The following is a 57,671-nucleotide window of genomic DNA, read 5'->3' as shown; positions in this document are numbered from 1 at the left end:
GAAAAATAAAATAAATCATATGGCATATAACAAGTTGAATCATTTGTATAAATAGCTGAATCGTGCACGATAAATACACCTTTGTGTAAACCATTTTTACTTACTCAATTATCGTCTCAACCTATAAACGCAACAGCATGTGGGATAGATCAACCTGCAGGGTAATAAGAAACATCATCTATAGTTCTAGTAAATTGTGATAAACCACTATAGATAGCACCGTTTTGTTTAATTCAATATTTCATCATTTCCACATCTGTATTTTCACGCCAGAAGTTAGTTTCCTTAAATCATTTCGGTGTTACTACATCATAGCTTTTTGATGTACCTTTGGCACTCAACATTGCTCTTAATGCGATAGCTTGCTGTGTATGAGTGTAATATGAAGTATCAAATGGAAAGTCACTTTCAAGTGAAAAACCTAATTCTGCATATTGATTTGGATCCTCATTAGGTGCAGAATAGTTGACAAAATCACCACCTTCACTAAATAATCTAGTTGTAGCGGTAACTAATTCTGATAAGTCAATGTGTTCACCTAGTGATAGTTGTAATGAAGTTTCATAAACTTTTACAGTTGCGAAGTTTCAACAAAAACCATTACTATCTTGTTTAGAACCTGGTAAGTAAAATGAATCTTTAAAATCAAATTTGCCATCTTTTTTATTATAAATACTTTGTCTAATTTGATTTCTTGCATTAATATATCTAGTAAATTCAGGGTTTCTGCCTTCTACAGTGTCATTGGTTCCCTTATTTACTGATTGATTTTTAATATCAGTTAAACTTGCAACAACGTTTATTAAATTATCAGTATTTCTTGACTCATACTGTGGACGATTATTTCTTCTTGATCCAGAATTATTGTTGTTTGAAGAAGAACGATTTCCACCTAAAGCGTTCATTTTTTCTTCTGTAGGAGGTCTTCAATAAGTAACAGTTGAACCAGAGACATGAACAACAGTCCCTTTAGGTTCTTCTGCAGCTGAAGAAGTATTAGATGCAGTTTCGTTAGTGTTAACTTCAGCTACTGATGTGTCAGTATTTGTTTCAAAAGTGTCATTACTTGAATTATCAACACTAGTTGTTGCTTCAGAAGTTTCAGTTTCACCTCTTGTTTCATTAACTCTAGTTTCGTCAACGTTTGTTTCAGGAACAACTGGAGTTTCTGAACTATTTGATGAAGCATAATTGTCAGAATTAGTTGTGTTAACTTCACTATTTGTATTTACAACCACTTCTTTTTTAGTTTCTTCGTTATTTGGTAATTGAACTTCTGCACTAATTTCACTAGAAACATTTGCCACTGAATCGTTTTTCTTATCGTCTTCTTTTTCAGGTGTCATACATGAAGCGCTTAAAAGTAAAGCACTAGTTGAAATTGATGTTAGTCCACTTATAATTAAATATTTATTTTTCTTTTTCATGGATACCTCCATAGCAATATAACTTTTTATATTACATATAAAAAGATCGCTTTTGTTTATATATTAAATTATATAACAGTAGCTATTTAACGAACAATAATAGTAATAATAAATATGATGTTTGTGCAAAATTCGCACATTTAAAATAATCTAAACACATGAATTTTTAGTGTAAAAAAATTAAAATAGTCGTAAATTCAGTGTTTTAGGTCAAAAACTTTAATAAAAAAATGCAAGCCAAACTTGCATTTTTATTTTTGTAATTATTAATTTGAAAATTAGTCTCAACTATCACTAATATCAATATCATCGGCTGTGAAGTTATCAAAGTAATCATCAGCGGTTTCTTGACTACGTTCAATCATTTCTTGAATTTCATTGTAATTATCGCCCATATCAAAGTATTTTGAAGGTGTGTCAACTAATGAAAAGTTTTTATCAAAGTAAGTTTGTGGGTTTGGTAAATCGTATTTACCTTTTCTTTCGTAATTACAGTTTGTTCCTGCAGGAATTTTAAGTCCTAAAATGATATTTTCTTTTAGTCCTTCAAGATTATCTGAACGATTTGCAATTGCAGAGTTAACTAAAATTTTAGCAGTTTCTTGATATGAAGCAGCAGCTAAGAATGAATCACTAAGAAGTGGTGTTTGTTTAGCTCCACGAATTTTAACTTCACCAAATGCAGGTTTTTTACCTTCTGCAATTAATCTACCATTTTCTCTTTGATATACAAATGTATCGACTAAACCACCTCTAAAGAAGTTAGAATCTCCTGGGTCTAGAATCATAATTTTTGAAAGCATTTGTCTAATGATGATTTCAATGTATTTATCTGAAATTGAGATACCTTGTAAACGATATAGTCTTTGAATTTCTTTTAGTAAGTAGTTTTGAACTGCACGAGCATCAGCACATTGAAGTAATTCATTAAGAATAATTGGTCCTTCAAAGATTTTTTGTCCTGGTTTAACTCTATCACCTTCTTTTACACGGCATTTTTGTGATGATTTACCGTTTTTAGAAATAATATCGTATGAACCATTTGTGTTTTTGTATTGAATTTCAACTACAGTTGTATCAGTTTCATTACCAGCTTTATCTTTAGCTTTGTAAATTCTTTTTACAACTCCATATCTGTCTGAAATAACAGCAGGACGACCTCAAGGGAAGTCATAAGCATCGATTAACTCAATAAGTCTACCAAAACCACCTGTAATATCTGAAACCCCAGCAACCCCTCCGGTATGGAAGGTACGCATAGTTAGCTGTGTACCAGGTTCTCCAATTGATTGAGCAGCAATAACCCCAACAGCTTCACCAATGTTTACGATTCTGTTAGTTGCTAAATCTTTACCATAACAACGTTTACATACACCATTTTTAGTATGACAAGAAAGCACTGAACGAATGTCAACTTCTGTAATACCATGTTTATTGATAATTTCGTCAGCTAAACTAGCTGTAATTAAAGTGTTTTTAGGCACTAAAATACTATTATCTTTTGGATTATAAACTGGTTTGTTTGTAAATCTTCCTTCAATTCTATCACGTAAGCTTTCGATAACTGTATCTGTTTTAGTATCTTTAATATCTTTAACTAAGAATCCATAGTCACTTCCACAGTCATCTTCTCTAACAACAATACCTTGAGCTACATCGACTAATCTACGTGTTAAGTACCCTGATTTAGCTGTGTTTAACGCAGAGTCAGTTAGACCTTTACGAGCACCGTGAGTAGATGAATAGAACTCATATGCACTAAGTCCGTCAAGGAATGATGATTTAACTGGAATTTCAACAGTTGAACGAACCACACGGTCGTTTTCAGCATCGGCTTTAAGAACTTTGGCGTTGTTTTGCATCAATCCACGCATACCAGCTAACTGAGTAAAGTTAGATGCATTACCACGAGCACCAGATGTGAACATCATAAATAATGGGTTATTTAAATCTGATTTAGTAACTTCTTTAAGGTCTTTTTCAATTTCTGATTTAATTTCTGTTCACTTGTTAATTACTAGATTGTAACGTTCATCATCAGTTAGGTAACCTAATTCAAAGTATTCAGATAATTGTTCAATATATTTATCACCATCACTAATTTTTTCTTTAGTTGTATCTAAAGTAGTAATGTCAGTAATTGAGATTGTTGTACCTGAAACAGTTGAATATTTAAATCCTAAATCTTTGATTGTATCTAGAATAGAAGCAACATAGTTAGTGTATTCAAATCAAATAGTTTCTAATGCACGTGTGTATTCGTCAATTGTCCATTGAATTTTTGATGTTTCTAGTTTAGCATTAGCGTTATCGTATTGAATAGAATCGAATGTTTTAATAATTAAATTGTTGATTAATTCAGCATGTTCAAGTGAAATTTTTTCGTGGTTGTAGTCTAACATTTTCTTACATTGATCAAGTGAATCTCTGTAGTTAATTTGTGTAGTTTGACTAATAACTTCTGCAATATCTTGCATTGTTATAACAGCAACAAATTTGTCGTAAATTTGACGAACTAGTCATGATACGTCTTTTTTGTTTAAAGCTACATTAACATTCATTTGTTTGATTTTTTCAACAAAATCATCACCGTATTTAAGTGTGTAGTGAGATAAATGTTTTTCTGAAGTATGAATTACTTCTTTTTCAACTACTTTTTCGTTTCCGTTTGAATCGAATTTAACTGTTCTTTCAACATATTTACCAAAAATAAATTCAAAATCACTTGGTAATTCAGAGTTTAAGATAAATTTACCAACTGTTGAAACTAAGTATGCATCATCAGGTTGAGCCTTTCTAGTAACACTATTTTTACCTAATGATTTAATTGGAATAACAACTCTTGAGTGTAATGAAACTAATCCACGTTCGTAAGCTAGTTTCATATCATCTATTGATCCAAAGTATGAACCTTCACCTTTAGCTTCTTCACCACTTTTTTCAATTGTTAAGTAGTAAATACCTAAAATCATATCCTGTGATGGGTTAGCAATAGGTTCTCCATCTTTAGGTCCAAGAATATTTCTTGATGAAAGCATTAATTCTTTAGCTTCTCTAACAGCAGCTTCAGAAATAGGAACGTGTACAGCCATCTGGTCACCGTCGAAGTCAGCGTTAAACGCTGCAGTTACAAGTGGGTGTAGTTTAATAGCTTTACCACGAATTAAAACAGGTTGGAAAGCTTGAATTGATAAACGGTGCAATGTAGGAGCACGGTTTAATAGAACTGGTCTACCATCAATTGCTCTTTCAACATATGGTCAGATTCTTGGATCTAGCGCATCAATTAACTTTTTAGCTGATTTTACTGATGTAACAGTTGGATCTTCTTTAATTAACAGTCTAATAATTCATGGTTCGAATAATTTAGCCGCCATTCCACGAGGGATACCAACTTCGTGCATTCTTAAGTTTGGACCTACGACAATAACACTACGTCCAGAGTAATCAACACGTTTTCCAAGTAAGTTTTGACGGAAACGTCCTTTTTTACCAGTTAAAGCGTCAGAAATAGATTTAAGTGGGTGTGCATCTTTTGATGTAACTGGTGTAGGTTTTTTACGAGCATTATCAATTAATGAATCGACAGCTTCTTGAATCATACGATACTCGTTTTGTGTGATTAACATCGGAGCATCTTGTTCAATTCATTTTTCAAGTCTGTTGTTTCTAATAATGATACGACGGTATAGTTCGTTAACATCACTAGTTGAATGACGACCACCATCTAATTGAACTAATGGACGTAAATCAGCAGGAATAACTGGCAAGTTATGAATTAACATACTTGTTGGTTTTTGACCTGATTTAATAAATGAGTTAATAATTGTTAGACGTTTGTAAAGTCTTTGACGTTCTTGAATTTTTCCGTCTTTGTTTTCTGAATTTTTTAGAACATTATTTAATGCATCAATTTCAGCTTGAATTTCTTTAGCTTCTTGTTTTAGGTCAATGTTTTCAAGTAAGTATTTGATAGCTTGTGAACCAGTTGAAATTTTAGCTCCTGGTTCATACATTTCAATAATTTCATTGTATTTGTAAAAGTCAATACCAAAGTCTTTTCCTAATTGTGAAGAAGCTTCATCTTTTAGTTCTTGAATTGACATTTCAATGTCTTCATAAGCTTCTGAACCTGGTTCAGCTTTTTGTAACATTTCTTCTAATGCTTCTAAATAAATGTTAGCAGCATCGTTAATGTCAATAATTGTGTTTTTCTTTAGTGATTTTAAAGAACCATTTTCTAAAACGATGTGAGATTTGTAGTAAATTAATTTTTCTAAATCAGCTTTAACAACTGCTTTATTATTATCTAGTCCTCTTAAACCTAATAATTTAGAAATAATAGAGTGGTCAATTTTGAAGAATCAAAAGTGAACAACTGGGTTATGTAATTTAATATGTCCCATTCTACTTCTACGAGTGATTTTAGGTAGAATTTCTGGCTGATATTTTTCACATGAAGGTGTTCTTGTACAAATAGAACCTTCATCTGTTTTTTTGTATTTTGTACCACAAAGTGGACATTTGTAATCAGTCATAGGACCAAAAATTAATTCGTCAAATAATCCACCTTTTTCGGGTTTGTAAGTTTTATAGTTAATGGTTTCTGGTTTAGTAACTTCACCGTGTGATCATTCTAAGATGTCTTCTGATGAAACTAGAGAAAGAGAAACTCTTTGAATGTTTTCTAGTGAAATTTGCTCATTTTTTTTATTCATTGTGGTCTTCTCCTTCTAAATGTTGCATCATTGAACCATCTTCATCGAATTTTTCAGTTTCAATGTCTAATTTCATACCTAAACCTTTTAATTCATAACTTAAAACGTTAAATGATTCAGGTAGTCCAGCTGTTGGTAATTTTTTATCTAATACTAAAGCAGTATATAGTTCATTACGTCCAGCAATGTCATCTGATTTGTAAGTTAAAATCTCTTGTAAAACGTTTGCAGCACCATAAGATTCGATAGCTCAAGTTTCCATCTCTCCGAATCTTTGTCCACCGTTTTGAGATTTACCTCCAAGAGGTTGTTGAGTAATAAGTGAGTATGGTCCAATGCTACGTGCATGCATTTTGTCATCAACCATATGGTTAAGTTTTAGCATATACATCACACCAACTGAAATTGGTTTATCGAATTTTCTACCAGTAATTGGATCGATAATAACTTGTTTTCCAGTTTTATCTAATCCGGCTTCAACTAAAGCATCTTCGATGTCATTTTTCTTAACCCCATCAAATGAAGGAGTAACAAACTTAACACCTAATTTTTTAGCAGCCATACCTAAGTGTAGCTCTAAAACTTGTCCGATGTTCATACGTGAAGGCACACCTTGTGGGTTTAACATAATATCTAATGGTGTTCCATCTTCTAAATATGGCATATCTTCTTCTGGTAAGACAATAGAGATAACCCCTTTGTTTCCGTGACGACCAGCCATTTTGTCACCAACTTTTATTTTTCGTTTTTGTGCAACAGAAACTTTAACAATTTTATCTACACCTTCTTCTAAAACATCACCTTGGTCTCTAGATAAAATTTCAGTGTGAATAATTGTTCCACCATGTCCGTTTTTAACTTTTAGTGAAGTATCTTTTACATTTAAAGGTCTTTGACCTAAAATAGCAGCTAAAAGTTTTTCTTCTTGTGTTGGATTTTCTTCACCTTTTGGAGAAGTTCTACCAACTAAAACATCACCAGGAGAAACCTCTGAACCTACTCTAACAATACCGTTTTCATCTAAATGTCTTCCTGCAGCTCTTGATAAATGTGGTATATCAGCAGTTAATTCATCATTTCCTGCACGTGAATTTCTAAATTGGATTGAGTGTTCTTCGATGTGAATTGATGTAAAGACATCATCTTTAACTAGACGCTCGTTAATAATAACAGCATCCTCAAAGTTATATCCTTTGTAAGTAGTAAAACCAACTAGAACGTTTTTACCAAGTGCCATTTCACCATCTTTAAATGAAGTACCATCAACTAGTAAATCACCTTCTTTAACATAGTCACCGGCTCTAACAATTGGTCTTTGTTGAATTAGTGTACCTTGGTTTGAACGTTCAAAGTTTCTTAATGAATATTGGTCAATTTTACCGTTAGGTTTTTCGATTTTAATTTTTGTTCCATCAACAAATACAACTGTTCCTTCATTTTTAGCAGTTAAGTTATATGAAGAGAATTTAGCAATATCAGCTTCTATACCAGTAGCAACAAGTGGTGCTTCTGATTGAATTAAAGGAACCGCTTGACGTTGCATGTTTGAACCCATAAGTGCACGGTTAGCATCATCGTTTTCTAAGAAAGGAATAGCAGCAGCAGCCACAGAAACAATTTGTTTTGAAGAAACCTCGATAAAATCAATGTCGTTAGGTGTTCCGATTGTATAGTTGTAATTACGTCTAATTGTTAAAACAGGTGAAACAATACGGTTTTCTTCGTTAACTTCAACTGATGATTGAGCAAATGAGTAACCAATTTCTTCACTAGCTGTTAAATAACGAACATCATTGTAATCAACAACACCATTATTAACTTTAAAGTATGGAGTTTTTAAGAATCCTAAATCATCAACTTTAGCAAAAGTAGCGAAGTTTAGGATAAGTCCGATGTTTTGTCCCTCTGGAGTTTCAATTGGACAAATTCTTCCGTAGTGAGTTGAGTGAACGTCACGAACTTCAAACTGTGCAGTATCACGGTTAAGACCACCAGGTCCTAAAGATGTAACACGACGTTTGTTTGAAACTTCAGCAAGTGGGTTGATTTGATCCATGAATTGTGAAAATTTTGAAGAGTTGAAAAATGTCTTCATTTGGTTTGTAATTAACTTGTTGTTTGTAACATTTTTTGGTGTTACTTTTGTAGCTTCTTTAGCACCCATTCTTTCACGAGTTGTTTTTTCTAATTTAGCTAACGCAATAGTTAATTGACCTTCTAATAATTCACCAACTGACACAATACGTTTGTTTGTTAATGAATCCGGATCATCATCTTGCCCAATACCATCTAGTAAGTTGAAGTAATAGTTAATTGCGGCAATGATGTCAGGAAGAATTAAATGTTGTTCTGTAGCTTTTGGGTCAGTTCCGATAACTTTAACTGGCTTATCAGCTTTTTCTAACATTCAAGTTTTTGAAGGGTAAACCTTAATAGCAACATATTTTACACGTTTTTCAAGGTTTTTCTCATTGTTTTTAACATTTAAGTCAAAGTAAACTAATTTTGGATCAATGCTTGGGATAGTTTTTGAGTGAATATCACCTGAAAGCATCGCATCGTGAATTTCTTTAGCAATTTTATGATCAATGTGAGTACCTTTTGGATAAATTTTTCCATTAGCTACTTTTACATCTTCTGCTAAATATGTGTTAACAATACGGTCTAAAACTGAAAGCTTCAAGTTAAGCATATAACGACCAGTTTCAGATAAACTGTAACGCTTTTTATCAAAAAGCATACCTGGAATAAGAGAACGAATAGCTTGAGTTGATGAACGATCACCTTTTCTTAAGCTCGAGAATAATTCAGATTGACAAGCATTCATTAATTCAAGGTGAGCAAATCTTTTTTCTGCACCTTCAGGAAGGTTTGCATTTTCTTTTTTAGCTCTTTCTTCGTTTTCTTTTTCGTCGTAAGCACTTAAAATTTTATCCCTAGATAAAGTTTCATTTAATAAATCACTATCTCCAAATAGTTTGTGGATAGCTGATTTTGTTAAACCAAATGAACCAAGGAAAGTTGCAAGGTTAATATTTTTACTTTTGTCGATTTTAATTTTTACAGTGTCTAATGTTGATGATGTAACTTTGTGTGATACTTCAATTCAAGAACCAATTCTTGGTAAAATTTCAAGTTTGTTGAAAAGGTCACTTGATTGTTTGTTACGAACATTAAGTCCAAAGTAAGCACCTGGTGAACGAATTAACTGAGAAACAATAACTTTTTCAGATCCGTTGATGATAAAACTACCACCTGATGTCATGTATGGGATTTCACCTAGTAAAACGCTTGAAGGTTCTACGATACCAGAGCTTGTTACCTCACTTTTTAATTGAACATGTAGTTTTGCACTAAAGTTTGTTCCTTTAGCTTTACATTTTTTAATTTCCTTACCTTCTTCATCTCCCTTAAATGGAAACTCTCATTTAATGAAGTTATTTGGGTCAGAAAGTTGTAAAGAAACATCCCCTTTAGAAGAAGTAATTGGATAAATTTCTTTTAGGCATTTTTTAACACGCTCTTCGATAAATAATTTGAAACTTTCTTTTCCAACTTCTAAAATGTCAAAAAGAGGAAGACTTTGTTTTGTTACTGAATAGTCTCTTCTTTCTGTGATAGGACCAAACTTACGAACTTTGTATTTTGCTTCTTGCATATTTTTCCTTTCATCTATTTTCATCACAATTTATGAAAATAAACACTCTAAATCGTTGATGATTATGTGCAGGCTAGCTGCTATTTAAATTAGTGCTTATATTTTACCATAAAAACTCATAATTAATTTATTAATGTGCAAATTTTATTTTTTATGGTATAAGTACGGCTTAAATTAATATTTAATAAAAACAAATTTGCTGAATATATAGTCATTTTGGGTAAAAAATAATTTTTTAACTGAAAGAAAATTATTTTAAAACAAAAAAAACAAAGTGCTAATTTACACTTTGTTTTGTTTTTAATTTAAATATGAAAGTTTTAATTTTGTTTAGATTGTGATTTTTAAAAAATAAATACAAAATCTCTAAAAAAACAAAGAAAATAATAACCGGTAAAACTAGTGGCAGAATTTTTTGATACTGGTCTAATCTTTGATAATTTTCAATAATCGGATAAATCCCTGCACCTATAAATACACTATAAGTGATGGAATTTCTATATGTTTTTTCAACTTCAAATAATGTAAATGAGTATAAATATTTTCTAATAATTGGTAAAACATAATATAAATAAATTTGTCTTTTGGATTTACCTATATTCCTAAAAAAGTTGAGTTGTGTTTGATCTAGAGAATTAATTGCTTCATTTATTTGTTTGATTAGCGACCTAAACGATGATATAGTCAGTATAAAAATCAATGCAGTATGTGTATTAACTAGTGGATTAAATATAAAAAAGAAAATTATAACTGGCATAGATTTAATAAAACTTAAGAAGATTTTAAATCCTATACTAACTACAACTTTATTTAGTTTTTCAGGCATAAAATATGCATAAATAAGGCTTAAAAGTAATCCTAAAAATAATGCAACATAAGTTTGTTGAGTTAAAGTTAAATATATTTTTCACTGGTAAATATCACTAAAATCAAAATTAAACATTTTTGATAAAGAATTTTGATAATAAGTTGTATTTATAAAACCGTTTTTTGAAATGTTTATAACTAAACTTATAATTGTGGAAAACGTAAAGATAACAAAGAAAATAAAAGTTAAAATTAATAACCATTTTTTGTAGTTATAACTTACTTTTAAGTCGATATTTAAGTTTTTAAAGTAAAAACTATTATTCTTAAAAACTCACTTATTAAAGCTGAACATCAAAAGTTCTAAACTTAAAATTAAAACCATTATATAAAAAATAGTTATACCTAAAAATTGATATTTATTATAGTAACTATTAAAGAAAAATCCTATACCAACTATACCAATTGAACCTAAGATTGTGTTTCATCTTATATTTGATTCGATCGCTAAAAATAGGTTCATTAAGTATTTATTTTTATTAAAGATAAGAATGTATTTAATAAAGGATTTGATTGGTTTATTAGATGATTTTTTAGCTAATACAAAAGCTAAAAAGTCTGTAGATTCAATAATTTCGACAAAATACCTGTTCATTCACAATCAAGTAAACCAGCTAAAAATAATAAATGCAGCTACTTTTTTATCAATTATTAAGTTGCTAAAGGTAAAAATTAAAATAATCGTTGGTAAAGATCTTAATAAAATACAAATAACCCTATTAATTCATGGAATTAGTTTGTATTTATACAGTTTAGGGACACTTAAAATAGATGTAAAAAAAGCGATTATCACACCAAAAAAACTAGCAGATAAAGTTATTTCTATAGTTATCCACAAGTATTTTAAATTTATTAGTCACAAATTAAGACCAGGTAAATCTGGATCAGTGCTTTGGAAACTAAAAATATCTCTTAAAATCCTAATAGTTCTATCAAAATTTGGATTAGTAAAATCAAAAAAACCTAAATTATAGAGAAAAATAAAAAATATAACTACAGCAATAAAAATACAAGAGTAAAATTTACCTAATTTAGCTCTACTATTGTTGATAAAATTAGTCATAAAAATACTTTAGTAAATCTTTTTGCTCAATTTCACTAGTGACTAACACTTTTTCGACTTGATTTTTGTTTATACAAATTAAAAAATCACACTCTTGTAATGCTAAAGTGATATCGTGAATTGCGATAATACTGTAATTTTTTTTATTTTTATTTAGTAAATCAAAAACTTGCTTAGAGTTTTCAATATCTAAATTACTAGTAGGCTCATCTGCTAATGTTATTAGTTTATTTTTAAATAGTGAGTATGCTATATTAAGTTTCTGTTTTTGACCTGAAGATAGATTTTTTAGTGGTATAAACGCATATTTTTCAATGTTTAAGTTGACTAAAATACTTCATAAATCTTCTTTTTGCTTTTTAGTCAAAATGCGAAATAGTTTATAAAACCAATTATTAAATTGATCAAAATCTAACAATACATTAGTATAAAAATCATAATCATCTAAAAATAATGATTGAGTTGGAATGTAACTAATTAAATTTTTGAATTTTTTTGTTTCTTGTTTAGATAAATTTTTTAAATCTTTGTCATCAAAATAGATAGAACCATTTTGAATCAGTTCTTTATCAAAAATAGATTTGATTAAAGTACTTTTACCAGAACCATTTTTACCAATTAACCCATAGATATAGCCTTTTTGTATTGTAAGTGATACATTGTTTAAAATGTTTTCTGCTTTATCTGGGTATCTTAAACTTACATTTTTAAATTCAATCATTATTTATCTTCATAAACCTTTGTTAAGTTATTTCAAAATTCATCAGTGTTTTTGATGGTTTTAAAGCCGTTAAACCCATTTTCATCACCTCATGTGTTTTGGTTATTTTCTTTTAATACCTTAAATGTTTCAGCTATTGCTTCTTTTTGAGCTTTTGAAAGATTATTGTTGAAAACTCCAACATTATAAGGGATTGGGTCTGTAACAGTTAAAAAATCAACAACTTGATTTGGTCTTGAAGCTGGATCTGGACTGAATACATCTGGGTTTTGAACTTGTTTATATAAGTAATATCCTTCATTTTCAAAGAAAATATGAATATTAGTATCTTTATTCATTTTATTCAAACTTGAAGGCATAGCATTTTTTTCAACTAATTCGGTATTTTTTAATGAAACAAAATTATTTCCTGCTTTATTAAAATGCTTTTTAAATAATAAATTCGGAAGTTGATATTTGCTTCCTGAACTAGGTTTTCCAATTCCGATTTGGAATTTAGAAAAAGATTTTCAATCTTTATTGTTTCAAGCTTGTTTGATTTCACTAATTTGTTCTGGTGTTGCTACTAAAACAATTATTCCACGCTGGAAATCAACTAAATCATGACCTAAATTTTGATAACCATCTACATAAACTGTACCATTTCAATTCATACCATTTTCTTTATTATTTCACTGCGCTCTTGGTATTCTTGAATAAACCTTAAACTCATTTGAAGCAATTTCTTGTAGTTTTAAACCATTTGGTTGCTCATAAAAATCATTAACTAAATCACCTTTAAAAGCATTAGTTAATGTTTGAATATATGGTTCAAAACATTTTTGCTTGAATTCATCGATGTTTTGGTAAATTGATGTAGCAGACATAAAAGCTAATGAAATTTCATTTTTTAATAATTGCTGTGATAGAAACTCATAGCTACTATCACTGCTAGCTTTTAGTTCTATTTGGTTATCTAAACCTCTTTTTTGTAATTGTTTTTGTAACTCAGTTTTAAAATTTTCTTCATATTGAGGAGAAAATTTTCCTAGTAAATTAATTTTTAATAACTTGACTTCACTGTTTTTTTGTTCAGTTTTAACACAACTTACAGCTAAAGCTGGTAAAAATAAAACCGAACTCATAATTGACTTAAATAATAATTTCTTCATATAAAAAAACCTTCCTAGGACAGGAAGGGAGCGAAAAAAAGAAAGACTCGCTACGCAGGCATTACCCTGATCAGCTAATAAGAGTATTTCTCAACCTATGTTTAACAATTAAATATAAGTACCTCTGTCCTATATTTAATTGTATCATACTAAAAGGCATTTTCGTTAATTTCATCTTTATTTAAAGGTTCTTGTGGGTTAGTTTTTAGTTCATTAAATAACTTTTTATCTGATTGAAGATCTAAAATTTTATCACTATCAAATTCTTGATAGTCGGTTAAATCAAATTCCAATTGATCATTACTATCAACAAAATCAATTTCAACTGTATTTGATGCATGCTTTTCATGGCTATTTTCAGCATGGTGATGTCTAGTTAATTGATTAGTTCATCTTAAATAATTTTCATACGTAGCATAAATATAACGCTCATCGTCATCTAAATAAATAATATTATCATGAATATATAAAGGATCTTTGGCAGGTTCAAAGTAAGTTAAACTTCTATTTTTTATTAACCTTTTAACTCAAGGATTAATAGGATTAGCAAACAACTTATCAACTTTTCCACCTTCTATTAAGGTGTTGTTGTCAAAAAAGTGTACATAATCAAAATGTTTTTCAATGTGATACAAATTGTTTGTAATGTACATAAAGGTAAGTTGATACTTATCAATAATTCTTTTTACGACTCTAACAACATTATTTCTAACTTCAGAATCGCTATCGATGTCATTGTCTTGAATCATAAATATTTGTTTATTTAAGAAAATGTACTTAGCTAGTTTCAAACGAATAATTTCAATCAAACTTTGTTCTTTGTAAGGTGTAATAAATTGTGCATAAGGTATAGATAAATTTTGATAAATACCAGCAAATTTAATCAAATTTATATATTTATCAATTGCTTTTTTATTAACTAATAATTTTGAGTTAGTAAATTCAGTCAAATCAGTAAACAACTCAAATAATCACTTAACTTTGTTAAAAAATAAAACTAATTCACTGAATTTTTCAAAGGTTTCGTTAATTTTTATAGCTTGTGAAGCTTTCTTATTAATTTCGTCAATATATGCTGAAAATTTTCCGATAATACTATAAAGAGTTTTTTCTTTATTTTTAAAATTAGTTATGTATTTAGTTTTAACATCAGCAATAGCGCCAAAAAGTCTTTTTTGTGAAGTTGTATTTCATTCACGCTCAGCACGATAAGAATCAATTAATTGCTCTAATTGATGTTGTTTTAATAAATTATTAAAACTAGCTACTTGCATAAATTTGATGTTATTGATGTTTTTAACATCTTGTTTTAATTTTTGAATTCTTTGTTTGATATCATTTGAACGATTTTTATCAATAATTACAAAGTTAGAAAAATTATGTGTGAATTCAATATTAACTTTATTTTTAATTATTTTTTTAATTTGGCGATGAGTTTTATCTTTAATTGAACTTTCGTCAGTAATAATTAATTTACTTTGTGAGTGAATTTGGTGATATAGGGATCAAATTTCATTTTCATTTAAATATTTAAGGGTTTTCTTGCAATATTTAATAATTTGACGTACTTTTTTATAAACGTAAATTTCTAACAAAATATCATAATATTTATGTTTGTTATCCCTTACGGCATTAACTTTTAAGTAGTTATTTCCAATAGAACCATCAATAATTTTAAGAATAAAATCATATTGTTTAGCAGCCGAATCCATGATGTATTCAATGTATTCATGATAAAAATCCATTTCTAATTTATAGTCTCTAGATTTTAACTCACTAATAACTTTTGTCATTGAATGCTTGTTGATATCACGCATATACTTTAAGCTAATTTCACTGTCATTAATTAACTGTTTTTGACTAGTTGCATTACTTTTTTTATAAGTTGAATATGAGTTTTGGTGCACTTCTCTTAAAGTAACAATGGTTTTAAATAAATGCCCAAAAACTGTATCTCTAACTATTTTCAGTTTTTTGTAAGCTTCAGTAATAAAATCTAATTCATTAGCTTGTTTAGTAAATTTTCTACTCAAAAGTATGTTAGTTGAACGTTTTAGTTCTTCAATAATAGGTGCAAAATTATCAATAAATTCACGAAGTGGACCAAAAACCGCGTTTTTGTAAGGCAAATCAAATTCATTAAGTAGTGTGTTTACTTCTTCATTAATTTCAGGTTCTAACGAACAATTAACACCACTATTTCACATATCAACAAAAGGAGTAATTATCTCTAAATCACTTGAAAGTTTTCTAGTATCAATAAATGTGATTATGTCTTTGATTTCTTTTTGATTAACAACTAGTTTTTTTTCATTGTAATAATTACCACGCTCAAAAAGCCCAAGAGATACATTATTTTTTTTATTTCTTAAAAATTCAATTAAGTTTTCTAAGGTTAAAACTGTATTTTTTTCACTAATGAAAAAGGCGGTTATTTCGCCTTTGTTTACGTTGATACGAGGAAGATTTAAGTATTCGATACGTTCATTATTTTCAACAGGACCGAAAATATTGCCAATTGTAAAGTAGTTAAATTTTCTTGACATATTCCTCCTTAACCATTAGTAAGATAAATTCGCATTTTTATTAATTAATTTAGAAATAATAATGTATGAGTAATAAATAACAAAAGTGTTAAATCAAATTTTAATAGGTGAAGTTAAAATATGTTGACTAAATCAGAAGTAAAATGAGCTTGTTTCACCTTGACCTAGTGCATGTAAATCCGCAAATGATAAAAGTGGAATATTAATTAGTTCTAAATATGCAGAAAAAACAATAATTGGAACTAAAATACTGTAGCGACTAAATGACATAAAAAAGCGTGCTACGATGACAAAAATTGTCATAATCATAATACCAGAAGTCATTAATCCAAGCATGATTGCTTTGTTTGGGATAATTGATTTTGAAATATAAACATCTGGAATTTGTAACTGGATAATACCCATAATTGTTACAACTAAAGTAAGGAAAATAACAGCATTAATTAAGTAAATATTTGACAATAAACGATTTGAGTTATCGTTTGTTACATATTTTTTACGAATATATAATTTTTGAATTTTTAAACCAATAATATCTACTTGTCTTTTCTCATTAGAAGCTAATGCTGCACGGAATTCCATTCCTAAACGAGTAATTTTGGATGCAATAACTTGTATTCTGTATTCTTTTGAAAAAGCTTTATTCATGAATTGGACGAAATAAAACCCAAAAACTCCAGCTACTAAACCATTCATCGAAGTTGCAACTGTGTAAAGGATATTATAGCCGGCAGGTGGTATAAAAAGCAGTGAAAGAATATCGCTAACTATACCAACAAAAATTCCAATTAAAGGTCCAAATATAAAACCTGAAATTTTTACCGGAAGACCAATAAAACTAATTTTATAAGATGAAAGTGTAATCAATGGCATAATTTGAGCTGAAACTACTGTAAAAGCAACTGACATTGCGATTAAAATAGCAACAAACGCCATTTTTCTGATTGTTCATCTTGAAGCTAGTTTAAATTCTTTGAATTTAATGACAATAAAGCTATTTAAAAAAGATGACTTATTCATATATTAAATTTTATATTAATATTTGAATATTTATTATTTTTAAAGCAAAATATTGGGGCAAAATGTCAATTTTTCTCCAATAAAAAAGCATTCATTTTTAATTAAATGAATGCGTATTTTAAAACTTATTCAGCGATAATACCACTAATTCTTTGTCTTTCTAAATCAAGATTACTAATTTCAGCATTAATAATCATACCTGGATAAAACATTTCGTATAAGTTTTGTTCATTTTTCAATTTTAAATCTGAAGTATGAATAAATAATGATTGCTTAATTCCAATATATACAAAAATACCAAAGTCTGTAATATTTTCAACTGTACCAGAAACTTTTGTTCCTAATTTTAAGTCTTCCATGTTTAAAATTGAATCTTTTAGGATAAACCCTTGTTTATCATTTTCGATCCTTTTTAAAGGTTTGTTAAGAGCTGTTAAAATTAGTTCTACATCATAATTATTCGAATTAAATAATTTAGCAACTTCTTCAACATTAATGCTTGAAACATCAATTCCTTCATTAGTTGGTACTAAATTAAATTTCTTAATAATTTCTTTAGCTAATGGATATGATTCTGGGTGAATAAATGTGCGATCTAAAAATTCGTTTGAGTTGAAAATTCTAAGGAATCCAATACATTGTTCAAATGATTTAGGCCCAATTCCTTTAACTTTTTTAATTTCGTTTCTGTTGGCAAAACTACCATTTTGTTGTCTGTGCTCTATTAAGTTTTCTGCTAATTTAGGTGTTAGACCAGCAATGTGAGTTAAAATCTCTTTAGTTGCTGTGTTAATATCAACACCGACTAAGTTCACAACTTTTTCTACCTTAAAATCAAGGTATTGGGTCAATTGCTTTTGATTTAAATCATGTTGATATTGTCCTACACCGATTGATTTTGGATCGATTTTAACTAACTCATTTAGTGGGTCTAAAAATTTACGACCAATATTTATTGCACTTCTTTCTTGAACATCTAAATCAGGAAATTCAGCGATTGCAACTTTAGAAGCAGAATACACACTAGCTCCAACTTCTGAAACAATTGCATATTTGACATCTAATTTGTTTTCTTTAATTAGGTTCGCAATAAAGTATTCTGTTTCACGGCTAGCAGTACCGTTTCCAATTACAATAATGTTGATTTTGTATTTTTGAAGCATAGCTAAAGTGATTTTTTTAGCTTCATCTACTTTTTTATGTGGTGCATTTGGGAAAATTTTTGCAATGCCTAAAACATCACCATTTTCGTTTAACGCAGCTAACTTACACCCATTAGCAAAAGCAGGGTCAATTGAAAGTATATTAACGTTTTTGATAGCTGGTGCTAGAAGTAATTTTTCAACATTATTAGAAAAAATTTCTATTGCTGATTTTTCAGCTTTTTCGAATAAATCATTAAAAATTTCACGTTCAACACTTGGTAAAATTAAACGTTTTAATGAATCATGCAAAGCATCTATAACATTATTTTTATTGTTTCTCGTTTTATCAATTACTTTTAAAATAATAGTTTCCAAATATTGTTCTTTGTAATCAAAGCTTAATTGAACAACTTTTAAGTTTACAGCACGGTTAATTGCTAAAATATTATGATTTTTAATAAATTTAATCGGTGAACGATAATCGTAGTAATTTTTGAATTTTTGATCTGGATCTGGAGCATCTTTTTTTACTTTTGTGATAATAGAACCATAATTTAAGATTTGTTCTTTGATTGCACTTCTGATATTAAAGTCTTGTGAAATTCATTGAGCAATAATGTAATTTGATTGCTCAATAGCAAATTCAACTGTTTTAACTTCATCTGTTAAATATTTTTTCGCTTCTACAAGTGGATTAAATTTTGGATCTTTATTTGTAAAAATACGTTTAGCTAAAGGTTCTAAACCTAACTTAATAGCTTGAGTAGCTTTTGTTACTTTTCCAACCTTAAACGGTTCATAAAGTGCTTCTAGTTCGCTTTTTACTTCGGTAGCTAAAATTTTAGCTTTTAATTCATCAGTTAAAAGTTCTTTTTCAGCTAGTATTTTTAAGATAGCTTCTTTACGGTCGTTTAGTTCGCTATTGTATTTATATAATGATTCAATTGTGTAAATTTGTTCTTCATCCAGTCCACCAGTAACCATTTTACGATAACGAGCAATAAACGGCACTGTATCACCGTTTGCTAGCATATTTAAGACAGTTTCAGTTTGATCAACTGAAATATTTAGTTTTTTAGACACGTTTATAATTGCTTGTTGATTCATTTTTTTCCTTATTTTTCAACTTTTTGGTTAGTTTTTTAGCTTCTTTAGTTGGAACTATAAACATTTTAAGTACTTTGTGTATTTTAAGTTTTTCAATTAAATCAGCTGCTACTTTGTAATTTTGATTACGATTTAGAACGCTAAATTTTTCAATTTGTCTTTCTAAATAATCTTCAGTAACTAGCATTACACCATTATCTTCAGGTGCTAAGTTATAACTAGCTCCTTTAGGGCAAATTACTAGGTTGTAAATTGGTCCATCAAATCTTGTTAAATTTCTAATTTTTTGAATGTGTGATTTATTTTGAAATACTGGGTTTAGTACTTTTCTTTCTTTGTTTTTTGTATCAATTAGTCGAATTTTTGAGTCATATAAATTACCAACTAATTGGCCAATATAGTACTTAACCTCCACAACAACCATAAATTTGTTAAATACTAGTATTCCATCAATTTCAGTGATACCACTAAAGCTAGATTTATATTTATTTTGTCCTAAATATTCAGCGTTATAGACTTTAGCATATGAACCTAGTTGTTCGTTAATTTTTTGTTCAAATTGAAAGCCTAGTGTGTTATTTTTACGCTTAGTTCTTTGTTTATTACTAAAATAGCAATAATAAAATAACACCACTACTATAGCGCCTATAATTAAGGTATAAACGATTGTAAGTAGTAGCACTAAAACATTATTTAATGTATCACTAATTTCTAATTTATCCATTTTGCCTCTTTTGTATGCTAATTATAAACTTTTTAGCATTTTAAGCGTTAAAAAAATATATTAAAGCGTTTTATTGGCTTTAATATATTTTTATATTGAACTTAAATTTACTTATCTTTTTCTAAATCAGCAGGTTTAGTCATAAATTGTGATTTAAAGTTTTTGTATGCGATAATTTTCACAATTAAAGGGTTGATTAGTGACTGTGTAATTCCTTGTACAAATAAGTAAAATACAGGGGCTAAAAAGTCAGCAATAATCATAATTACAGTACCAGCAATAATGCTATAGTATAGTGTTGTGCTTGCTTGAACAATATCACCATTACCAGTGTTTACTAAAGTAGCAAATTTAGCTAAATTTACGTGAGCTTTAATTGATTCGCTTGTAGGTCCAACAAATAAAGCTGGAAGTTGTTGTGATAAACCACGTGCTGGGTTAATTGCTGCAGATCCACCTAAAAGACCCATTCACACCGACATTGAAATAACGAACATAATGAATAAATCACGGTATTTGTTATTAATGTTAGGTGAGAAAATTGGGAACAATAAGATTGAAGTCATTACTAATTCGACAAAGAATATTCATGCTGTTCCAGATGCTATTGTTGGAGTTGTTGTTAAAGGAAATGCTTTCTTCGCTGCAGAAATAGCATCAATTGGTGCGTTAGGTAAAATTTTAACTCCGTTTAATTCAGGAGCAGTTACAGATCCAACTGCAAATATAATTGCACCTGCTACCACACCACCTAAGGCTTGAATTAAGATTTTGTAAGTTGTATAGTAACCATTATTTGTACCATTTAAATATCTCATAAATGAAACTGCAGGGTTTAAATCACAGCTTCAACGTAAGAAAATAAATAAACATAAGGCAACAACCACAAATCCAGCATAAAATCCAACTAAAATTGGATGTAATAAGTAATCTTCAATAATAATTGGAGTGAAGTTTTTAGAACTTTCTTTTCCAATATATAAGCTAAGTCCAGCAAGACTTAATGCGATAAAAATTGTACCAATAAATTCAGATACACCATGAATTAATCATGTTCTAATATCTTTTGGTTTTTCTGCGTTTTTTCTTCTTTCTTGAGTTAATTTATAGAAAGAGAAAAAGCTCTTAAAGAAAATTCAAAAATCTGACGATTTTGAGCTTTTTTGTGTCATAAAACTAACCGTTTTGTACCTTTCCGTTCTCTAGTATTCTTAGAGCGTTATCGAAAATTCCTTTTTGTGCATTATCAGCATTATCTAAAGTAGCTTTTGCAATTTGGGTTAAGGCTAAATCGGTTAAAAATGCTTGGTGTGATGTAATTAAAACATTTGGCATTTGAATTAATTCATCTCAGTCAGGGTCCGTTGCTTTAATATCGTTAGCAACAGCTGAAATATCTTCGTAGAAACGTCCTTCTTCACGTTCTAAAACGTCAGAAGCTAAAGCTCTAATTTTTCCTGATTTAAGTCCTTTTAATACTGACTTAATGTTCATAATTTCACCACGAGCTGTGTTGATTAATACCATACCAGGTTTCATAGCTTCAACAGCAGCATCGTCAATTAAGTATCTAGTTGATGGTAATAATGGACAGTGAATTGAAATAAAATCACTTTGTTTTAATAGTTGTTGGAAACTAGCTCATTCAAACCCTAAAGCTTCTGCTGTTTGTGGGAAGTTTTCTTGAGCAAAGCTATCAAAAACTAACACTCTAGCACCTGTTGCTTTAGCGATTTTAATAAATGTTTGACCAATTTTTCCTGAACCAACTACACCAATTGTAGAATTTCCTACACATAAACCATCTAATCCATCAAGTGAAAAGTTATAAGCTTTAACTCTATCGTGAGCTTTGTATAAGTTTCTATTTAATGACAATAATCCAGCCATAGCGAATTCACCGATACTTTCAGCTGAATAGTTGAAAATTCTAAATACTTCAATTCCTAATTGGTTAGCTTTTGCAATATCGATTTTGTTGTAACCCATTGATCTTTGGAATCAGAATTTAACACCTAATTTAGATAATACTTCTAAAATAACTTTATCTCCGTATGTGTTAACAAAACCACATACTGCGTCATATCCTTTAGCTAAATGCGCTGTATTTAGATTTAAATTTTCCTTAAAGTATGTAATTTGATGTCTTCCATCGTTGTACTTGTCGAAATATTTAATATCGTAATCTTTAGCATCAAAGAAAGCAATTTTCATAATAAATTCTCCTAATACTTTGTATTTACAAGTATAAAAATTATATTATTTTTAAATAATTACGAAAATTTTTGCTAGGGGCTTAATTAAAATATTTTTACCATAGTAAAACCAGCGTTTTGGTATTTGTTAGTTATACTAAAAATATTTTTATTTTTGTTACTAACATAATATTTGTTCTTTTTCCGAAATTTGTGAAATGTTTGTCCATTTTTAGTTTTAGAGTTGTATTTTTCATAATAATAAATCGAGGTAATATGGAAAATAAACTATTTTATTTAACAAACAAATTTTATGGTAACAGTTATTTAATTTTTAATGCACTACAAGATACAAAAGTCTGACCAGTGCAAGCTACCAAACAACTAATGCAAGAGTATCACGACCAAGATATATTTCACTTAAGTATTTTTGATGATAATTATCCTAAAAAGCTAAATGAATTAGATATGCCTCCGTTAGTGCTATTTTATAAAGGTAATATTGATTTACTTAAAAAACCTAAAAAATACTATATCACAGATGAATTACATAGCGAAGTTACTAATGAATTTTTAGAAGAAAATAAAGAAAAATTAATAACTAATGTAGTACTAGTAACTAATGATTTTGCTAAAAGTGAAAAGCATTTAGTCAAATTTTATCGTGAAAATGGTGGAAAAATCATTCATATTGCGAAAGAAGGTTTGAGTAGGTTAAATTATTCGGATGTAGATTTAGAAAATGAATTATTTATTAGTCAATTTCCAAATAACACCCATGTTAGAAGAGATCACTTTTATAAAGCTAATCGTATCGCATGTAAAATATCAGATGCACTACTTATTTTGTCAGCTAAACCTAATAGTAAAATCAGTTATTTAAGTGAATTATTTAGCTTTGAAGAAACTCCAGTTTTTGCTCTTGAAAACTTTGTTAAAACAGACTTACATAACTCTTTACTTTTTCAGTCAGCAATTAAAATTAATACCATACAAATCTAAAAAAATAAGAAAAACCGCAGCAGTGCGGTTTTTGAATTATTTTACTCTTTCAGGGTATACAGAAACGTACTTTCTGTTTCTTCTGCTTTCGTATTTTACATATCCTTCGATAACTGAGAATAAAGTATCATCTCCACCACGCATTACATTTGTACCTGGGAAAATTTTTGTACCTCTTTGACGGTAAATAATTGACCCTGCTGTACAGAATTGTCCATCACCTAGCTTAGCACCTAAACGTTTTGAATGTGAATCACGACCATTTCTGGTAGATCCACCGGCCTTGGTGTGTGCCATTTTCTAATTAACCTTTAATTCCTGTGATTTTAACACGTGTATATGGTTGACGGTGTCCAAGTTTTCTTTTGTGAGTAGACTTTGCGTTGTGACGGTAAACAACAATTTTACGTTGTTTACCTTGTTTTTCGATGATTCCTGTTACGATAGCTTTTTCAAGATATGGTCTTCCAATTTTGTTATCAACAAGTAAAACTTTTTCAAATTTAACTTCTTGACCAGCTTCACCATTGATTTTTTCGATGAAGATTGTTTGACCTTCTTTAACTAAAAGTTGTTTCCCACCTGTTTCGATAATTGCGAACATAAATTGCAATTCCTCCATTAGTGGCTCGTCTTTGAGGTGGCATAAAAGCACTTAAACCTATTTAGAACGGTTACATGGTGTAACATACTTATTATATAGCTTATTTGTAAAATAAAAAGCATATTTTTTAGAGTGATTTTATAGTGTTAAAAGTTAAAAACTGATAAATGAATCTAGAGTTTTAGAGTTAGATGTCTTGCTATCATCTCATTTAAATTGGAATTCTTTTCCTTTGATTTCTCCCCGTGTCGAGAACATACTTTTAATTAAACCTATAATAGGGGTAATGGCAGTTGCTAGTTGTGTTAAACCGGCGGCTAGAGCTAACATACTAAATCCAACATTTACTTTACTTACTTGTTCATCCGAAAGTTCTTTTAAGTCTGTGATTTTCATATTTTACCTCCAACTAGTTATTAATTTTAGTTTCGTTTTTGTACTAAAATTAAACTAAAATTGGAATAAAAAAGTTTTGCGCGTGGCAAAACTATAAGTTTATTCAACATATTGGGTATTAAATAGTCCAATGACACTGTAAATTGGTTCAACTGAAATTCAAATTTTAGGGTCAATAACTTTTAAGTCATTAACTAAATTCCTAATTTCCATAAGTAAAACAACTGTTTCGATTTGGAAAGCATATTTCCCTGTGTATCCTGATTTGTATCTTATAATTCTATAACTGTGTCAGTAATTAATAACCTTAAAGTAAGCAATAATTTTTTGTGGGTCATTTGAGACAATTGTCATTCTCATCTTTTTGTATTTTGGATATAGAATGTTAACAACAACATTAGATACAGCGATATATAAAAATGTTGATATTTCACGCATTCCGATATATTCGTGACTAATATTTGGTCTGATAAATGCGTAAATTGTTAAGAAAATAATAGCTGATAAAAGCGAAACTGAAGTTAAAATATTAGCTATGCTTTTCTTGCTTTTAGTAGAAAAATAGTAGGCTGCAATATCAGTTCCACCAGTTGATCCACCAGCTTTTCAAGAAAAAGCAACACCCATACCGATAAATAAAGCACCTAAACATCCATATATTAATATTGGTCAGGTTTTACCGTCTAGATATCAGTACATAACAGCTTCTTGAGAATAAATTGGTGCAACTAAATTATAGTAATGACCTCTTAAAATTTCTAAATAAGGGGTTTTTAGGCTTTCAGTATTTATAATTTTGGTTATCTCGCCTTGTTTAATTGCTTGATATAATGGTGAGTTTAGTGCTAAATCAAATTTATTTGGTTCTGCTAAAACAGTTTTTTGCACATGATAAAAGTTTTCTTTTAAAAATAAATTTAAGTTTTCTAAACCTACACCTGTGTCTTCATTAGTTGTATATAAACTATTTCGCACATTAAACGGTTTGGTCGGTACTAATTGAATTTTTCTTAAGAAAATTTCTTGAATTGCATCAGTAGTTAAAACAAAGTTAATTACGATTTGGAAAATCATAAAAAGCAAGGTTAGGTATATAAAACTCTTTTTACTCTTACGAGCAAAAATTAAAAATAGTGGGATATTACATGCTAAATAGATTAAAGCAAAGTATGGTTTTAAAATAGGAAATAGATATTGTAAAATAGTTGGAATCCCTGAAATACCAGATGGAATGGTATCACCTCTGCTTAAAAAAAGTTGAATACCAATGTTAAATAGTAATGCAGAAAGAAAAATTAATAAAACACGCTTTCAGTATCTATGCACTAAAATGCTAAAGGTGAGTTTGGTTTTTTTATTGTTATATAAGTAAACACCCATTTTGTATTTTAAGGTTTCAGCTTCGCGCTCGAGCTCTTGTTTTTCGATGATTAAATCATCGTTTTGAGTTTTAGCTTCTGCTACCTTATTCGCTGTATTATCATTTATTAGCGATTTAGGGCTAATAGATTTGTGTCATTTTCATTGTTTATAGCGCTCAATAACATTTTTGTTGTTGAGTGATGGTTTAAGTAGTTTTTTATCAAGGCGATCTTTATGATCCTTTTGTACACCGTTGTTCATATTTACAATTTTACAATAATTTTGCAACTCGTTTCTGTGTTTTTTAATTTAAGGATTTAAAAAAATAAATAAAAAAGGGAGACCCCCTTTTTTATTTATTTAATGAATTTCAAAGTTCTTTTGAAGTTTCAACATCCACAATGAAGTTTCAGTCAAATTCTGAATTTGGTTTTTTAGCAGCAGTTTGTTTAGATAAGTTAATAATTTCTGTTGTTGATACTTTTTCTAAGTCTAAAGCATTTTGGCTTGTTGATGCAACTGCTAAAGCTTGGCCACTTTTTAGTTGAGCTAATAATTGGTTATCAATTTCAGTTGTATCTTTTTGTTTTGCTAAACTTCTTTGGTGTGCTAATCTTGCTTCTTTAACAGCTAGTAATATAAATCCTAACATTAATACACCAATAGCTGCATAAATAGATACATCAGCGAAGTTAAATGTACCAACTGATTTACCTGTTCAACTTTCGTAGAAAGGCATATAGAAGATATCACGTACGTATCCATGGTAATCGATTCTATCAATTTCGTTTCCTAAACTTCCAGCTACCACTAAACCTAATCCAATTGCAAATATTGTACGGTAGTTTTGGATAAATAAAGGAGCAATAATAGCAACTAATACAAATGCAAAACTTAAGAAATGAATAAGGTATATATTAGCTTGGTCAGCTTGAATAAATGGTAAAACAGTAACTCCACCATGTCAAATTGAGCGGATAGCTAAAAAGTCTGTGTTATTTTGAATTGTTTGTGCGCTGTTAGCTCTTAATTTAACAACATAATCAAGAGGGTATGATAAATTGTTTGCTCCAGCTAAATTGCTGTCACTTGGAACAGGAATTCATGGTGTTGAAGTTAACACTTTTCCTTGAATAGTTTCTGAGTTTACATTAAAGAATGCTTGTTTAGTTAATGCATCGATTAATAAGAAAACGAAGGCAACTAATAATAAAATAAAGTATGCAGTTAAGATTTTAGTTAAATCTTTCTTAACTCTTGCCTTAAAATTGTCGAATTTATTCGATAAAGTTAATTTTTGTTTCATAAAATGAACCTACTAGTTTTAATTTTGTAATTCCTTAATAATTAATGAACATTCACAACACAAATCATTAATCATTTGGTTTGCTTCATAATGGTTTCAACAACGTTGACATTTTAACGATTCAAAACGCATGACACTTGTGGTTGAACCGTATGTTACTTTTCCTACCATTAATAAAGTTTTTAGATCTAATGAACGGATGAATTCAGAAGGATTTTCTAACGTTAATTCTAACTCATTTGATCTTTTTACATTGCCGTTTTTAATTTCAGCTTCTATTAAAATATTGACTTTGTTTCTTAAAGCAAAAAATTCTTTATACTGGTCCAATAGTTTATAGTTTATTTCGTTTGTTGAAATTGCACTAAAGTCTTCTAACATAATTGATGCAACTTTATTTTGCTTATTAAGATATTTGTAAGCTTCTTCGGCAGTGGTTGGTAAGAACGGAGCAATAGCTAAAAGTAGAAATTCAGTAATTTCATATAAATTAGCTAAAACCATTTGTCTTTCTGAATCATTTACTCTTCTAATATATATTATATCTTTAATTATCGAAAGATAAAAAGCAGATAAATCGACTATGTAATTATTTAAGTGCTTAATCACATTAATAAACTTAAACTCATCATAAGCCTCTAAAACAATTTGTTTGATGTTTTTAAGATTTTCTTGAATATATAAATGAATTCCAGTTCGTTCGACATTCCTATAAGTATAATCACCGAGATTACCCAATAAATATTTTATAGTATTTCTAAATTTCCGATAAATTTCGGTATTTTGATCCAGAATTTCATTGGAAATATTGATGTCATTTGAATATTCACTATTTGCTACTCATAAACGTAAGATTTCAGCTCCACGTTGAGAAACTACTTCTTGTGGTGAAATAATATTCCCTTTTGATTTAGACATCTTTTGACCTTTTCCGTCTAAAACAAAACCATGTGAAATTAAGTTTTGATATGGTGCTACACCTTTGTATGCTACTGAATTTATAATTGATGAGTTAAATCAACCACGATACTGATCAACACCTTCTAAATATAGGTCATATGGACTTTCGATTCCTTTATCAATATCAACTGCAATAGAAGAAACGCCAGAATCAAATCAAACGTCCATAATGTCCATTTCACGAGTAAATCCTTGATTACGGTATTTTTCTGGTAATAATTGATCTGTTTCTCATTCCCATCAAATTTCAATACTATGTTTTTTAACTAAATCAATTACATAATCAAAGGTTTCACTATTAGCTACTATTTCTTTATCTTTATTGTAGAAGATAATAATTGGTACACCTCAAGTTCTTTGTCTTGAGATAGTTCAGTCATGTCTTCCCTCAATCATTTGAATTAAACGGTTTTTAGCTCAATCTGGATAGGTTTTAACATTATCTTGTATTTGATTTACAATTTGTTTTCTAATTTTATCAATTGAAACAAATCATTGAGGAGTTCCACGGAAAATAATCGGTTGATGAGTTCTTCAATCATGTGGGTATGAGTGTTTAAATCATTCAAATTTTAACAACTTATCACCTAAAAATGCACTAATTTCTTTATTTGCATCCATATAGAACATACCATCAAATTGTGTATTAGTATTTTCAACATGACCAGTATCACTAATATGCATAATAAATTCAAGTTTATGACTTTGACCAATCTTAAAGTCATCCTCACCGAATAATGGTGCTATATGAACTAATCCAGTCCCACTTTCACTTGTAACGTGATGACCAATAATTAAAGGAGCTTCATGTTTTAAGATTGGAGTATGGTAAATAATATTTTTATCAATAACTTCTGAACCTTTGAATTTATTAATAATTTGATATTCATTATTTCAACCAAATTTATCATTAATTGTGTCTATTAAATCTTCTGAAATCACATAGTGATTGTCATTATGTTTAACAACCAGATATAGTAAGCTTTCTCCAACCGCAACTCCAGCATTAGCAAGTAAAGTTCAAGGTGTTGTTGTTCAAATAACTAAATTTGTACCAACTGGTAATTTATCCAAATCTGACTTTACAATTGGCAATGAAACATAAATAGATGGACTTTTAACATCTTCATATTCAACTTCAGCTTCAGCTAATGCACTTTGACTTGTAGGAGATCAAAAGACTGGTTTTAGACCTTTATAAACTAAACCATCTAAAACCATTTTTTTAAATACTTCTAATTGTTTAGCAACATAATTAGTATCTAAAGTTACATATATTTTTTCAAAATCGCTAAACATTTGTAAAGTTTTAAATTGTTCTTTTTGATTAACAATTTGTTTTAAAGCGTATTCACGTGCTTTTTTTCTCAATTCACTTGGTTCTAATTGATTCTTATTTTGATTTGCCTCTTGCAGCATTCTGTGTTCTATTGGTAAACCATGTGTATCTCATCCAGGAACAAATGGACTATAAAAACCACGCAATGATTTATATCTAACAATAATGTCTTTTAAAATTTTGTTTAAGGCGTGCCCAACATGTAAATCACCGTTAGCATACGGAGGACCATCATGTAAAATAAATTTATCGTTATTTTTGTTTTTTTCTAAAACTAATTGATAAATTTTATCTTGAATTCATTTGTCTCTAAATACAGGTTCTTTATTTGTTAAATTAGCCCTCATTTCAAAATCTGTTTTAGGCATGTTTAGTGTATTTTTATAATCCATATTTTCCTTTCAAAATATATTTATTTAATTATATAAAAAATAAAAAAATTACTCTATTTTATTAACCAGATAGCTAACAAAATAGAATAATTTTTTGGTGGCCTCGACCGGGATCGAACCAGTGACACACAGAGCTTCAATCTGTTGCTCTACCAACTGAGCTACGAGGCCATAAATGGCGGTCCAGACGGGGATCGAACCCGCGTTCTCCTCCGTGACAGGGAGGCGTATTAAACCACTTTACCACTGGACCATATTGGTTGCGGAAGCAGGACTCGAACCTACGACCTTCGGGTTATGAGCCCGACGAGCTACCGACTGCTCCATTCCGCTATATGTAGATCTATTATTGAGTTACCTGTATTTTGGCGGGTGATGAGGGATTTGAACCCCCGCGGGCCGTGAAGCCCCTGCTAGTTTTCAAGACTAGTCCCTTCAGCCTCTTGGGTAATCACCCACATGGTGGACCTAACAGGATTCGAACCTGTAGCCAACCGGTTATGAGCCGGTTGCTCTAACCGTTGAGCTATAGGTCCAAAGCCCAAGTAATAGAATTATTTTAATAATTTTAGAAATGGTAGCACCGATGAGATTCGAACTCATGACCTTCCGGGTATGAACCGGATGCTCTAACCAACTGAGCTACAGTGCCATAATGGTGGAGAGTATGGGATTCGAACCCACCACCTCCTGCGTGCAAGGCAGGCGCTCTAGCCAAATGAGCTAACCCCCCATTAAATGGTGAAGAAGACAGGATTTGAACCTGCGACCACTACAGCCCAAATGTAGTGCTCTACCAAACTGAGCTACTTCTCCACATCATATTTTTTATACTTTTACACTTTTTTAATTTAGTTTTACGAAATAAAAAGTTTTTTCTCTTGCTTTCGTGATAATAGTATAACACATTTCGAAAAAACATAAAACTTTTTTTGAGTTTTTTTATATCTAATATATTGGTATATATTTTGATACACCCATAAAAAAAGCCCTCTTGGGCAATGTTCTTTCAAAACTGAATAGTAAATAATAATTCATTAAAATGTCTGAATATACATTTCAACTTTTAAACCTATCAATTTATTAGTAATGGTCAGCTAAATGTGTTACCACACGTACACTTCCATCCTATCAACCTCGTCGTCTACAAGGAATTTCAAGGGAATACTCATCTCTGAGGAAGCTTCCCACTTAGATGCTTTCAGCGATTATCCTTTCCGTACTTAGCTACCCAGCTGTGCTTCTGGCGAAACAACTGGAACACCAGCGGTACGTCCACTCCGGTCCTCTCGTACTAAGAGCAGCTCTCATCAATATTCCAACGCCCACATCAGATAGGGACCGAACTGTCTCACGACGTTCTGAACCCAGCTCGCGTACCGCTTTAATTGGCGAACAGCCAAACCCTTGGAACCGACTCCAGCTCCAGGATGCGATGAGCCGACATCGAGGTGCCAAACCTTGCCGTCGATGTGATCTCTGGGCAAGATAAGCCTGTTATCCCCAGGGTAACTTTTATCCGTTGAGCGACTACCGTTCCATAACGTATAGCCGGATCACTAAGTCCTGCTTTCGCACCTGCTCGACTTGTAGGTCTCGCAGTTAAGCACACTTCTACCTTTGCGCTCTGCATACGGTTTCTGACCGTATTGAGTGTACCTTTGAACGCCTCCGTTACCTTTTAGGAGGCGACCGCCCCAGTCAAACTACCCACCACGCACTGTCCCCCTACCGGATAACGGTAGCAGGTTAGAAACTCAACATACCAAGGGTGGTATTTCAACGGCGACTCCTCTGAGGCTAGCGCCTCAAAATCAATGTCTCCCACCTATCCTACACATGTTAGGCCAAGTTCCAATACGAAGTTGTAGTAAAGCTCCATGGGGTCTTTTCGTCTTGATGCGGGTACCAGCGTTTTCACTGGACCATAATTTCACCGAGTCCAACGTTGAGACGGTTGAAGATGATTGCGCCTTTCGTGCAGGTCAGTATTTAGCCGACAAGGAATTTCGCTACCTTAGGACCGTTATAGTTACGGCCGCCGTTCATCCGGGCTTCACTTCAACGCTTCGCATAAAGCTAACGCATCCGCTTAACCTTCGGACACTGGGCAGGCTTCACCCCCTATACATCACCTTACGGTTTAGCAGAGAGCTGTGTTTTTGATAAACAGTTGCCCCTCACAATTACTGTGGCCATCTTTTTAGGGATGGCACCTTTCTCGCGAACTTACAGGGTAATTTTGCAGAGTTCCTTAACGTTGGTTTTCTCGCTCGCCTTAGAATACTCATCTTGGGAACGTGTGTCCGTTCTCGGTACAGGTAGCATAAATTTTATAACGCTTAGAAGCTTTTCTAGGAAGCATGAAGCCACACAATTCGCACAAAAGTGCTATGCATCGTACATTGTAGTATTAGAGTACGCATTTAACTATACTCACCACTTTGCACTTACCCCTAAATCCAATAATAGGTAGTGCTCTCCTTCTCCGTCACTCCATCACTTATTTACGCTAGTATAGGAATATTAACCTGTTGTCCATCGGATACACCTTTCGGCCTCTCCTTAGGTCCTGACTAACCCTGGGTGGACGAACCTTGCCCAGGAAACCTTTCCCAATAGGCGTCGTGGATTCTCACCACGAATCGTTACTCATACCGGCATTCTCACTTCTAAGCGCTCCACCAGTCCTCACGGTCTGACTTCGCCGCACTTAGAACGCTCTCCTAACGTATTTTCATACCCATAGCTTCGGTATTGTGTTTTACTCCCGTTAAATTATTGGCGCATGATCTCTTGACTAGTGAGCTATTACGCACTCTTTAAAGGATGGCTGCTTCTAAGCCAACCTCCTAGTTGTTTATGAAATCACACAACCTTTCTGACTTAACACAATTTTGGGACCTTAGCTGATCGATCTGGGTTGTTGCCCTCGCGAGCCGGGACGTTAGCACCCCGGTTCCAACTGCCTGATAATACACAATGGTATTCGGAGTTTGATTATAGTCAGTACCGCTAGGCGCGGCCATTCCATATTCAGTGCTCTACCACCAAAGTTTAACATCAGACGCTAGCCCTAAAGCTATTTCGGAGAGAAACAGCTATCTCCAAGTTCGATTGGAATTTCTCCGCTATCCACAAGTCATCCGGGCACTTTTCAGCGTACTACGGTTCGGCCCTCCACTTGGGGTTAACCAAGCTTCAGCCTGCTCATGGATAGATCGCATGGTTTCGGTTCTATGTCAACATACTAGACGCCCTATTCAGACTCGATTTCTCTACGGCTCCACTTTTTCTACTTAACCTCGCATGTTAACATAACTCGCCGGTCCATACTGCAAGATGTACGCCATCACGCATTAACGCGCTCTGACTACTTGTAAGTAAGTGGTTTCAGAATCTATTTCACTCCCTTTTCAGGGTTCTTTTCACCTTTCCCTCACGGTACTAGTTCGCTATCGGTGTCTGGTTAGTATTTAGCCTTACCGGATGGTCCCGGCAGATTCAGACAAGGTTTCACGTGCCTCGCCCTACTCAGGATACTATCAGAAGATTATGACATTTCGCATACAGGAGTATCACCTTCTATGCTTAAGTTTCCCAACTTATTCTGCTATATCATAATTTTGTAACTTCGTGTAGATAGTCCTACAACCCCACTAAATCGTGGTTTGGGCTCTTCCAATTTCGCTCGCCGCTACTAATGGAATCATTATTTATTTTCTCTTCCTGTTGCTACTAAGATGTTTCAGTTCACAACGTGTCTCGCAAATATTCCTATGTATTCAGAATATAGCAACTAGAAATTACTCTAGTTAGGTTCCCCCATTCGGAAATCCCCGTTTCGTAGCTCATATCCAGCTCCACGAGGCTTATCGCAGGTAATCGCGTCCTTCATCGACTTCCAGACCCAAGGCATCCACCACAAACTCTTACTTATTTAAAAGTTGTAACAATATGACCTATTGTTGATGTATATTCAAAGACATTTCAATAAATTATTATTTTTACATAATAATTACTCGGTATCAATATCAAAACAAATTAACCATTTTATTAATTTATTTACAATTTGATGTCGTTGTAATATCTTTACTATTCAGTTTTCAAAGAACATTAAGAGAGAAAGTTCTCTCAAAACTAGATATATCAAAGGACTATTAACTTTGTACATGACGCTTAAATAATTAAATATGAAATAGTCTTGTTAAGGTTGTATCATCGTAAGAACGATTATTGTACTCCGTAGAAAGGAGGTAATCCATCCCCACGTTCTCGTAGGGATACCTTGTTACGACTTCACCCCAGTCACCAGTCCTGCCTTAGGCAGTTGTCTCCGTAGTTAACAAAACCGACTTCGGGCATTACCAGCTCCCATGGTGTGACGGGCGGTGTGTACAAGACCCGAGAACGTATTCACCGTAGCGTAGCTAATTCTACGATTACTAGCGATTCCGACTTCATGTAGTCGAGTTGCAGACTACAATCCGAACTGAGAACGGTTTTTTGAGATTTGCTCCACGTCGCCGTATTGCGTCTCTTTGTACCGTCCATTGTAGCACGTGTGTTGCCCCACTCGTAAGAGGCATAATGATTTGACGTCGTCCCCACCTTCCTCCGGATTACTCCGGCAGTATCCCTCAGTTGATCTAACTAAGGAAAAGGGTTGCGCTCGTTGCAGGACTTAACCGAACATCTCACGACACGAGCTGACGACAACCATGCACCATCTGTCATTCCGTTGACCTCCACTATATCTCTATAGCTTTGCGGAAGATGTCAAGAGTGGGTAAGGTTCTACGCGTATCTTCAAATTAAACCACATGCTCCACCGCTTGTGCGAGTCCCCGTCAATTCCTTTAAGTTTCACTCTTGCGAGCATACTACTCAGGCGGATGATTTAATGCGTTAGCTGCGCCAATGGATTCCATTAGCTAATCATCATCGTTTACAGCGTGGACTACCAGGGTATCTAATCCTGTTTGCTCCCCACGCTTTCGTCTCTCAGTGTCAATATGTGCCCAGTTAGCTGCCTTCGCCAAGTTGGTGTTCTTCCTAATATCTACGCATTTCACCGCTTCACTAGGAATTCCGCTAACCTCTACACAATTCTAGTATGCCAGTATCCAACGCGATTTGGGGTTGAGCCCCAAGTTTTGACGCCAGACTTAACACACAACCTACAGACGCTTTACGCCCAATAATTCCGGATAACGCTTGCAACCTATGTATTACCGCGGCTGCTGGCACATAGTTAGCCGTTGCTTTCTGACAAGGTACCGTCAAGGTAAGTTCATTTCCTAACCTACTTTTTCTTCCCTTATAACAGCAGTTTATAACCCGAAGGCCTTCCTCCTGCACGCTGTGTCGCTCCATCAGGCTTTCGCCCATTGTGGAAAATTCCCTACTGCTGCCTCCCGTAGGAGTCTGGGCCGTATCTCAGTCCCAGTGTGGCGGATCAGTCTCTCAACCCCGCTAAACATCATCGCCTTGGTAAGCCATTACCTTACCAACTAGCTAATGTTACGCACCCCAATCTTCCAGTGAGGGAAACCCCCCCTTTTATATATCTATCATGCGATAAATATAAGTATCCGGTATTAGCGCTAATTTCTCAGCGTTATCCCAATCTGAAAGGCATGTTAAGTACGTGTTACTCACCCATTCGCCGCTAAGTCCGAAGACTTCGCTCGACATGCATGTATTAGGCACACAGCCAGCGTTCATCCTGAGCCAGGATCAAACTCTCGAAAAAATTGACTGTCATGTATTGTATATATCTAGTTTTCAAAGAACTTTATAAATTTTGGTTTGCTAAATTATTATAGCCTAAAATAATTAATATCAAAATCTTTTTTATTATTTTTTATTTCAGGGCTTATGTTTCGCAAAATACATTTTACACTAAAAAAATAACTTTTAACTAAAAATTTTATGTTTTTTAATATCAATAAATTTGACTATATTAATATAGTAGCCTTTTTATCAAACAGAGCTTTATAGACTTCTGTATTGTAATTAAGGTATTTGGAAAAATAAAAAATCACAGGATAATACCCTGTGAACTATATGATTTCAAGATTATACATCTTTAGCTTAATAAATTATTATTCGATGTATGAACTGTAAATACTAAATCATACCTTTTGTTTTAAGAGTTTTTAAGGTTTTAGCACTTACTCTAACTCTTTTTGGACGTCCGTTTTCAATGATTGTAACTTTTTGTAAGTTAACATTGAATTTTCTTCTTGACGCATTCATAGCGTGTGAACGTGTGTTACCCGATTGTGGCCCTTTTCCGGTAACATAATCTTTTCTTGACATATGTTATATTCCTTTCTATATTATAATTAGCTAATTTTTATAGTTTTAAATATAAAGCTATGAAATTATAGCAAAAATATTATCAAATCTATATAATTTTATGAAATGACTAAAAACGAAATAATTGTAAAAAAATCACGCTTTATCGGTTATTGTGTCAACATCGAAAATGAACAGCAAGCTAAAGAATATGTTGAATTTATCAGGCAAAAAGAAAATGATAGGCATGTTTGTTATGCTTATTTTACAAATACGTCAGCAGGCTTTAGTGATGATGGCGAACCAAAAGGAACTGCTGGTAAAGCGATTTATTCTTTAATGCAATTAAAAAAAATTACAAATACCATTGTAATTGTTGCTAGATATTTCGGTGGAATAAAACTTGGTGCAGGTGGGTTAACTAGAGCATATCGTGAATGTGCAAACGAAGTGATTAATTTACATTTAAATAACATCCAGAGGTAGTTAATGATTCAAATTACATTTAATAAAACTGATAACTTTCTGCTAAAAGCAGCTTATGAAAACACTGATTTTCCGAACTTTGTTGCTAAAAAACACGGTAAAATCACTCACGATTTTACCAATAATGTAGCTTACTTATATATTGAAGCTAAAAAAGCAAACTATGACGAATTGCAAAATATCGCTTTAAACTTTTTTGCTAATTTGGAACATAATTATTGTGTTGATGCTGAAAGTTTTGTTACTAATAATTTAGATATCTATAATGTAGCTCAATTATTAATCTTAAAAGCTTATTTTGCAACTGCAAAATTATTTAAGAAAACAAACGAAGCAAAAGATGATAAAGAATTTAATATTGATATTTATTTTGCAACTCAATCTACACAACTAGAAAAGCACATTGAAAAGTTAAAATTACTAGCAACTAATATAAACAAAGCAAGAGATTTTCAAATTATGCCAGAAAATTTCTTAAATTCAGAAATGCTTGCAGCTCAAGTTGCTGAAGATCTATCAGCTATACCGAATTTACAAGTAAAAACACTAACAAAACATGAAATTCAAGCTTTAGGTATGAACTTACTTTTATCAGTTAATAAAGGTAGTACACATGAACCAAGAGTTTTAGTTGCTACATATAACGGAAATCCAGATTCAAATGAACATATTTCATTTGTGGGTAAAGGTATCACTTTTGATACTGGTGGTGTTAATACTAAAGGTTATCATATGGATGGAATGAAATTCGATATGTCTGGAAGTGTGATTGTGGCTTATGCTGTAAAAACATTAGCGCAACTAAAAGCAAAGGTAAATGTTAGCGCAGTTATGTGTATAACAGATAATAGAATCAATAATGATGCATCATTACCTCAAAACATTTACCAATCTATGAGTGGTAAATGAGTCGAAGTAGCAGATACAGATGCTGAAGGTCGTTTAGTATTAGCAGATGGATTAACCTATGCTGCTACAAAATTAAATGCCACAACTTTAGTTGATGTAGCAACTTTAACTGGTGCTATTTTAGCAGCACTAGGTAATACATATACAGGTGTGTGATCAACAAATGATAAAAAATGAGATACTTTTAACCAAAGTGCTATTAAAACCAGAGAAAAAATTTGAAGAATGCCAATGCATGAGGACTATAACAAAGGTAATAAATCATCAAAAGTTGCTGATTTATTAAACTGATCTAAAACCGTTAGACCTGATTTTTCACAAGCTGCGATGTTTTTAAAAGAATTTACTAATAATGTCGACTATATCCATTGCGATGTGGCAGGAACTGCAGATGTAAGCGGTGAACCACAAGGTGTTTTAATTCCGACATTAGTCGAATTTGCACTCGAATCATTTAAATAAATATATTTTATGTGCTCCTATACGGTAGGAGCACATTTTTTTATAAATTTTAAAATTCATGCAGCTGGCGTTTGATATATATATATATATATATATATATTGTTTGTGTTAGTAATCCTGATAAACAAAAGCCTTTATAATAGCATTTAATTAAAAAAAACACCACAAAACGTGGTGTGAAATAAAGGGAAGAAATTATTTGCTTCTTTTGATTTCTTTAAGACGAGCACTTTTACCTTTACGGTCTCTCATGAAGTATAGTCTTTGTCTACGAACTTTATTTGAACGAACAACTTCGATGTGAGCGATTAATGGTGAGTTTAATGCGAAAACTCTTTCAACTCCAACACCGTATGAAATTTTTCTAACTGTGAAAGTTTCTCTTGTTCCAGATTCTTTTTTAGAAATTACTAAACCTTCAAAAATCTGAATACGTTCTTTTTCACCTTCACGAATACGAACGTGCACTTTAACATTATCACCTGTTTTAAATTCAACTAAATCAGTTCTTAATTGTGATTTTTCAACTAACTCTAAAAGTCTATTTCTCATTTTTCATTATCCTTTCATAAATATCAGGACGTTTACGTCTTGTTACTTCGATTTGTTGTTTTGATTTTCATTCCTGTATTTTAGCGTGGTCACCACTAAATAATACTTCAGGAACTTTCATACCTTTATATTCTCTAGGTCGAGTATATTGAGGATAATCTAATCAACCTTCTCCTTGAAATGAATCAAATTGGTGCGATTCTTCTTTAATAACTCCTGGTAGCAATCTAATAATGCTATCAGTCATTGCCATAGCTGGTATTTCACCACCAGTTAAAACAAAGTCACCAATTGATAATTCTTCATCAACTAACGAAACTACTCTTTCATCAAACCCTTCGTATCTACCACAGATAAAAGTTATTTCAGAGTGTTTTGTTAATTCTTGAGCAATCTTTTGATTAAAAGGTTTACCTTGAGGTGAAACTAAAATTTTATATCCACCACGGTTTTCTAGTGATTCTAGTGCTAAATCGATCGGTTCTACTTGTAATAGTAAACCATGACCTCCACCAAAAATTTCATCATCAACTTTACGGTGCTTATTTTTACTAAACTCCCTAAAATCAACAACATTGAATTCCACTAAACCTTTTTGAATAGCTTTATTTAAAATACTTTCATTAATCAAAGGCTCAAAATAATTAGGAAATAAGGTTAAGAAGTTAAATTTCATTATTTTTTAAGTTCTGCAGTTAGTTTGTTAGCTCTGAATAAGTTTGAAACTGTGATTGTTGGTTGTGCACCTTTTGCTAATCAAGCAGCTGTTTGTTCTTTGTTTAATACAAGTTCTTTTGTTGAAGGGTTGTAGTGTCCTAAAGCTTCAATGAATTTTCCGTCTCTTGGTGTTCTTGCATCAGCAGCAACGATTTTGTATACTGGTCTGAATTTGCTTCCCATTCTCTTTAATCTAATTTTTACCATATAAAATCCTCCTTTTATAAGTGTCAAGCACTTTCGCCTGACAGTGCTATGTAAAAAGATTATAACTGAAATAAAATATTTAAAAACTAAAAATATAAAAAAGTGTCAAGCACTTTTACTTTACACTTATGAAATGTTAAATATCGGAAAATTCAGGTGTAAATGCAATAAATAGATCAATGGTAAATGAAGTAGAAAACAATATTTCTATACAAGATATTTTATTGTGTGAATTGATTTTAAGTTTGTGTTGAAAATTGAGAAAAATAGCATTAAAAATGTGTAAAGACAATGCTTTACACATAATTAGTGATCTGATTCAGTTATTCTGAAGCAGTAACAGTAAGCGAAGGACTATCACCCAATTTAAATGTTAATGTGTATGTTTTTGGTGAAACACCTTCTTCATAAACATTTTCGCTTTCAACATATGGCATAATTTTAATTTTCGCTGTTCCAGTTTTGTTACCTTCATCATACGCTAGTGAGATATGGTTAAATGGCTTGTTATTTCTTGTTTTCAATCTATCAAATTGCACAAATGCTACACCATATTTTTTTGTATCCGTATTTATGATAAACACTTTAGATTTGTCTGCTTTTTCAACATATATGTTTCCTGTTTTGAAATCTCAGTGAATTTGTGATTTAAATCTTTTACTTACTGGATTTACAGCTTCATCTTTTAACGCTTGGGTACCATCAGGTAATAATGATAAATTAGGAATGTTGTTGTGATTTGTAGGTTGAGATAAATATGCATCCACAGCTTTTTTTGCTCTTTCTGTGTATTGAGCATTTACAGTTTCAGTTAATTTTTGTTCTGCTTGTTTTAGTTGCTCTGAGGTACTTGAAGCATTATCTTTTACTTTTGTAGCTTCGGCATATGCGTTCTCTAATGCTGTTCTAATAGCTGCATATGCTGATACATCAGAACTAAAGTTTGCCAATGTATCTGCTTTTCCTGATAAAACTGCATCCAGTGAAGCTTGAGCTTCAACTTTAGCTCTTCTTTCTAATTCCTCTGGCGAAGGTGTATTAGGGGTTGTCGGCTTCATTTCTGATGCTTTTTCAGATTCTTTTGCAGATTCGTTTTCTACTTTTTTATCAGTTTCTTTCTTGTCTGCACTTTCTTCTTTTTTAGATTCTTCACCACATGCTGCAGCGATTGATACTAATGGAAATGTTGCTGTTACACTTGTTAGTAAAAATAAAAATTTCTTCTTCATATTCGATCCTAAAAATTGTTATATATCTTAATTTTAACTTAAATACAAATTAGGTTTATAAAACACTATAAAATCATGGCCCATCTGAATGAAATTTTTATATAAAAATTACTTTTCTTGGAAAAATAGTTAGTTAATGTAAAATTTATAACTTATTAGTTAGCTCAAACTATTTTAAGCAAACTTTTTAAAATAAAAATCAGCGTTTATGCTGATTTTACGATGGTTTTAGTATTTGAATTACATATATTCTTTTAATAATTCAACTAAAGCAGGTAATGGACGGTATCCAGTTTGTTTTGAAACAACTTTTCCGTCTTTATAAATTGCATAAGCTGGAATATTTGAAACACCCATTTCTAGTGCGTAATCTCTATCATTATCGATGTTTACTCTGTAAACATTAATAGTTGGGTATTCTTTAACTAATTGTTCTAATGTTTCTTTGAACATATTACATGGACCGCATCAGTCAGCATAGAACACAACTAGTTCTAACCCTTCCCCTAAGTGTTCGCTTACATATTTTTTATCTGAATTATGCATCATAATCTGATCTCCTTAATTAAATAATTGTTAATTATATTTTATAGTAAAATGTGTTAATTTACTTCAAAAAATCTAAAAATATCTAATTTTTTAGCTAAATTGCTACTTTTTTCTACTTAGCCTGTAATTCTAAAATTATATCTCTAAGCTCAATTGCACGCTCATAATCCATCTCTTTAGCTGCTTGATTCATTTGAGCACGTAGTTCATCAATCACTTTTTGTTTATCTTTTTTAGTTTCTTTTGGCATATTTTTTCCAGTTTGTGACTTATTTAATAGTAATTCCACAGCATTCATGACATCATGCCCTTGAATGGGCTCTGGAATTTTCTTAATAATTGTTTGTGGTGTGATGTTATTTTCTAAATTGTATTGTTTTTGTATTTTTCTTTTTTCTAAGTTATCATCAATACATTTTTGTACGCTAGTGGTAATTTTATCAGCATATAAGATTGCTTGTCCGTTAACATTTCTAGCAGCACGACCTACGATCTGAATTAAACTTCTTGAATCACGCATAAAACTTTCTTTATCCGTATCTAAAATAATAACTTTTGAAACTTCAGGTAAGTCGATTCCTTCTCTAAGAAGATTGATTCCAATTACAACTTCATAAGTACCCATTCTTAACTTTCTTAAAATTTCATTACGAACAAAAGTACTATGTTCAGAGTGGATATAAGCAGCTTTAATATTTCTTTCTAATAAATAAGCTGATAATTCTTCAGACATCCTCTTGGTAGTAGTTAAAATAATCGTTCTTGAATCAGTTTTTCTTTGTTCAATAATAGTATTATAAATATCTTCAATTTGGTTTTTAGTAGGTTTTATAATAATTTCTGGATCTATTAAACCAGTTGGTCTTACATATAGTTTTGTAACATAGTCTTTAGCATGTTCAAGCTCATAATCTCCAGGAGTAGCTGAAATATAAATTTTTTGAAAATGAAATTCATTTTCAAATTCATTGAATTTTAGTGGCCTATTTTCTAGAGCACTAGGTAATCTAAATCCATATTCTACGAGGTTATTTTTACGAGAAAAATCACCTTTGTACATACCATTTAATTGAGGCACAAACATATGTGATTCATCGATAAACATTAATGAATCATGAGGGAAGAAATCTAAAATTGTATAAGGTCTTTGCCCAAAATCTCTACCGTCTAGGTACATACTATAATTTTCAATCCCAGAACAATAGCCAAATTCCTTCATGTCTTCTATATCATTTTTAACTCTTTGTTCTAAACGTTGCTTTTCTAAAAGTTTGTTTTGACTTTCAAATTCAATAAGTCTAGAAATTAATTCTTGCTGAATTTTTGGAATTATTTGACCATAAACATCATTATCAGTAGCATATTCAGATCCAGGTGAAATAGTATAAATATTAGTTTTACTTTTGACTTCTTTAGTTAGTGGGTCAATTATTGCAATATCTTCAATTTCATCACCAAAAAAACTAACTCTAACAGCAATATCCTCTTTATCAGCTGGTTGAATAATTACAACATCTCCTTTTACACTAAAAATACCAGGCTTAATTTCTAAATCACTACGAGTGTAATTAATATTTATTAGTTCATGAATTAACTTTTTCTGTGAAATTTCTTGTGAAACAAAAATTCTACGGAATGAATTTTGATACACATTTGGGTTTAATGCTCCATAAATTGCACTAACTGTAGCAACTACAATTACATCTCTACGATTAAGTAATGAGTTAAAAGCGCTTAAACGCATAATTTCAATTTGTTCGTTAGTTTTTGAGTCTTTTTCAATATATGTATCAGTATTTGGTAAATAAGCTTCTGGACGATAATAATCAAAGTAACTAACAAAATATTCCACTGCATTTTCAGGGAAAAAGGTTTTTAATTCACTATAAAGCTGGCTAGCTAATGTTTTGGTGTGAGACAAAACAATTACAGGTCGATCATAATTTGCTATAACGTTAGCTATTGTATAAGTCTTACCACTACCTGTAACACCTAAAAGAACTTGTTGTTCAACCTTTTGGTCAATGTTTTCAATAATTTTAGCTATCGCTTTAGGTTGATCACCACTTGGTTTATAATCAGCTTTTAGTTTAAAAATGGGCATACTATTATCATATAAGAAAAACGCACATTTATACCATTTATTTATATAAATTCACTTATTAAAATACATTTTTAAATTAAAATTTATATATATGATTAAAGTTAATAATATAACATTCAAGTACCGTGAAAATGATGTGCGACCAGCACTAAAAAATATATCATTTCACATCCAAAAAGGTCAGTATATAGCGATTTTAGGTCATAATGGTAGTGGTAAAAGTACTTTATCTAAAGTACTAGTTGCACTACTTAAACCTCAAATGGGTAACTTGTTAGTTGATAACATCAAATATTCAAAGGAAACTTTACGTCAGGTTAGACGTAAAATTGGAATTATTTTCCAAAACCCAGATAACCAATTTGTTGGTTCTTCTGTTGCTGATGATATCGCATTTGGTTTAGAAAATAACTGTGTTCCCCAAGAAGAAATGCAAGCTAAAATTGACGAATACGCTCGTTTAGTTGGTATGGATAAATTTTTAGAACGTGAACCAATTAGCTTATCTGGTGGTCAAAAACAACGTGTAGCAATTGCTTCTGTTTTAGCTTTAGACCCTGATGTAATCATTTTTGATGAAGTAACTTCAATGTTAGATCCAAAAGGTAAAGCCCAAGTTTTAGAGATTATCAAAACTATAAAAGACAACCCAGAAAAAACTCTAATTTCTATTACTCACGATATGGGCGAAGCAATTTTAGCTGATATGTGTTTAGTTTTTGCAGGTGGAGAACTAATTGCTCAAGGTAAACCAGAAGAAATTCTAAAAAACCAAGACATTATCGATGTAGCTAAAATTGATATGCCCTTTATTTATAAATTAAGTACTATGCTTGATGGAATAAAACCAACATACGATGAGAAAGTGTTAATTGAACAATTATGCAAATAAAAATCAGTAATTTAAGACATGTTTTTAATCCAAAAACTCCTTGAGAGTTTGAAGGATTAAAAAACGCTACAACCGAAATCAATCAAGGCGAATATGTTGGAATTATCGGTTCAACCGGAAGTGGTAAAACTACTTTTATTGAACATTTAAATGGACTTTTAATCCCATATGGCGGTACTGTTGAGTGAATTTTCAGAAACGAACTTTATGATAAAAAGAAAAAGAAAAAAGTTCCTGAAATGACCAGAATAATCACTGGTGAGAAAAATAGAAAAATCAAAAATGTTAAAAATTTAAGAAAAAAAATCGGAATCGCTTTCCAATTTGCGGAATACCAACTATTTAAGGCAACAATTTTAGAAGACGTTTCTTTTGCTTCAATTGCTTTTGGTGTACCAAAAGCTGAAGCTATCGAAAAAGCTAAAGAGTGTTTAATTAAAGTTGGAATTAAAGAAGAGTTACACCAAAGAAGCCCATTTGAGCTTAGTGGTGGGCAAAAACGTCGTGTTGCTTTAGCTGGTTTATTAGCTGCTGAGCCTGATATTTTAATTGTTGATGAACCTACAGCTGGTTTAGACCCAGTTGGAGTTAGAGAAATTTTAGCTATTTTAGACGACCTACACAAACAAGGTAAAACTATTATTAACGTAACACATGATTTAGATAACATTCTTGAACGTAGTGAAAGAGTTTTATTATTCAAAGAAGGTGTTTTAATCAAAGACGATGAGCCATATGAAATTTTAAATGACATCGAATGCTTAATGGAAAATAATTTACAACCCCCTAAATTACTAGAGTTTGTTAACAAACTTAGAAAAAACGGACTTGATGTTCCAAAAGTAGTTTCAATTGAAGAGCTAGCTACTTTTTTAAACACACTTAAGCGCACAAAACGCACTAGAAGGAAGAAGGAATAATGAAGAGTATTTTTGGTCGTTATATACCTGGTAATGGTTTCCTTTATAAAATTGACCCTAGATTAAAGTTAATTTTAACTATTATTACTATCGTTATTATTTTTATCGCCACTTCTTTTATTCAATTAGGTATCCTTTTAATTTCACTAATGATCGCTCACATGTGTGTTTCCAAAAGGGTTTCAAGTACCATTAAAGGTATGAAAGTCCCTTTCTTTATTACACTGATTTTATTTATTGTTAACTTGTATACAGTGCATTTTTCAAATGTTATTAATGACCGTTATTTTCCAGAATACTTCTGATTAATTTATAGTAAAGAAGTGCCAGCCAATGGAAATATTATTCCTAACATTTCAGAAGCAAGCTTTAAAAATTCTTGAGAACCTATTGTCAACCATTTTGGTTGAGAATCAGTAGCTAAAGAAGTAAATGGCAGAACCTTTTATACTGTAACTATCCCCTTAAATGTAGATGCTACTTTTGTTGATAGTGAAACTGGTTCAACTAAAGTTGTAATTGATAACCCAGGACTTAGAATTGGTTTATCTGAATTTAATAACTTTGATATTAGCTTGCAAAGAGCAATTCGTAGTAACAGCCACTATTCAGTATTAAAAGAAATTTCAAACGGAAATTACTATGTATTTAACAATGGATCAGCGGATTTTGGTACTACATATTTTTATGGAAATCCAGATCAATTATTAAATTTAAAAGCTCAGGATTTAAAAACTTATAACGCTTTATTAGCAAATAAAGAATTCGATGATGCTAGGGTTTATTTATCTAACTTTATTCAAAAAAGTCTAGAAAATCAAACTTGAAGTCCAGGTTTAAAAAGCTTCGTTTCGATTGTAAATGGTCGTTTTAGATATGCTTTTAACACAGCTTATGGTGTTTCTTTAGACATTATTCAAAGAACTATTGTGTTATTTTTACGTATCTACATTATGATTTTAGTTATGTCTCTTTTAACAAATACAACTAGACCAATAATGCTTACAAAAGCTATCGAAGATGTTTTATGACCATTGAAATTATTTTTCATTCCAGTTCATATTATTGCGATGATTATTTCTATTGCACTTAGATTTATCCCAACTTTATTAGACGAAGCAAGTAGAATTATGAAAGCTCAATCATCTCGTGGGGTTGACTTTAAAAATGGTCACTTTAAGGATAAAATTGTAGCTTTTACAACTTTGATTATCCCACTATTTGTTTCTTCATTCTCAAAAGCTGAAGATTTATCTAACTCAATGGAAACTCGTGGATATGATCCATATGGTAAAAGAACTAAATTTAGAAAATTAAACTTTAAATGATATGACTGAATGCTTTTAATTTTTATGTTGGCTGCTCTAGGTGGAATTATTTACACAAATGTTGTAACTAAAATTTACTGAGCTAACGTATTTGATTTTAACGAGTTCTTTACACCTCTGAAAAGTAATGTACCAACTTACTTTAAGTACATTTGATTTGTTAGAATTATTTAACTTAAACACAAGCCTAAAGTATAAAATTGCTTTAGGTTTTTTATACTTTTTAAGTACACCAAAGCAGTGGATAATCCTGTGTAATAGTAAAAATAACACTTAAAAATTATTTATAAAACATTTTTTTAATCATTATGCTAAAAAAGTTAAATTATTCATTCAATTTACTAGTATTATGAACCTTTTTATATTGAAATAAAAATATATAAACTACATTTTCAAAATATAATGTTTTAATATAAATTTAGTATTAAAAATACTTTTATAGTATAAAAACCAGTAAAAAAAGATTATGAAAATATGAAGGTGCGTACTCCGGTCAAATCAATATCTATTAAACTCCTAGTTAATATGCTTGTAAGCTTAATATTTTTAATAGCATTAGTAATTGTAGCTATAAAATATCGTGAAGAGTTAAAAACTATTTTAAACGGTCATAAAGATGAATTACAGACAGCAGTTCAAGCAATAATTTATGCTTCGCTTGCTTTTTTCATCGCAAGTTTCATTGCGCAGTTAACAATGCATATTGTATTAATATCAAGAGCTAGAGGTGCAGTACTTACTTTAAGCATTATTGGATTATTTTTTGGTCTATTTCTTTTAATTGCAGCTATTATGGGTGCTGTAAGCAATGGAAAATACGATAAAATGCAATTTATCGGACAAAGATATAATAATTAGTCAGCTTAATTAGATGTTTAAAATTCATTTTGTTTATCAAAATGAATTTTTTAATAATGATAAAATAGACACTTATATTTATACACATATTTATCCACTTATAAACAGTTGAAACTTACTCCATTTTTATTCTTAATTAAAATAAAATAGTATATAATTAAATAACTAAACACTAATAAATAAGCCGTCATAGCTCAGCAGGTAGAGCACTTCCATGGTAAGGAAAAGGTCGCTGGTTCAAATCCAGTTGTCGGCACCATGTGGATTATAAACATTCATCAATAATTAAAAAAATTCAAGTTGTACGCTTGAATTTTTTAATTCTACTCATTTAGCATTTTGTTTAATTCTGCTTCGGAAATGATTTTTATACCTTTTTTAGCAGCATTATCCAATTTAGAACTTCCTTCACTATTAGAAATTAAGTAATTAACACTTGAAGTTATACTTGAAGCAAAATTACCACCAGCAAGTTGAATGATTTCAACCATTTTATCTCTCGGCAGAGATAATTTACCTGTAATAGCAAAGGTTAATCCTGCTAATTTATCTGACTTGTTAGCCTTTTTCTCATAAGTTAAAATTTGATCTAACTCTAAAATTTGCTGGATATTATGTTCATCTGACATAAATTCTTTTAATGATTCAACAACTTTAGGTCCAATGGTATCAGTATTTTGTAATAAATTTAAATCCATTGTAACTAAATCACCTAATTTTTCAATACTTTGGCAAATTAAATAAGCAACTTGTGAACCAATGTATTTAATTCCTAAACCAAAAAATACTTTGTGAAGCTTAACATATTTTCTAGCTTGCTCTATACTTTCTAAAATACCATCTATTTTTTTATCTTTGAATCCTCTAATCGTTGTTATTTCTTTGTTACTACTATCTTCTAATATCTTTTCTCTTCAATCTTTCAACTTAAAGATTGAAACAAAGTCTGTTAAATACCCATTTTTATAAAAAATATCCACATAGGTTTCCCCAAGTTTTACGATATTCAAAGCACCTCGAGAAGCAAAATGACTTAAGGTTCTTATTTTCTTTTCAACACAATTTTTATTTACACAAAATTGATCAACGATGCCTTCATATTCTTTTAAAACACTATTACAACTTGGACAATTTAATACCTTTGGAAAAACACCAATTGATTTTTTTTCAACTAATTCGATAATTTTCGGAATAATTTCACCACTTTTTATTATTTTAACTTTATCGCCAATATTAATATTGAGTTCTTCCATAAAACTATAATTATGAAGTGTCGCAGCTTTGACTATCGTTTGTTTTAATTCAACTGGTTTTAAATTAGCAACATAACTTATTTTTCCTGTTCTTCCAACAAAAGAACTAACACCAACTACATCTGTAATAGCTTCTAAAGTTTCATATTTAAATGCAATAGCGTATTTAGGAAATTTTGCAGTTTTACCTAATTCGTCTCAGTATTCTATATTGTTAAGTTTAATAACGAATCCGTCACACTCGTAATCAAAGGTAGTGATTCGATCACCAAAATTTTCGATTTCTTCGAAAATTTCCTGTAAATCAGAACTAATAAATTCATATTTATTAATGTTAAAACCTTGGTTTTTTAGTCATTTTAGTGATTCTTCTTGTGATTTAAATCCATAGTCTGATGCATCTACTATATCGTATAAAATTGCATCTAAATTTCTTTGTTTTACTATTTTAGGATTAATTTGTCTTAAAGTCCCACTTGCTGCGTTTCTTGGGTTAGCGAATAATTTTTTACCTTCAGCTTCAAATTCCTTATTTAACTTGTGGAAGGTATCTTTTGACATATAAACTTCACCACGAATCTCAATTTTTTCTTTAAACGATATAACTTGTGGAATAGATTGTATTTGCATAATATTTTTAGTTACAATCTCACCTTCAACCCCATCTCCACGAGTTACAGCTTGAGTTAATTGACCATTATTGTAGTGTAAAGCAATTGAAAGACCATCAATTTTAGGCTCTAAACTATATGAAAGATTTTTTCCTTCTAATTTTTTCTCGGTGTCATTAATAAATTTTTGAACTTCTTCTAATGTGTACGCTTTTGCTAAAGACATCATTGGTTTATCATGAATGTGTTTAACAAAATTGCCATTTGGTTTACCACCAACTAAATTAGTAGGTGAATTTTCCACTTTAAATTCAGGATATTCACGCTCTAATTTTTCTAATTCCTTGTAAAATTGGTCATAAACAACATCAGGTACACTTGGATGATTATCTTCAAAATACTCTTTGTTTCACTGAGTGATTTTGGCTACTAAATCATCCATTTTTGCTTTAATTTGCTGTAAATTAATACTCATAATAAAATTATAAATAATTTTATTTTTAGCTTTAAAAAATCAACTCATTTCGCAGTTATTTTCTAAATACTTGTAAAATAAATATTAGATATCGAAAGGTTTGTATGGAATTTAAAAAAATAAGTGACACATTAAAATGTAGTGAAATTGAATGATTAAACATTCAAAAAGAAATAATTGATTTTTTAGAAAAAAATCCAGCAACTAAAAAACCAATTAAAAATGATTTAATTTTACTTGAAAGTTCAAAATTTTGAATTGGTAGAACATTAGAACAAATGTTCGCAAACCAATTCAAAGATAAAAAATTAGTATTAATGCCAATTGTTCAAAAAGTTAATAACACAATTGATAATTTAGAAGTAGAAATTGATAGATATGAAATTGAAGATATCAATGTTTTCAATTGAAACTTAAAAGTCGATTTAGAACTACAACCATTGCAAGATTTTGATGAAAATGTAAATGTTTTTGTTAAAGAATTTACCAAAGACTATCCATTTTTATTGGATAAAGAAAATAATACCGTTGAAGCTAATGATGTAGTTCAAGTTTTATTTACTGATAAATCAGGAATGGAAGTTAGAAAACAAGTGGTATTTGTTGAAAATGCTGATAATGTTTTAATTTCAACTTTAAAAAATATGAAACTTGGTGAATCTAAAATGGTTGAACATCCAAATGCTCAAGCTGACCCAATAAAAGTTACAGTTGAGCACATTGGATACGAAAAAAGAATGGAAATCACTCCTGATAACTTCCATTTACTAGACTATTCAGCTGATGAAAAAGCTAAAATGCAAACTTATGAAGATGCAATAGAATATGTAAAATCAGGTGCTAGATCTGGTATAGTAAGTGATTTGATTTTTGCTGTTGGTCAAAAATTAATTACTGAGTTTGTTAAACAAAATCAAAATATCAAATTGCCTGAAGCTGTAGTTGAAAGCGAATTGCATCGTGAAAGCAACTTAAATAAAAATAAAGAATTAGTTGAACAATATCTATATAACTTTGTTACTTTCAGAGCTTTACAACTAAAATATAACGCTTTACCAACTGAAGAAGATATAGCTAATGAAAGCGTTAAAATGTCTCAAATTACTAAAACAGAGTTAAGTCAAATTGATGCTCGTAAAATTTCAGAAATAGTAACTTTAAGATTAGTTGGAATAGCCTACTTAAAAGAAAATCATCCAGATTATTTTGAAAACATTAAGCCTTATATTTAAGCATTAAAAAACAATCAAGCAAGATACTTGATTGTTTTTTATTATTGCATAAATTTCTTTAAGTATTTAGCCATTCCACCTTCATTGCAGGTAAATTCAGTAACTTCATCAGCTATTTCTAATAATTCATCAACTGAATCTTTCATAGCAACAAGTTTTCCAACTTTGCCTTTAACAGATGAATCATTCATTGAATCACCGATATGAATAGCATCTTTAGGGTCAATTCCTAAACGCTCACAATAAGCTACTTCAGCATCACCTTTAGAAACATTTGCCTTAGTAATTTCAATGATTGAGTTTGAAGATCCACTGAGAGACACTTCTAGTTTGCCAGCAAATTTTTCTTGTCAAGCTTGAGCTAGTTTTCTAATTTTACGTTTAGAAACTGATCAAATTAAAGCTTTATAAATAGGAAAATCATTTTTATAATCTTTATAAAGTCTAGCAGTAGCTTTACCAAAACTCATCACCATTTTATAAAATCTATTTCTAACAAACGCTTGTTCAAGTGGGTTGCTGTTAAACACTACAAAACAATTATTAGCTGCAATTTCTTCAAACAATTCTTGTGCAACTTCTTCAGTAATTGTTTGAGTATCAGCAATATCAAAATCAATAACCGTTCTCGCCCCATTTCAAGCTATATATGATGTTAGCCCTAAACTTCTTACAATATCTTCGGTTCTAGGATTCACACCTCTTCCAGTAGAAACAACAACTGGAATAGTTTTATTTAGCTCACTAACTACTTTTTTTGTCATTTCAGTAGGTCTTTTATTAAATCATTTTTCACTTGGTCCATCTAAAGCTGTACCATCAAGGTCAATAAATATAATTTTAGGTTTATTCATATATCAATTATAGCAAAGAGCGACTAAAATTTATCTATATCAGTCTAAAAGTATCAATATATAGTGCTTTTAGTATAAAAAACGCAACTGTGTTGCGTTTAGAATAAGGTTATTTGATCAGTTGCTTTAAAACCATCTAGAGCTTTAAGTTCTTTAATGCTATCGTATTGTTTTTTGTTAACTTTTGAACGTTTTTGAAAATCTTCTACCGATGTGTACTCTCTAATGTCACGCTCAGAAACTATTTTTTGAGCAACCGCTTCACCAAGACCAGAAATTGCATTAAATGGCGGTATTAAGGAGTTATTTTTATAATCAACTAATCATTCTGTTGCTAAAGATTTATTGATATCAATATTAGAAATTTTAAATCCTCTAGCATATAACTCACGAGCTATTGTTAAAGTTGTTGTTAACTCTTTGTTTACTGCGTTGTTTCTTTCTTTCATTGGTAAAGCTCTAATTTCTTCAAGCTTATTGTTAATTTTTTGAGCACCAATATCATCTTTCATTGTTTCAATGTCAAACTGATCAACACGATGTGTAAAGAATGTGGCGTAATATTCAAGTGGTTTGTACACTTTAAATCAAGCAATTCTTCAAGCCATAATTACATAAGCTGTAGCATGTGCTTTAGGGAAAAGATATTTTATCTTTTTCATACTTTCGATATATCAGTCTTCTACACCTTTTTCACGCAGCATATTTTCTTGAGTTTCAGTAATTCCTTTACCTTTTCTAACTGATTCCATTATTTTAAAGGCTTCTGAATCATCAACTCCTTGGCTAATAAGCTGATTCATAATATCATCACGACAACAAATAACATCTTTTAGTTGTTTGCCTTGTTCCATAACTAATATTTGTGCATTGTTATTTCACACTTCTTCACCATGTGATAAACCAGCAAGTGAAATTAAATCCGCAAAAGTTTTTGGTTTAGCTTCTGAAAGCATACCTCTAACAAAATCAGTTCCAAATTCAGGTAAACCTAAAGCACCAGTCTTTTCACCACCTATTTGATCCGAAGTGATTCCAAATACATCCGTTGAAGTGAAAATGCTTAAAACTTTTTTATCATTAGTACTAATATCTTTTTTAACATCAATTCCAGTTAATCTTTGAAGCATTGTTACAGCCGTTGGATCAACGTGACCTAAAATATCTAATTTTAAGACATTATCGTGAATATAGTTGTACTCAATATGTGAAGTTTTTCATTCATCTTTTTTATTAGCAGGGTAGTTTGTTGGAGTAAAGTCTTCAGTGTCATATTCTTTTGGAATAACTAAAATACCACCAGGGTGTTTACCTGTTGTCTTTTTAACACCTTCTAGTTTACTTCCTAAAAAATCACAAAATAAGTTACTAAAACCTCACCCATGATCTTTGGAGTTACCAAAAACTAAATTAGCGCCAGATTTATCTTTTATGGTAGAAATTGTTCCAGCTCTAATTGTGTGATTATCACCAAATAATCTTTTAACTTCATCATGAACTTTATCTTGGAAAATACCAGAAAAGTTTAAATCAATATCAGGAACTTTTTCTGCATTAAAACCAAGGAAAGTAGCAAAAGAAATATCATGTCCATCACCAATTAATTTAGTTTGACATTTATCACAATATTTATCAGGTAAATCATATCCTGTAGTAACTTCATGATTTTCGATAAATTCAATCGATTTACAGTTAGGACAGTAGTAGTGTGGCGAAAGTGGGTTAACCTCTGTAATTCCTGACATAGTTGCAACAAACGATGAACCAACTGAACCACGACTTCCAACAATAAAGCCGGCATCATTACTCATTTTGACCAATTTGTGAGCAATTCAGTAAACAACATCAAAACCGTTATTAACAATTGGAACTAATTCAGCTTCTATTCTTTTTTGTATCTCTTTAGGTAGATTTTCTCCGTATGTTTGTTTTGCTGTTTGATAAACTAAATCAACAAGTTTTTGTTTAGAATTATCAAAAACAGGTGTGTATAAGTCTTTTTTAATTACTTGAATATTATCATCAATCAAATCAGCAATATAATTGGTGTTATTTATAACAATATCTTCTACCAATTGTTCATTATTTAATCAACTAAATGAATCAAGCATTTGTTCAGTGTTTGGATAAAATAAATCTGGAATGTTTAGTGTTTTTGCAGCAGCTTTTCTTCCATCATATAAAAAGTGTCTAATGCTATCAACACCTTTAGCATAAACTAGCATTTTGTAAAAAATGCTATCTTCTGAAACTTTATGTCTTACATCACCAATTGCAACAACTTTTTTACCGTATTTTTCAGCTAATTCAATTAGTTTTTTAATTCTCGCTTTAATTTGTTCAGAGGTAAAATCATCAGAACCCACAAAGTTGACAAAAGCTTCAAGTCTAGGGATTTCGATATAGTCGTAATCTTGAATTTCTTTTTCTAGTCTTTCATCACAACTATATAACATAGTTTTAATCAATTTACCACGTAATCCACCAGAAGAAACGAGTAAATTTCCATCTCGAGGAATATCGCTTAAATAAATTTTTGGACCTTTAGCGATTCCTTCGTCGACTAGCCTGTCAGCTAAAGCAAATGAAATTAGGTTAAATAATTGTTTTAGTCCAGCTTGGTTTTTTACAATAACTGAAACTTGATTTGTTCTACGGTGGTTGTAGAATTTAGGAAAACTTCAGTTGTATAAATCGTTTAAGGTTATAATTCCTTCATTTTTCATTTTTCCCACTACAGCCATTCATGCTCTAGCTAAAACTTCAGCATCGTAATCAGCTCTATGGGCTTTAGTTTCATCATATTCAACATCCACATATGAACAAAACGAACCTAATCTATGTTTTGCTTTTTCAGGGAAATTTAAATGCGAAACCATCAGAGAATCGATGCAAACGGTATTTTCCAGCTCTAAACCAACTTCAGAAAGTTTTTGGATTATAAAGTTAATATCGAACTCCGCGTTGTGAGCTATTACAACTTTTCCATTTAAAATTGAATGGATTTTTTTGAGTCCTTCAAGTTTACTTAGACCTTCTTTTTCTAACATATTGTCATCAATATTAGTTAGTTCAATTGTGTAATTAGAAAGTTTTTTACCACACTTAATAAAAAATTGATGACTGCTTTCGATAGTATTGTTTTTAACTACAGTGGCACCAAATTCGATAATATCACCAGAGTGGGGTGAAAGGCTAGTAGTTTCAATATCGAATGCAATAATTTCCAAATCACTTAAATTTGCATCAGTAAAATTAGGATTTAAAATTGCATTATTATTTTGCTCAGTAAAATCAAATGCCGCACCATAAATAGGTTTAATACCAGCTTTTTTAGCAGCTGCTTCAAGTTCAGGGAATGATTGAACACTATTTGAATCTAAAATAGCAACAGCTTTATGTCCTAATTCTTTCGCCGCATTAACAATTTCAGTTGCAGTCATTAGACTATCTTGAGTGTTCATTTTTGATTTAGCATTTAACTCAACACGTTTTTTAGGCGCATCATCTGTTATCTTTTGTTCATCTGTACCTAAAACTACTATCTCAGTAACTTCAAGCCTTTTTGTCATTGTGTTACTATTTTTAGAAGCCATACTGTAGTGAAAATCACCATAAATTTCTACTCAAGTATTTTTAGGTATAAGTTCTTTTTTATGTTTTTTAACAACATTATTTCATCAAGTATCAGAAACTTCCATCGCCTCATTCATATCAGTGACACTGTATTTGAAAAATGTACCTTTAGGGTGTTTTACTAATTCATTTTTGAAAATTAAAGCCTTAACAACAACATTTTTGATGATATTTGTATCTTGTTTTAATAATTCTGAAATTGTTCAAGATTGGTAACCTGTTGTAGTTTTACGATATACAAAATTTGGTTTTGTAGTACTTAATTTATTGCTTGGTGTTATGTTTGCAGAGTTATTATTTCTTTCTTCTAAACTAACTTGTTTAGCCGCATGTTTTTCTAGTTCTTCACTTGATAAAAAACTAACTGGATCGGCATTAGTTTTTTCACTTAATAAAACTAAAAAACCATCCACACCAAGGTGAAAAATCTCATTTTTAAATTTATTGACTTCATCATTTAAGTTTTTATCATCAACTAATTCTTTTGAAACAGATAAAACATAACTGTGTGAAAGTCTTTGAAATTTAAATGTGTTTTGTTCAGCTAACTTATGCATTAAAGGAAATTGGTCTTGATTTAAGTTGATATATTCAAATAAAAACGTTCTAAACTCTGTATTTCCAACAATATAATTTTGAATTTCAATGCTAAAATCATAGCTAAAAGAGGTTTTTCCGGTTTGGTTTAATGATTTTAGTTTTTTAATTAATTTGTAGATACAAAATGGATTTGGAAGCATTGGAAAAACTACAGTAAACTGTAGTGTATTTCCGTTTTCTTTAGGTATATATCTAAATCCAGGTTTGATGAAGGCATCTTCATAACCAACTTGTTGATCTAATTCCAAATGAATTAATAACTTTCTTAATGCATCATCTTTAATAAAACCCATAAAACCCCCTTATTTATAAACCATAGCTAAATAAGAATCAAAGTGTTGCAACAGTGGCAATACTGTCAAAACGGTCTAATAAACCACCATGATCTCTAAAAATATTTGAAAAATCTTTAATATCACAAACACGCTTAATTAGTGAGAAAAACAAATCACCAAGTAAAGCAAATATTGGAGCAAAAATTAGGAAAAAAGCAGTAATAACTTTATAGGAAACCGATGTGCTTTGTGAATTGTTAATTAAGTCAATAAATACAATATCCTCTGTTAGTAAGTTAAAAAAGTTTCAAGGATAAGGATCAATTACATTTCAAGTCGCAGCAAATGATATAGCGATTACAATCGCGACTCCAACACCCACAAGTGCACCTTCTCAAGTTTTTTTAGGACTAATTGTTGGTGCTAATTTGGATTTAATAAATTTGTGTCCTAAATATTTTCCACCAAAAAATCCACCAATATCGTGTCCTGTAGCTATTAATAAAAATAAAATTAAATACTGGATTCCTATTTTATCTACGATTAAGAGATAAATAAAACCACGATAAAAAATCAATAAGATTAAACTTGCGATGAAAAAGTAAATAGCTTTGTAAAATAAATATTTTTTGCTCAAATTTTGTGCACTAAATGTTCTAAGTAATACAAATAAAACTGTGCTGATAAAAGCCCCTAAATAGACTGTATAATCAGTTACAAAAACTTTTACATTAGTAAATCCAGTAATAAATTTAGAATTATCCACATTATTATCAAATACTAAAGTTGAAAAGTTTTTATTTACAAATAAACAAACTAATAAAATTAATATTAGTACCGAATAAACTGGATGCTTATCCAAAAAAGCTCTAGTTAACTCAAGAAAACCTCAACTTGCTATAGCTAAAAACATTAAAAAGGTAATAATTCTTGTTACTCAAAAAACAGCAGTATTATCAAAAATATATGTAAACGATAATCTACCTATGCTAATAAAACTCACAAAAACAACTAGCATTAAAATAGCCGGAATAACGCGACCATAAACTAGAGTATTTTGCTTTATTTTTTCTCAAAAATTTTTCATAACTTAATGATATCAAACTCCTAAAATTAAGTATTAAAATAACATAGTTATTTTAACCTAAATAAGCTTTTAGATATCCAAAAGCAACTAAATTGCTGATTTTATCAGCTTTTTGGTTTATATACTTAGTGGCGTTTCCACCAGTAATTATTATTTTGTTTTTTAAATTATAATTTTGGCTTAATTTTTCTATTATATTTGAATTAAAATATGCAAATCCGCAATCAATAGCTTCTTGCGTATTTTGACCAAAACAATGAATTAATGGGTTATTTGGTAAATTAAATGATAATTTTGTTTTTTGTTTTAGTTGTGCATAATTTTGATTATACCCAGGTAAAATCAAAGCACCTGTTAAAGATTTATTTTCTAGTTTTAAGATAACATTAGCAGTTCCAGCCATCAAAATAAAATTAGTATCAATATTTA

Annotated in this window: 39 protein-coding genes, 9 tRNA genes, 2 rRNA genes and 1 riboswitch (2 of these 51 cut by a window edge); of the genes, 10 read left to right on the top strand and 40 right to left on the bottom strand. The window is 30.7% G+C overall.

Going from position 1 to position 57,671, the window contains the following annotated elements:
• From ACJA23_RS00485 to ACJA23_RS00470, 4 genes are all read right to left on the bottom strand, one after another.
• Positions 1-1,427: the 5' portion of a hypothetical protein gene (locus tag ACJA23_RS00485; RefSeq protein ID WP_406614267.1), read on the bottom strand. 322 nt of this gene lie to the left of the window's left edge; the window shows 1,427 of its 1,749 coding nt (coding positions 1-1,427); its start codon is at positions 1,425-1,427; its stop codon lies beyond the left edge, outside the window.
• 278 nt (positions 1,428-1,705) lie between these two features.
• Positions 1,706-6,145: a DNA-directed RNA polymerase subunit beta' gene (gene rpoC, locus ACJA23_RS00480; RefSeq protein ID WP_406614265.1), complete on the bottom strand. Its 4,440-nt coding sequence runs from the start codon at positions 6,143-6,145 to the stop codon at positions 1,706-1,708.
• On the bottom strand, positions 6,138-9,803 hold the full coding sequence (locus tag ACJA23_RS00475; protein WP_406614263.1) for a DNA-directed RNA polymerase subunit beta: 3,666 nt from the start codon (positions 9,801-9,803) through the stop codon (positions 6,138-6,140). The genes rpoC and ACJA23_RS00475 overlap by 8 nt, the downstream gene beginning before the upstream one ends.
• A gap of 277 nt (positions 9,804-10,080) precedes the next feature.
• On the bottom strand, positions 10,081-11,133 hold the full coding sequence (locus ACJA23_RS00470; protein ID WP_406614261.1) for an ABC transporter permease subunit: 1,053 nt from the start codon (positions 11,131-11,133) through the stop codon (positions 10,081-10,083).
• Positions 11,134-11,161: 28 nt separating this feature from the next.
• On the opposite strand from ACJA23_RS00470, the gene ACJA23_RS00465 reads away from it, so the two are divergent.
• Positions 11,162-11,644, top strand: coding sequence for a hypothetical protein (locus ACJA23_RS00465; RefSeq protein WP_406614259.1), 483 nt, complete (start codon positions 11,162-11,164; stop codon positions 11,642-11,644).
• A gap of 81 nt (positions 11,645-11,725) precedes the next feature.
• Here the strand turns inward: ACJA23_RS00465 and ACJA23_RS00460 are convergent, their stop codons facing one another.
• From ACJA23_RS00460 to ACJA23_RS00425, 8 genes are all read right to left on the bottom strand, one after another.
• Positions 11,726-12,454 (bottom strand): ATP-binding cassette domain-containing protein, encoded by a 729-nt coding sequence (locus tag ACJA23_RS00460; RefSeq protein WP_406614257.1) that lies wholly within the window; start codon positions 12,452-12,454, stop codon positions 11,726-11,728.
• Positions 12,454-13,605 carry an ABC transporter thiamine pyrophosphate-binding lipoprotein p37/Cypl gene (gene cypl / locus ACJA23_RS00455; RefSeq protein ID WP_406614255.1) on the bottom strand — a complete coding sequence of 384 codons (1,152 nt, stop codon included), beginning with the start codon at positions 13,603-13,605 and terminating at the stop codon, positions 12,454-12,456. Before cypl ends, ACJA23_RS00460 begins: the two co-directional genes overlap by 1 nt.
• 30 nt (positions 13,606-13,635) lie before the next feature.
• Positions 13,636-13,741, bottom strand: a riboswitch (TPP riboswitch).
• Between the two features lie 13 nt (positions 13,742-13,754).
• Positions 13,755-16,151: an MAG1360 family OppF-related protein gene (locus ACJA23_RS00450; RefSeq protein ID WP_406614253.1), complete on the bottom strand. Its 2,397-nt coding sequence runs from the start codon at positions 16,149-16,151 to the stop codon at positions 13,755-13,757.
• 15 nt (positions 16,152-16,166) lie between these two features.
• Positions 16,167-17,171 carry an ECF transporter S component gene (locus ACJA23_RS00445; RefSeq protein ID WP_406614251.1) on the bottom strand — a complete coding sequence of 335 codons (1,005 nt, stop codon included), beginning with the start codon at positions 17,169-17,171 and terminating at the stop codon, positions 16,167-16,169.
• 125 nt (positions 17,172-17,296) lie between these two features.
• A complete protein-coding gene (locus tag ACJA23_RS00440) occupies positions 17,297-19,423 on the bottom strand; it encodes a helix-hairpin-helix domain-containing protein (RefSeq protein ID WP_406614249.1) in 2,127 nt (708 codons plus the stop codon).
• Positions 19,392-20,147 (bottom strand): nuclease-related domain-containing protein, encoded by a 756-nt coding sequence (locus ACJA23_RS00435; RefSeq protein ID WP_406614247.1) that lies wholly within the window; start codon positions 20,145-20,147, stop codon positions 19,392-19,394. Before ACJA23_RS00435 ends, ACJA23_RS00440 begins: the two co-directional genes overlap by 32 nt.
• Before the next feature lie 107 nt (positions 20,148-20,254).
• The gene (locus tag ACJA23_RS00430; RefSeq protein WP_406614245.1) at positions 20,255-21,319 is read right to left on the bottom strand and encodes an aquaporin; all 1,065 of its coding nucleotides are present in this window, start codon (positions 21,317-21,319) and stop codon (positions 20,255-20,257) included.
• Positions 21,320-21,323: 4 nt separating this feature from the next.
• Positions 21,324-22,361: a 2-hydroxyacid dehydrogenase gene (locus ACJA23_RS00425; RefSeq protein ID WP_406614243.1), complete on the bottom strand. Its 1,038-nt coding sequence runs from the start codon at positions 22,359-22,361 to the stop codon at positions 21,324-21,326.
• 257 nt (positions 22,362-22,618) lie between these two features.
• On the opposite strand from ACJA23_RS00425, the gene ACJA23_RS00420 reads away from it, so the two are divergent.
• Positions 22,619-23,344 carry a DNA-processing protein DprA gene (locus ACJA23_RS00420; RefSeq protein ID WP_406614241.1) on the top strand — a complete coding sequence of 242 codons (726 nt, stop codon included), beginning with the start codon at positions 22,619-22,621 and terminating at the stop codon, positions 23,342-23,344.
• 36 nt (positions 23,345-23,380) lie between these two features.
• Here the strand turns inward: ACJA23_RS00420 and rpmA are convergent, their stop codons facing one another.
• From rpmA to rpmB, 17 genes are all read right to left on the bottom strand, one after another.
• Positions 23,381-23,641, bottom strand: a complete 261-nt coding sequence (rpmA, locus tag ACJA23_RS00415) for a 50S ribosomal protein L27 (RefSeq protein WP_406614239.1) — start codon at positions 23,639-23,641, stop codon at positions 23,381-23,383.
• 7 nt (positions 23,642-23,648) lie between these two features.
• On the bottom strand, positions 23,649-23,948 hold the full coding sequence (gene rplU / locus ACJA23_RS00410; protein WP_406614237.1) for a 50S ribosomal protein L21: 300 nt from the start codon (positions 23,946-23,948) through the stop codon (positions 23,649-23,651).
• Positions 23,949-24,101: 153 nt separating this feature from the next.
• Positions 24,102-24,344 carry a hypothetical protein gene (locus ACJA23_RS00405; protein WP_406614235.1) on the bottom strand — a complete coding sequence of 81 codons (243 nt, stop codon included), beginning with the start codon at positions 24,342-24,344 and terminating at the stop codon, positions 24,102-24,104.
• Positions 24,345-24,443: 99 nt separating this feature from the next.
• Entirely contained in the window at positions 24,444-25,967 is a 1,524-nt protein-coding gene (locus ACJA23_RS00400) for a YitT family protein (RefSeq protein ID WP_406614233.1), read from the bottom strand.
• 91 nt (positions 25,968-26,058) lie between these two features.
• A complete protein-coding gene (locus ACJA23_RS00395) occupies positions 26,059-27,012 on the bottom strand; it encodes a signal peptidase II (protein WP_406614231.1) in 954 nt (317 codons plus the stop codon).
• An 18-nt stretch (positions 27,013-27,030) separates the two neighbouring features.
• Entirely contained in the window at positions 27,031-29,703 is a 2,673-nt protein-coding gene (ileS, locus tag ACJA23_RS00390; RefSeq protein WP_406614229.1) for an isoleucine--tRNA ligase, read from the bottom strand.
• A gap of 95 nt (positions 29,704-29,798) precedes the next feature.
• Positions 29,799-29,874 (bottom strand) — tRNA-Phe (locus ACJA23_RS00385).
• Positions 29,875-29,879: 5 nt separating this feature from the next.
• Positions 29,880-29,956, bottom strand: a tRNA-Asp gene (locus ACJA23_RS00380).
• Positions 29,957-29,960: 4 nt separating this feature from the next.
• Positions 29,961-30,036, bottom strand: a tRNA-Met gene (locus tag ACJA23_RS00375).
• Positions 30,037-30,069: 33 nt separating this feature from the next.
• Positions 30,070-30,160: transfer RNA gene (locus ACJA23_RS00370), tRNA-Ser, on the bottom strand.
• 3 nt (positions 30,161-30,163) lie between these two features.
• Positions 30,164-30,239 (bottom strand) — tRNA-Ile (locus ACJA23_RS00365).
• 39 nt (positions 30,240-30,278) lie between these two features.
• Positions 30,279-30,355, bottom strand: a tRNA-Met gene (locus ACJA23_RS00360).
• A gap of 4 nt (positions 30,356-30,359) precedes the next feature.
• Positions 30,360-30,436, bottom strand: a tRNA-Ala gene (locus tag ACJA23_RS00355).
• Between the two features lie 6 nt (positions 30,437-30,442).
• A tRNA-Pro gene (locus ACJA23_RS00350) sits at positions 30,443-30,519 on the bottom strand.
• 246 nt (positions 30,520-30,765) lie between these two features.
• Positions 30,766-33,649: ribosomal RNA gene (locus ACJA23_RS00345) — 23S ribosomal RNA — on the bottom strand.
• Positions 33,650-33,952: 303 nt separating this feature from the next.
• Positions 33,953-35,458, bottom strand: a 16S ribosomal RNA gene (locus ACJA23_RS00340).
• The 16S and 23S rRNA genes sit together here with 8 tRNA genes alongside, the layout of an rRNA operon.
• A 377-nt stretch (positions 35,459-35,835) precedes the next feature.
• Complete coding sequence (gene rpmB / locus ACJA23_RS00335; protein WP_406614227.1) at positions 35,836-36,027, bottom strand: 50S ribosomal protein L28; 192 nt, start codon at positions 36,025-36,027, stop codon at positions 35,836-35,838.
• 105 nt (positions 36,028-36,132) lie between these two features.
• On the opposite strand from rpmB, the gene ACJA23_RS00330 reads away from it, so the two are divergent.
• A complete protein-coding gene (locus ACJA23_RS00330; RefSeq protein WP_406614225.1) occupies positions 36,133-36,492 on the top strand; it encodes a YigZ family protein in 360 nt (119 codons plus the stop codon).
• A 3-nt stretch (positions 36,493-36,495) separates the two neighbouring features.
• The gene (locus tag ACJA23_RS00325; RefSeq protein WP_406614223.1) at positions 36,496-37,863 is read left to right on the top strand and encodes a M17 family metallopeptidase; all 1,368 of its coding nucleotides are present in this window, start codon (positions 36,496-36,498) and stop codon (positions 37,861-37,863) included.
• A 195-nt stretch (positions 37,864-38,058) separates the two neighbouring features.
• Here the strand turns inward: ACJA23_RS00325 and rplS are convergent, their stop codons facing one another.
• The 6 genes from rplS to uvrB form a co-directional block, all read right to left on the bottom strand.
• On the bottom strand, positions 38,059-38,415 hold the full coding sequence (gene rplS / locus ACJA23_RS00320) for a 50S ribosomal protein L19 (RefSeq protein WP_406614221.1): 357 nt from the start codon (positions 38,413-38,415) through the stop codon (positions 38,059-38,061).
• Positions 38,405-39,091, bottom strand: a complete 687-nt coding sequence (trmD, locus tag ACJA23_RS00315) for a tRNA (guanosine(37)-N1)-methyltransferase TrmD (RefSeq protein WP_406614219.1) — start codon at positions 39,089-39,091, stop codon at positions 38,405-38,407. The genes rplS and trmD overlap by 11 nt, the downstream gene beginning before the upstream one ends.
• A complete protein-coding gene (gene rpsP, locus ACJA23_RS00310; RefSeq protein ID WP_406614217.1) occupies positions 39,091-39,339 on the bottom strand; it encodes a 30S ribosomal protein S16 in 249 nt (82 codons plus the stop codon). The genes trmD and rpsP overlap by 1 nt, the downstream gene beginning before the upstream one ends.
• A 323-nt stretch (positions 39,340-39,662) precedes the next feature.
• Positions 39,663-40,568, bottom strand: coding sequence for a Vmc-like lipoprotein signal peptide domain-containing protein (locus ACJA23_RS00305; RefSeq protein ID WP_406614216.1), 906 nt, complete (start codon positions 40,566-40,568; stop codon positions 39,663-39,665).
• 240 nt (positions 40,569-40,808) lie between these two features.
• Entirely contained in the window at positions 40,809-41,117 is a 309-nt protein-coding gene (locus ACJA23_RS00300) for a thioredoxin family protein (RefSeq protein WP_406614214.1), read from the bottom strand.
• A 112-nt stretch (positions 41,118-41,229) separates the two neighbouring features.
• Complete coding sequence (gene uvrB, locus ACJA23_RS00295; RefSeq protein ID WP_406614212.1) at positions 41,230-43,221, bottom strand: excinuclease ABC subunit UvrB; 1,992 nt, start codon at positions 43,219-43,221, stop codon at positions 41,230-41,232.
• Positions 43,222-43,312: 91 nt separating this feature from the next.
• On the opposite strand from uvrB, the gene ACJA23_RS00290 reads away from it, so the two are divergent.
• From ACJA23_RS00290 to ACJA23_RS00270, 5 genes are all read left to right on the top strand, one after another.
• On the top strand, positions 43,313-44,113 hold the full coding sequence (locus ACJA23_RS00290) for an energy-coupling factor transporter ATPase (RefSeq protein WP_406614210.1): 801 nt from the start codon (positions 43,313-43,315) through the stop codon (positions 44,111-44,113).
• A complete protein-coding gene (locus ACJA23_RS00285; protein WP_406614208.1) occupies positions 44,104-45,033 on the top strand; it encodes an ATP-binding cassette domain-containing protein in 930 nt (309 codons plus the stop codon). The genes ACJA23_RS00290 and ACJA23_RS00285 overlap by 10 nt, the downstream gene beginning before the upstream one ends.
• A complete protein-coding gene (locus ACJA23_RS00280) occupies positions 45,033-46,535 on the top strand; it encodes an energy-coupling factor transporter transmembrane component T (RefSeq protein WP_406614206.1) in 1,503 nt (500 codons plus the stop codon). Before ACJA23_RS00285 ends, ACJA23_RS00280 begins: the two co-directional genes overlap by 1 nt.
• Before the next feature lie 351 nt (positions 46,536-46,886).
• Complete coding sequence (locus tag ACJA23_RS00275) at positions 46,887-47,219, top strand: hypothetical protein (RefSeq protein ID WP_406614204.1); 333 nt, start codon at positions 46,887-46,889, stop codon at positions 47,217-47,219.
• 183 nt (positions 47,220-47,402) lie between these two features.
• Positions 47,403-47,478 (top strand) — tRNA-Thr (locus ACJA23_RS00270).
• Between the two features lie 64 nt (positions 47,479-47,542).
• Here ACJA23_RS00270 and ligA read toward each other — a convergent pair.
• Positions 47,543-49,558 carry an NAD-dependent DNA ligase LigA gene (gene ligA, locus ACJA23_RS00265; RefSeq protein WP_406614202.1) on the bottom strand — a complete coding sequence of 672 codons (2,016 nt, stop codon included), beginning with the start codon at positions 49,556-49,558 and terminating at the stop codon, positions 47,543-47,545.
• A 104-nt stretch (positions 49,559-49,662) separates the two neighbouring features.
• Here ligA and ACJA23_RS00260 point away from each other — a divergent pair, with 104 nt between their 5' ends.
• On the top strand, positions 49,663-50,790 hold the full coding sequence (locus ACJA23_RS00260; protein ID WP_406614200.1) for a hypothetical protein: 1,128 nt from the start codon (positions 49,663-49,665) through the stop codon (positions 50,788-50,790).
• Between the two features lie 41 nt (positions 50,791-50,831).
• Here the strand turns inward: ACJA23_RS00260 and ACJA23_RS00255 are convergent, their stop codons facing one another.
• The 4 genes from ACJA23_RS00255 to ACJA23_RS00240 form a co-directional block, all read right to left on the bottom strand.
• On the bottom strand, positions 50,832-51,644 hold the full coding sequence (locus tag ACJA23_RS00255; RefSeq protein ID WP_406614198.1) for an HAD-IIB family hydrolase: 813 nt from the start codon (positions 51,642-51,644) through the stop codon (positions 50,832-50,834).
• 98 nt (positions 51,645-51,742) lie between these two features.
• Positions 51,743-56,173, bottom strand: coding sequence for a PolC-type DNA polymerase III (locus tag ACJA23_RS00250; RefSeq protein ID WP_406614196.1), 4,431 nt, complete (start codon positions 56,171-56,173; stop codon positions 51,743-51,745).
• A gap of 13 nt (positions 56,174-56,186) precedes the next feature.
• Positions 56,187-57,242 (bottom strand): phosphatidate cytidylyltransferase, encoded by a 1,056-nt coding sequence (locus ACJA23_RS00245; protein WP_406614194.1) that lies wholly within the window; start codon positions 57,240-57,242, stop codon positions 56,187-56,189.
• 52 nt (positions 57,243-57,294) lie between these two features.
• On the bottom strand, positions 57,295-57,671 hold the 3' portion of the coding sequence (locus ACJA23_RS00240; protein WP_406614192.1) for a type III pantothenate kinase. The gene runs 349 nt beyond the window's last position; 377 of the gene's 726 nt are visible here — the last part of the coding sequence; its start codon lies beyond the right edge, outside the window — the gene reads right to left on this strand; the stop codon is at positions 57,295-57,297.

This window comes from Mycoplasma corogypsi, from assembly GCF_045276875.1.
GTDB classification, from domain to species: domain Bacteria; phylum Bacillota_I; class Bacilli_A; order Mycoplasmatales; family Metamycoplasmataceae; genus Mycoplasmopsis; species Mycoplasmopsis corogypsi.
This window is presented reverse-complemented; position numbering and strand designations above follow the sequence as displayed.